Genomic DNA, 55113 nt, shown 5'->3' on the forward strand with positions numbered 1-55113 from the left:
TCGTCGGCGGCGACCAGCCGTCCATGCAGTACATCGGCAAAGCGCTGCGCGAATTCCGCGACAGCGGCAAACCGGTCTATGCCGTCGGCAGCAGCTACAGCCAGGGACAGTACTACCTGGCGAGTTTTGCCAACAAAATCTGGCTCTCGCCGCAGGGCGAGGTAGACCTGCACGGCTTCGCCACCAATGGGCTGTACTACAAATCGCTGCTGGATAAGCTGAAGGTCTCCACCCATGTCTTCCGCGTCGGCACCTATAAATCCGCCGTCGAGCCATTCATCCGCGATGATATGTCCCCTGCTGCCCGCGAAGCGGACAGCCGCTGGATTGGCGAACTGTGGCAGAACTACCTCAACACCATTGCCGCCAACCGCCAGATCACCGCCCAGCAGCTCTTCCCGGGCGCCCAGGGCATTATCGATGGCCTGCGTAAAGTGGGCGGCGATACAGCGAAATATGCGCTGGACAATAAGCTGGTGGATGAGCTGGCGACCTCCACGGAAGTGGAAAAAGCGCTGACCAAACAGTTTGGCTGGAGCAAAGCGGATAACAATTATCGAGCGATCAGCTATTACGACTACAACGTGAAGACGCCGTCTGACCAGGGTTCCGCCATCGCGGTCATCTTTGCCAATGGCGCCATCATGGACGGTGAGGAGACCCCGGGGAACGTCGGCGGCGACACCACCGCCGCGCAAATTCGCGATGCGCGCCTCGACCCGAAAATTAAGGCCATCGTTCTGCGCGTGAACAGCCCGGGCGGCAGCGTGACCGCCTCAGAAATTATCCGTGAAGAGCTGGCGGCAGCCAAAGCCGCCGGTAAACCGGTAGTGGTCTCGATGGGCGGCATGGCGGCGTCCGGCGGTTACTGGATCTCCACCCCGGCGGATTACATCGTGGCGAACCCAAGCACCCTCACCGGATCCATCGGTATCTTTGGGGTGATCAATACCGTGGAAAATACCCTCGGGTCGATTGGCGTCCACACCGACGGCGTCGCCACGTCGCCGCTGGCCGATGTCTCCAGCACCAAAGCGCTGCCGCCGGAAGTACAGCAGCTGATGCAGTTGAGCATAGAGAACGGCTATCAGCGCTTTATCACCCTGGTGGCCAACGCCCGTAAGAGCACGCCGGAGAAAATCGACCAGATCGCCCAGGGCCACGTCTGGACCGGGGAAGATGCCAAAGCCAACGGCCTGGTCGACAGCCTCGGCGATTTCGACGACGCGGTGGCCAAAGCCGCCGAGCTGGCGAAGCTGAAAACCTGGCACCTCAACTACTATCAGGAAGAGCCGACCTTCTTCTCGATGGTGCTGGACAGCCTGACCGGCTCGGTACGCGCCTCGCTGCCGGCGGCTATTCAGGCCTGGCTGCCTGCGCCGGTTGCCGCGGCGGCCGAGACGGTGAAAGCGGAGAGCGATAAGCTGGCGGCGTTCAACGACCCGCAGAACCGCTATGCCTTCTGCCTGACCTGCGCCAATATTCGTTAATACGCAGTGGCGGCCCCGTCCCCCGGGGCCGCCTTTTTCCCTCTCCTGCCAGCACCGCCACAAAGCAAGCGACCGACGCTGTATTTTTTCCTGCGTCTCTTTATACTGCGCCTGTCTACGACCAACCTAAGCGATGCTATGCAAAAAAAATCGATTTACGTTGCCTACACCGGTGGGACCATCGGTATGCAGCGCTCTGAACACGGCTATGTACCCGTTTCCGGCCATCTGCAGCGTCAGCTGGCGCTGATGCCTGAGTTCCATCGTCCGGAGATGCCGGACTTCACGATCCACGAATACCATCCGCTGATGGATTCCTCCGATATGACCCCCGAGGACTGGCAGCACATCGCCGACGATATCCGCAGCCATTACGAGGAGTATGATGGCTTTGTGATCCTCCATGGTACCGACACCATGGCGTTTACCGCCTCGGCGCTGTCGTTCATGCTGGAAAATCTCGGCAAACCGGTGATTGTGACAGGGTCACAAATTCCGCTGGCCGAGCTGCGTTCTGATGGTCAGATTAACCTGCTCAACGCCCTGTACGTCGCCGCCAACTACCCGATTAACGAAGTCGCGCTGTTCTTCAACAATCGACTATTCCGCGGCAACCGCACCACCAAAGCCCACGCCGACGGCTTCGACGCTTTCGCCTCGCCAAACCTCGCGCCGCTGCTGGAGGCCGGGATCCATATCCGTCGTCTCGGTACCCCGCCGGCGCCGCAGGGCAGCGGGGAGCTTATCGTGCACCCTATTACCCCGCAGCCAATTGGCGTAGTGACGATTTACCCGGGCATCTCCGCCGACGTGGTGCGTAATTTCCTGCGCCAGCCGGTGAAAGCCCTGATCCTCCGCTCCTATGGCGTCGGCAATGCCCCGCAGAATGGCGAGTTTATTCAGGTACTGGCGGAAGCCAGCCAGCGCGGCATTGTAGTGGTCAATCTGACGCAGTGCATGTCCGGGAAGGTGAACATGGGCGGCTATGCCACCGGCAACGCCCTCGCCCAGGCGGGGGTCATCAGTGGTTTCGATATGACGGTGGAAGCGACGCTGACCAAGCTACACTATCTGCTTAGCCAGCAGCTGGACGTTGACGCCATTCGCGCGGCAATGCAGCAAAATCTGCGTGGCGAACTCACCCCCGACGAAGCGTAAGGAGGACGTATGGCACAGCGAGCGCTGTTACTGGTTGATTTGCAGAACGACTTTTGCGCCGGCGGCGCGCTGGCGGTTCCTGAAGGTGACAGCACCGTCGACGTAGCCAATGCGCTTATCGACTGGAGCCTGGCGCGCGGCGAACCCATCGTCGCCAGCCAGGACTGGCACCCAGCGGATCACGGCAGTTTTGCCAGCCAGCACCAGGTAGAACCCTACACCCAGGGCGAACTCGACGGCCTGGCGCAGACCTTCTGGCCAGATCACTGCGTGCAACACAGCGAAGGTGCGGCGCTGCATCCGCTGCTCAAGCAGCAGGCGATCGCCGCCGTGTTTCACAAAGGGCAAAACCGGGTCATCGACAGCTACAGCGCTTTCTTTGACAACGGTCACCGTCAGAAAACCGAACTGGACGGCTGGCTGCGTGGTCAGGGGGTCGTGGAGCTGACCGTGCTCGGCCTCGCCACCGATTACTGCGTCAAGTTCACCGTGCTGGATGCCCTGGCGCTGGGCTACGCGGTCAACGTCATTACCGACGGCTGCCGCGGGGTGAATCTGCAGCCGCAGGACAGCAGTCAGGCATTTATGGAGATGGCCGCCGCGGGCGCCACGCTCTATACCCTTGATGACTGGCGGGAAACCCACGCCTGATCCCTCCCCCGGCGCGTCCGCGCCGGGTCCTCTTCTGCCGCCGCGTTATCGTCCATAAATTGAACTCTCTCGCAGTTTCAACAGGTTATTGCTGCTAGTCTGGCAAGGCTGTTTTTTCGCCACGCCATTTCCGTGGCGTGGTTATTTTTTTATGTCAAAGAGGAACCACTATGAAACGTTTGCCCTTGTTGGCAGCCTTGCCCTTGCTTTGCGCTTCTGCGCTCTCTGCCCAACCGCTGATGTCCGTCGGCTATTTCAACGGCGGCGGCGACGTCACTGCCGGGCCGGGCGGTGATATCGATAAGCTGGACGTCCGGCAGATCACCCATCTCAACTACTCGTTTGGCCTTATCTATAACGATGAAAAAGACGAGACCAATGCGGCCCTGAAGGATCCTGCTCATCTGCACGAGATCTGGCTGTCGCCGAAGGTGCAGGCGGATCTGCAAAAGCTCCCCGCCCTGCGTAAACAGAATCCGGACCTCAAAGTCCTGCTGTCGGTCGGCGGCTGGGGCGCGCGTGGTTTCTCCGGCGCGGCGGCGACCGCAGAAAGTCGCGCCGTCTTTATTCGTTCCGCGCAGAAAATCATCCAGCAATATGGTCTGGACGGCATTGACCTCGACTGGGAGTTTCCGGTCAACGGCGCCTGGGGACTGGTGGCCAGCCAGCCGGCTGACCGCGACAACTTCACTGCCCTGCTGAAATCGCTGCGCGAGGCAGTCGGTGAGCAAAAGCTGGTGACTATCGCCGTGGGCGCCAATGCCGAGAGCCCGAAAAGCTGGGTGGACGTCAAAGCGGTGGCCCCGGTGCTGAACTACATCAACCTGATGACCTACGACATGGCCTACGGCACACAGTACTTCAACTCGAACCTGTATGACTCCAGCCACTGGCCAACGGTCGCTGCGGCGGATAAATACAGCGCCGATTTTGTGGTCAACAATTACCTGGCCGCCGGGCTTAAACCCAGCCAGATGAACCTCGGGATTGGTTTTTATGGCCGGGTACCGAAACGGGCGGTCGAGCCGGGGATTGACTGGACGAAAGCGGATGCGCAAAACAATCCGGTCACCCAGCCCTATTTTGGGCCACAACAGATCGCGCTGTTTGCCTCGCTGGGCTATGACCTGAGCAAAGACACCTACGTGAAATACAATGATATCGTGGGCAAACTGCTCAACGATCCGCAGAAACGCTTTACCGAGCACTGGGACGATGAGGCGAAAGTCCCGTGGCTGTCGGTGCAGTCCGCGGAGGGCAAGCCGCTGTTCGCCCTCTCCTATGAGAACCCGCGCTCGGTAGCCATTAAGGCGGACTATATCAAGGCGAAGGGCCTCGCCGGGGCGATGTTCTGGGAATATGGCGCCGATGACCAGAACCAGCTGGCCCGCCAGCTGGCGGAATCCCTGGGGATCAAACACTAATCATGGCTGTTCCGCCGCATTGTCGGCGCCGGGCGGCGTGACGCAGGCAGCATCACCTGCAATGCAGGTATATCGCGCCGCCCGGGATAGGTTATGATGCCTGTTATCCGCTGCGCCAGGGGCTGGCGCAGCTTAACCGTTTGACAGGAGGCAGGGGGCCATGGCCTATATCCCCAAAAATTACGCACGTCTGGAAGTGGGTTACCGCGAAAAGGCGCTCAAGCTTTTTCCCTGGGTGTGCGGACGCTGCTCACGGGAGTTTGTCTACTCCAATCTACGCGAGCTGACGGTGCATCACATCGATCACGACCACTCCAATAACCCGGAAGATGGCAGTAACTGGGAGATGTTGTGCCTGTACTGTCACGATCACGAACATTCCAAGTACACTGAAGCGGATCAGTATGGCTCCACGGTGGTGGCGGGCGAAGATGCGCAAAAGAGCGTCGGCGAGGCCACCTACAACCCGTTTGCCGATCTGAAAGCGATGATGAACAAAAAGTAAGCAGGTCTTTCTGACCGCTGCGTGCGGTCGTTCAGCCTGACGCCGTCCGGCGTGGGATCACCCAACGCCGGAACCGCTCCAGGCCAGCGAGCAGTTTATTGCAGCTTAACGGTGGCGATTGGCTTCGGCACGATGCCAAGATCTTCTTTCAGCTGCTGTTTGCTCTTCATCACCATCTGCCCGCGGGTGTCGATGGTCATATGCTGGGCGTCGGTGTTATATCGGGCCTGCCAGAGCATCACCAGCTGCAGGCTATTTTCCTTCTGCTCCGGCGTCAGCGCCACACCATCCGGCCATTTTCCCAGCTCTACCGCCGTCGCCAGACGCTGATACACTTCCGGCGTCATACTGTCGATAATTTGCTCAATATTCATCTTCCGCTCACCTCCGCCTGGAATAATTTGCTGAATCGTTTCTTCAACCCTTAATCTGCTCGCCATTCTGTTCATCAGTGAAGCTTAGCGACGCCGAATTGACACAATAGCGCTCGCCGGTCGGCTGCGGACCATCCGGAAACACGTGGCCGAGATGGGCGTCACAATTTCCGCAACGGATCTCGATGCGCTGCATGCCGTGCGAGTTGTCGGTCAGATAGCGAATGGCCTCATCGCTTACCGGCTCGTAGAAGCTTGGCCAGCCGCAACCAGAGTCGTATTTGGTTTGGGAGTTAAACAGCGGGGCATCGCATACCAGGCAGTGATACACGCCATTTTTCTTGTTGTGCAGCAGTCGTCCGGTGAAAGGCGGTTCGGTGCCATGATGCTGCGTCACGTAAAACTGCATTTCGCTCAAGCCGTTTTTCAGCTCTTCCGGGGTGGGTTTATTCGCCATAGGCTTACATCTCACTTTGCAATGGACTACTTTCGCTGCAATTCTAACAAAACATTAACAATGAAGCGTACACTTTTGTTCTAAACTTATCCGGTGCCCGCAGGCAGCCAGATAATTGTGACTTAAATCACATTTTTATCTTAAATGCCCTTTAAAATTCCGCGCGCAGTCCCCATATGGAATTGGGCTCAAAGGGAGAGTGAGGCAAATCAATCGCGCAAAGGTCTGCTCAGGATTGATTTGTCGCAATGATTGACACGATTCCGCTTGACGCTGCGTAAGGTTTTTGTAATTTTACAGGCAACCTTTTATTCACTAACAAATAGCTGGTGGAATATATGACTATCAAAGTAGGTATCAACGGTTTTGGCCGTATCGGTCGCATTGTTTTCCGTGCTGCTCAGAAACGTTCTGACATCGAGATCGTTGCAATCAACGACCTGTTAGACGCAGAGTACATGGCTTACATGCTGAAGTATGACTCCACTCACGGTCGTTTCGACGGCACCGTTGAAGTGAAAGACGGTCATCTGGTCGTTAACGGTAAAAAAATCCGTGTTACCGCTGAACGTGACCCGGCTAACCTGAAGTGGGACGAAGTTGGTGTTGACGTTGTTGCTGAAGCAACCGGTATCTTCCTGACCGACGAAACCGCTCGTAAACACATCACCGCTGGCGCGAAAAAAGTCGTTCTGACTGGCCCGTCCAAAGACAACACTCCGATGTTCGTTCGCGGTGCTAACTTCGACACTTATGCTGGCCAGGACATCGTTTCCAACGCATCCTGCACCACCAACTGCCTGGCACCGCTGGCTAAAGTTATCAACGACAACTTCGGTATCGTTGAAGGCCTGATGACCACCGTCCACGCTACCACCGCTACCCAGAAAACCGTTGATGGCCCGTCTCACAAAGACTGGCGCGGCGGCCGCGGCGCAGCTCAGAACATCATCCCGTCCTCTACCGGTGCTGCTAAAGCAGTAGGTAAAGTACTGCCAGAACTGAACGGCAAACTGACCGGTATGGCGTTCCGCGTTCCGACTCCGAACGTATCCGTTGTTGACCTGACCGTTCGTCTGGAAAAAGCAGCGTCCTACGAAGAAATCAAGAAAGCCATCAAAGCCGCTTCTGAAGGCGCTATGAAAGGTGTTCTGGGTTACACCGAAGACGACGTTGTTTCCACCGACTTCAACGGCGAAGTTTGCACTTCCGTGTTCGATGCTAAAGCAGGTATCGCACTGAACGACAACTTCGTGAAACTGGTTTCCTGGTACGACAACGAAACCGGCTACTCCAACAAAGTTCTGGATCTGATTGCTCACATCTCCAAATAAGTTGAGATGAACCAGTAATCTGTAAGAGCGACTTCGGTCGCTCTTTTTTTTGTCTGCAGAGATAGGATTGCACAATGATAAATAAGATTTTTGCTCTCCCGGTGAATGAAACTATTTCGCCCGTTATCTCCCGTCGCCAGCTTGACGACCTGGAGCTGATTGTTATCGACCATCCGCAGGTGAAAGCCTCTGTAGCGCTGCAGGGGGCGCACCTGCTCTCCTGGAAACCCGCCGGTGAAGAAGACGTCCTGTGGCTGAGCAACAACACCCCGTTTAAACAGGGCGTCGCCCTGCGCGGCGGCGTGCCGATCTGCTGGCCCTGGTTTGGCCCATCGGCGCAGCAGGGTCTGCCGTCGCACGGTTTTGCCCGCAATCTGCCGTGGACCCTGGAAGGCCATGACGAAGACGACAGCGGCGTGATGTTGACCTTTGCGCTCCAGCACAGCGCCGAAACCATCAAGCTCTGGCCGCACGAGTTCACCCTCTATGCCCGCTTTAAGCTGGGCAAGACCTGCGAAATCGAGCTGGAAGCCCACGGTGAATTCGAAACCACCTCTGCCCTGCATACCTACTTCAACGTCGGCGATATCGCGGCGGTGAAAGTGAGCGGTCTTGGCGAGCGCTATATCGATAAAGTGAACAATGCCGAAGAAGGCGTCCTGAGCAACGGCGTGCAGACCTTCCCGGACCGCACCGATCGCGTCTATCTCAACGCCGACAGCTGCAGCGTAATCCATGACGATGCGCTTAACCGCACTATCGACGTGGTGCATCATCATCAGCACAACGTGGTGGCCTGGAACCCGGGCCCGGCGCTGTCCGTCAGCATGGGCGACATGCCGGACGATGGTTACAAAACCTTCGTTTGCGTCGAAACCTGCTGCGTAACCCAGCCGCAGAAAGCCAGCGAAGAGACCCCTTCTCGCCTGGCGCAGACCATCAGCGTGAAAACACGCTAACCGCAAAAAGCCCCGTTTATCACGGGGCTTTTTCTCTTCTCTACCGGGATGCGCTGTGGGTTAAACCATATCCAGCCGGGTTTTTCGCTGCGGCGGCGGATAGAGGCGATCCAGCTGCGCGAGCTCTTCCGCACTGAGGACGATATCGAGCGCAGCGGCATTCTGCACCACATGCTCAATACTGGCCGCTTTCGGGATCGCCAGCACTTCCGGATGACGAATCACCCAGGCCAGCAGCAGCTGCGCCACCGTCACCCCCCGCGCGTTAGCCATATTAATGATATCGGTATGCTGAAAAAGTCCATTGCGTAAGCGCCCCGCCTGCGCCAGCGGGCAGTAGGCCATCATCGGCAGACTGTGCTGCTGGCACCAGGGCAGGAGATCGTATTCAATGCCCCGCGATGCGAGATGATAGAGCACCTGGTTGGTTGCGCAATGCTCGCCACCCGCCGTCCGCCACAGCGCCTGCATATCGTCGGTGTCCAGGTTAGAGACGCCCCAGCAGCGGATCTTGCCCTCGGCCACCAGCTTCTCCATCGCCTCAACCGTCTCCTGCAGCGGGATATCACCCCGCCAGTGCAGAAGATACATATCGAGATAGTCGGTCTGCAGCCGGCGCAGGCTGTTTTCACAGGCGTGACGCATCGCCGCTCCGCCGGCATGCCAGGGATAGACTTTGGAGACCAGCACCACCCGGTCGCGCAGGCCGCGGATCGCCTGGCCCACCACTTCCTCCGCCCCGCCGTCAGCGTACATTTCCGCCGTATCGATCACGCTCAGTCCATGGTCGATGCCCGCACGCAGTGCAGCCACTTCCTGCTGACGCTGCGCCGCATTTTCGCCCATATACCACGTGCCCAGCCCGATGGCCGGAACCGCCGCCTGCTCGCCAAAGCGTACTGTTTTTGTCACCATCTCCTCCTCCTTAGCTTTCTGCACCACCATAAAGCAAAACAGGGCACAAGGCCCTGTTTTGATGCATGAAGTGCACTGTGATAATGCACAATCAGAAGGTGTAGGTAATCCCGGTGGAGATCAGGCCGCTCCAGGATTTGTCCACCATCGGGCTGTCGGTAATTTCATCCGATAGACGGGTGTAGCGCGCGATACCGTAAACGCTCCAGTCGCCAAGGAAGCGATAGTTAGCCGACAGCTCCAGATACGGGTTCCAACTGCTGTCCGGGTCATAGCTGCGCATACCGCTGCGACGAGACTCATGCTGGGAGACACCATAGTAGTATTCGTTCTGATTGTCGCTGTTCCACTCCACGCCAATACCCGGCGTCAGCGTCAGGTTACCGTTGGTGTAACGGTACAGCCAGGCGAGATCCCAGTTGATACCGTTGCTGTTATCCAGCGTATCGCCGGCAATCGTCGTACGCAAGAAGCCATAGGGCGTGTTGTGGACATAAGAAAGACCGGCCATCACCGTCGATTTACGTTTATCCAGACGACGCATTTGTTCACTGTCGCTGTCGCCCGGCTTGAAGTACATCGGTGACCAGTAGGCGGTAATCGACAGTTTATCGTTGGTGTCATTCCACAGGTAGTACCCCCCGCCCAGCCCGTGGAACCAGAAGTTATCGCTCTCATAACTAATGACCGGCACCGGATAGACATCCGCATCATATTGCTTATACGGATGCTCAACGATGCCTACGCCAGCCCCAAGAGTGAACTTCCCGTCGGCATGCGCCGCGCTGGCGGACGTCGCAATCAGCACGCCGAGTGCCAGAAGTTTGATTTTAGTCACAATCCATATTCCCGTTGTCAAATAATCAGCCCGTGCAGTTTACCGTCGTAGGTCTCATGCCTCAAATTCTTTACCCGACATGACACAAATCGTTCACTTTCCCACCCTTCTCTTACCATTAGGTGACAACCCGGTGACAGCTTCGCGTCCTGGCGAATCAAAAAGCGTCATGTTCAGGATGAGTTATTGATATGTCATTGAAATTGATTTTCTGCGTCATGCAAGATTTCTAAATGCATCTACGCTTAAATTTAGAAGGTGTAATTGCAGGGCACATTCACGCTACCGCCCCGCAACCTGGCATAAGGGTTGCTGGATACCGGGAGAGCGATGTTCAGCTTATGTCTTCCGGGGGCCCCCACTATTCATATGAACGGCTCTCAACCTGTGCTAAAAAACGAAAGGACGGCATGCCATGAATATATTCGATCACTATCGCCAGCGCTATGAAGCTGCCAAGGACGAAGAGTTCACACTGCAGGAGTTTCTTACCATCTGCCGGCAAGATCGCAGTGCCTATGCCAATGCGGCAGAACGTCTGTTGATGGCCATTGGTGAACCCGTCATGGTTGATACGGCTCTCGAGCCGCGGCTATCCCGTCTCTTTTCAAACCGGGTTATCGCACGTTATCCGGCGTTTGAAGAGTTTTACGGTATGGAAGACGCCATTGAGCAGATCGTTTCCTACCTCAAGCATGCCGCCCAGGGGCTGGAAGAGAAGAAACAGATCCTCTATCTGCTGGGGCCGGTGGGCGGTGGTAAATCGTCGCTGGCTGAACGGCTGAAAGCGCTGATGCAGCGCGTGCCAATTTATGTGCTGAGCGCCAACGGCGAGCGCAGCCCGGTCAACGATCACCCGCTGTGCCTGTTTAATCCGCAGGAGGATGCCCAGATCCTCCAGAAAGAGTATGGCATCCCAACCCGCTATCTCGGCACCATTATGTCGCCGTGGGCGGCCAAGCGCCTGCACGAGTTTGGCGGTGATATCACTAAATTCCGCGTGGTCAAAGTCTGGCCATCGATTCTCGAGCAGGTCGCCATCGCCAAAACCGAACCCGGTGATGAAAACAACCAGGATATTTCGGCGCTGGTCGGTAAAGTGGATATCCGTAAGCTGGAACATTATGCGCAGAACGACCCGGACGCCTACGGCTACTCCGGTGCATTGTGCCGCGCCAACCAGGGGATTATGGAGTTCGTCGAGATGTTTAAAGCGCCGATTAAGGTGCTGCATCCGCTGCTGACCGCCACCCAGGAAGGGAACTATAACGGCACCGAAGGGATCTCCGCCCTGCCGTTTAATGGGATCATCCTGGCCCACTCCAACGAATCGGAATGGGTGACCTTCCGTAATAACAAGAACAATGAGGCCTTCCTCGACCGCGTCTATATCGTCAAGGTGCCTTATTGCCTGCGTATCTCCGAAGAGATCCGCATCTATGAAAAACTGCTCAACAACAGTGAGCTGACCCATGCGCCCTGCGCCCCAGGCACCCTGGAAACGCTGGCGCGCTTTTCGATTCTGTCGCGTCTCAAAGAGCCGGAAAACTCGAGCATCTACTCGAAGATGCGGGTCTATGATGGCGAAAGCCTGAAAGATACCGACCCGAAAGCGAAATCCTATCAGGAGTATCGCGATTACGCCGGGGTGGATGAAGGGATGAACGGGCTTTCCACCCGCTTTGCCTTTAAGATCCTGTCTCGGGTGTTTAACTTCGACCATGTCGAGGTGGCCGCCAACCCGGTGCATCTGTTCTATGTCCTGGAGCAGCAGATTGAGCGTGAACAGTTCCCACAGGAGAACGCCGAGCGCTACCTGGAGTTCCTCAAAGGCTATCTGATCCCGAAATACGCCGAGTTTATCGGCAAAGAGATCCAGACCGCTTACCTGGAATCCTACTCCGAGTACGGGCAGAACATTTTCGATCGCTATGTCACCTACGCCGACTTCTGGATCCAGGATCAGGAGTATCGCGATCCGGATACCGGGCAGCTGTTTGACCGTGAGTCGTTGAATGCGGAGCTGGAGAAAATTGAGAAGCCGGCCGGGATCAGCAACCCGAAAGACTTCCGTAACGAAATCGTCAACTTTGTGCTGCGCGCCAGAGCCAACAACAGCGGACGTAATCCGAACTGGACCAGCTACGAGAAACTGCGCACGGTTATCGAGAAGAAAATGTTCTCTAATACCGAGGAGCTGTTGCCGGTCATTTCGTTTAATGCCAAAACATCAACCGATGAGCAGAAAAAACACGACGACTTTGTCGACCGCATGATGGAGAAAGGCTACACCCGCAAACAGGTTCGCCTGCTGTGCGAGTGGTACCTGCGGGTTCGTAAATCGTCCTGATGCGCCAAGCCCGGCGGCACGCCGCCGGGTCAACTGCAGTTGAATGATGATAAGTAAAGTTGGCTAATGCAGTACAGGAGGGCATATGACCTGGTTCATAGACCGACGCCTGAACGGGAAAAACAAAAGCGCCGTCAACCGTCAGCGCTTTTTGCGCCGTTATAAGGCGCAGATCAAACAGTCGATCTCCGAGGCCATCAACAAGCGCTCGGTGACCGATATTGAGAGCGGAGAATCCGTCTCGATCCCGACGGACGATATTAACGAGCCGATGTTTCATCAGGGTCGCGGTGGCCTGCGCAACCGCGTCCACCCGGGCAACGACCATTTTGTGCAAAACGACCGCATTGAGCGCCCGCAGGGCGGTGGCGGCGGCGGTGGCGGTGGTCAGGGGCAAGCCAGCGCCGATGGTGAAGGAAAGGATGAGTTTGTCTTCCAGATTTCGAAAGATGAGTACCTGGATCTGTTATTTGAAGATCTCGCCCTGCCGAACCTGAAGAAGAATCAGCACCGGCAGCTGAACGAGTTTAAAACTCATCGCGCTGGCTTTACCTCGAATGGGGTGCCAGCCAACATCAGCGTGGTGCGTTCGCTGCAGAACTCGCTGGCCCGCCGTACGGCGATGACTGCTGGCAAGCGTCGTGAACTGCGCGCCCTGGAGGAGGATCTGGAAGCCATCAGCCGCAGCGAACCGGTGCAGCTGCTGGAGGAGGAGCGCCTGCGCAAAGAGATTGCCGAGCTGCGCGCCAAAATTGAACGGGTGCCGTTTATCGACACCTTTGACTTACGCTACAAAAATTACGAAAAACGGCCGGAGCCTTCCAGCCAGGCGGTGATGTTCTGTCTGATGGACGTCTCAGGCTCGATGGACCAGGCCACCAAAGACATGGCCAAGCGTTTTTATATCCTGCTGTATCTGTTCCTCAGCCGGACTTATAAAAACGTCGACGTGGTCTATATCCGCCACCATACCCAGGCCAAAGAGGTGGATGAGCACGAATTCTTCTATTCTCAGGAAACCGGCGGCACCATCGTCTCCAGCGCCCTGAAGCTGATGGATGAAGTGGTGCAGGCGCGTTATGACCCGGCGCAGTGGAACATCTACGCCGCCCAGGCGTCGGATGGCGACAACTGGGCCGATGATTCCCCGCTGTGCCACGAACTGCTGGCGAAGAAAATCCTGCCGGTGGTGCGTTATTACAGCTACATCGAAATTACCCGCCGGGCGCATCAAACCCTGTGGCGCGAGTATGAACATCTGCAGGCGACCTTTGAAAATTTCGCCATGCAGCATATTCGCGACCAGGAGGATATCTACCCGGTATTCCGCGAACTGTTTCACAAGCAGTCATCTAAAAGTGAAGCTTAATTAAATACTCAGCCAGTGAGTCGAGTGACTTGCTGGCTGTTTTTCTCAGACACAAGGCCCGGTGGCACATCCATACATCATGTAAAACGGAAACAACGGGGCCAGGGCAACGGCGCCAAGCGAGCTAATCGTTTTGGTCTTATCATTGATTGATACCACAACGGGGTGCGCTAACCGGTAGGCGGCGGCCAGATCTGACGCGTCCGATGCAGTCCAAAATCCTGTCGCTTTAAACAACACCCCGAGGCGATCGTTATCAATCTGCACCGCATGATACTGATTCACCAGCTCGCTATGCTGCCCGGCATCCAGTTTGCGCTGATCCATCACCACCAGATATTCCGCCGTCACCTCATGTTGTTCCACGACAAAGTTAACCCGCACGCCGGAAGCCTGTTGGTGAAAGCGTTCATAAAATGTCTTATAACGCTGATATTCCTGAGGCATGCCGTTACGGAAAAAACGGTAACTGTATTTCGCTGAGCTGGCGATAATGCCGGACCCAGTGGGTTTCACCGCCACAATGGTATCCCCAGGCGGCAAGTTTGGCGTGCTGGTACATCCGGCGAGCATTACCATCACCAGCAGCGATAAGACCAATTTCATCATTTTCAGCCGTTCCTGTTCGCGGTTTTCTCTATGACATCAGGAGATTTTTTTAACACTCCGAGTACAAACCCCTAACCCTGTGTATCATAACTTCCTAATCTGCTTCAAACATTCGCGCGATCGTCTGCGTTGAATTGTTGCTACTCTCAGGAGCCTGCTATGACCCCTTTTTATCAATTGACGGCTACCCGCCTGCGCGGCCAGACCTTCTCCATGGCTGACTATGCTGGCAAGGTGGTTCTGGTGGTGAATACGGCCAGCCATTGTGGCTTCACACCGCAATACGCTGGCCTGGAAGCGCTCTACCAAAAGTACGCGGCTCAGGGGCTGGTAGTGCTTGGTTTCCCGTGCAACCAGTTTGGTAAGCAGGAACCCGGCGGTGCGGATGAAATCGAGCAGACCTGTCACGTTAACTACGGCGTGAGCTTCCCGATGTTTGCGAAAGTGGACGTCAACGGCCCCGCCGCACACCCGCTGTTTCGTTATCTGAAACAAGCGTTGCCCGGCGTGCTCGGCGGACGGATCAAGTGGAATTTCACCAAGTTCCTCATCGCTCGCGACGGCACACCCCTCAGGCGTTTTGCGCCGTTCACGACGCCGGAGAAAATGGAGGACGCCATTATTGCTGCCCTCACGCGCTGAGTGTTCCCGTCATGCCACGTTCACCCAGCGGCGGCTGGCTGCCCATGCAAGGTAGACGTCGATCGCACGCAGCCAGCAACCGTCTGTTGCTGGCCGATCTTCCTCCTGCCCGGTCATCAGCCTACAGCGGCGACACGGCCTCGACTTCATGCTGAAACACATAGGGGTCGGAGAGGAGTGCGAATGCGTCGTCGTCCGGATAGGTGACCGCGACGTGATAGTCTTCGCCCGCGAAGGCTTTGACCGCCGCGAGATCCTGCCAGTAGGTGGCAAGAAAGAAATGCGCCCATTCGCCCTGGTTTTCCTGGCGCACCAGCGCCCCCCGGTTGCCGGCGATGCTCTGAGCGTGTTCCACGCCGGTCCGCTCAAGGTGACGGGCAAACCCCTCAGCATGTTGCAATGGCACACAGCCGTGCCAGGTCCTGACAATCATTTGCGTTCTCCTGTGGTGATAAACGTCTCACCCTAACATCGACAGGCATTTCTGGGGGAGTGCAACAATGCAGCGCGGGCAACAACACAAAATTATTTTGCCGGACGGGGATATCCTCTCACTCTGCAGTATTTTCGACTGCGCAGCAGCATTGGGCCGAATCTTGCGCGGCGAGTATCCCTGTTAGCTGGCGCGGAAAAAAATCACAACTCGTCAGCCTCGGGCAGTCTTATCGATACACGCCCAAGCCGCGCCCCTTCAGGGCAACGCCAGACGATCTTTATGGTCCGCAAAAAGGGTGATGAGATGGTCGGCGATAACCCGTACGCGTCTGGACCCGGCCAGGTCAGAATGCATCACCAGCCAAAGTGTCTGATCCGCGCCGATCTCCGGCTGCAGGCAGTGCAGGCCGCTGGCCCGCGCCATAAAGTGCGGCAGGACGCCCAGTCCGAGGCCCGCGGATACCGCAGCAACCTGGGCCACAAGCGTATTGGCTTCGACTTTACACGGTCGCCCGCGCAGGATGCGCGTGATCCATTGTGCGGCCGGCAGGTGCTGGTGAGTTTCCGGCCACCCTACAAAGTCCGCCTCGCTCAGCGACAGGCCGTCCGCACCAGCCAGATAGCCGGCGGCGCCATAGACGCCAAACCCCACCGTCCCCAGCCGCTTTAATGTTAAATGCCCGACGTCAGGCTTGACCATACGGATCGCCAGATCGGCCTCCCGACGGTGCAGGTTCACCGACCGCACACCGCTCAGCACCTCCACCCGCAGGTCGGGATAGTGGTCCAGGAGCCCTTTCAGGGAGGGCAGAATAAAATGCGTGGCCAGGTTATCCGAGGTGGCCAGGCGGACAACCCCGGCGACATGCCCCTGCAGTTGCGCCGCTTCGCCGAACGCCAGGCCTGCGTATTCCAGCGCCTCCGCCCGCGCGAGCAGGGCTTCGCCATCGTCGGTCAGGCGATAGCCGTTCTGATGGCGGCTAAAAAGCGGGACCTTCAGCGCCTGTTCCAGACGATCCAGCCTGCGGGACACCGTGGCAATCCCCATGTTCATGTTGTCGGCGGCGCCGCTCAGCGTTCCCGCCCGGACGATGGCGAGGAAAATGCGCGCATCATCCCAGTTAAACTCTGCTGTCATCTATTTTCCAATTATGGAAAACGGCTATCCGTTTTCTGCTCTTTTTTATCAATTTTGCAGGGAGGATACTGCACGTCGCTCACGGAGACAAACAGGCCATCCGATCGCCTGTTCTCTCCTCACCTGAACGTCCGTGCATCTTGCGCGGCTTTCCTCCTCTTAGGATACGCCTGACATGAAAGAGATTGCTTTACCCCTTAACCCAACCCCGGCGCGCGTCTGGATAGCCGTCATTGCGCTCGGGATCTGCGCCTTTTCGATCGTCACCAGCGAACTGGCGCCTGTGGGCATGCTCAGCGCCCTGGCGGCGGATTTTCACCAGACGGAATCCGGTATGGGGCTTGCCGTCACCGCCTACGGCTGGGTGGGCGCCCTGGCGGCCCTGCTTTCCGGCGCGATGCCGGCGCGTATTTCACGCAAGGCGCTGCTGGTCGGGCTGATGCTAACCCTGGCGCTTTCCTGCCTCGCCGCGACCCGGTCTTATTCCATGTTCGCCCTGATGAGCGCCCGCATGATTGGCGCCCTGGCGCATGGCGCCTTCTGGGCCTTAATTGGCATCGTCGCCGCGCAGCTGGTGCCACCGCACCGGCTGGGGCTGGCGACGGCAATTATTTTTGGCGGCGTGTCGGCGGCCAGCGTGGTGGGGGTACCGCTGGCGAGCTTTATCGCCACCCTGGCGGGCTGGCGACACGCGTTTTTGGCGGTGGCCCTGTTGTCACTGGCCGCAGCGGCAGCGCTATGCTCGACGCTGCCCGCTCTGGCCGCGCCCCCCCCCGTCAGGCTGCGTGTTTATCGCGAGATCTTCCGTAATCCGCTGCTCTGCGGCCTGTATGGCGCCACGGCCTGCATCATTACCGCTCACTTTGCCGACTTCACCTATGTTGAACCGCTGCTGATAACACTTCAGGGAGTACCGGCGACCGCCCTCTCTGGTCTGTTGCTGTTGTCAGGGATCTCCGGGCTGGTGGGTAACGTTATCGCGGGTAAGCTTATCGATCGTCATCTGAAGGGGCTGATTTTTGCTTCACTGCTGCTGAGCGGGGGCGCGCTGGCGCTCCTCGGCACCGGACGACTTGCTCCCCTGCCTTTCTGTTTTAGCGGGCTGCTGTTAGCCCTGTGGGGCGCCGGTATCGCGATTGTGTTCGTCGGCTTACAGACCTGGCTGCTGCGCAGCGCAGGCCCGGTCGCCCAACCGGCGTCCGCCATTTACGTGGCTATTTTTAATGCCGCGATCGGCACCGGGGCGCTTGCTGGCGGCCAGCTGATCGCCTCAGCTGGCCTGTCGGGAATGGTATGGCTGGCGGCGGGGATCATGGTGGGCAGTACGCTGCTGATCGCCCTGCTGAAAGCGCCTCTGCCCGGTCAGGTCAGTGCGGCGACGGCTGGCGCTTAGATTTGCGCCAGTCCGCCATCGACATAGATCTCTGCGGCGTTAATAAAGCTCGACTCGTCAGACGCTAAAAATACCACCGTCCGGCCAATCTCCTCCGGCTCGCCCAGCCGTCCGAGCGGTACGTCCGCGGCCAGGGCGTCGAACAAGCCCTGACGATCAGCCTCCGCCACCAGTCCTCCCAGACCCGGAGTACGCACCGGCCCAGGGCTGACCACATTGATGCGGATCCCACGATCGTTAACCTCCAGCGCCCAGGAGCGTGCCAGGCTGCGTACCGCGGCTTTACTGGCGCTATAGATGCTGAAGTTAGCCGTCCCTTTAACCGCCGCCGTAGAGCCGGTCAAAATCACCGAGGCGCCATCGGTGAGCAGCGGCAGCGCTTTCTGGACGGTGAACACCACCCCACGCACGTTAGTGGCAAAAATCCGGTCAATGTGCGCTTCGGTAACGGCGCTGAGCGGCAGCATATCCCCGCCGCCGGCATTGGCAAACAACACATCCAGCCGGCCGGACTCTTCGGCAATGGTCGCAAATACCGCGTCAAGGTCGCTTAACACGCCGGCATCGGCGCGGATCCCCCGGGCGGCAGGCCCGATAAAACTGACCGCCGCATCCAGTGCATCCTGACGGCGGCCGGTGATATACACCTTCGCGCCCTGCTCCGCCAGCGCTTTCGCCGACGCCAGGCCAATACCGGTGCTGCCGCCGGTCACTAACGCCACTTTATCCGCAAGTTTTTTGCTCATGGTGCATTTCCTTGGTTAGAGTATAAACAGGCCAGGTTCGCGAAAGCGCCCCGCCAGGTATGGAAAGCACTGTAATCGCCTCAGTGAGGCGGAAAAATGGCCTAATCTGAAAAACACTTTTCCCCTCCGTGGATAATGGACGCCCGCTAACCAGGATACAGCGAATAATGGACCGGTTTTCAGCCCTCAAAGCCTTTACCCGCGTTGTCGAAGCCGGCAGCTTTACCCGCGCCGCGGACTCGCTTGATATGCCCAACGCCACGCTCAGCAAAACCATCCAGCAACTGGAAGCGCACCTTGGGGTTTCCCTCCTGCAGCGCACCACCCGGCGTATTACCGTGACGCCGGAAGGACGGGAGTACTATGAAAAAGCCCGCTGTCTGCTGGAAGACCTGGAAGAGATCGACGCGTCTTTCAATACCGCCCACAATAAGCCGAAGGGCCATCTACGGATCGCCATCGGCGGGTCGACCGCGTGCGATGTGCTGATCCCGCTGCTGGCGGACTTTATGACCTCCTGGCCGGATATCCGTATCGATTTGCAGGTGGCCGATAAACCCGCGGACCTCATCAGCGGCAATATTGACTGCGCCATCCGCGGCGGTCCGATGGAAGACTCGACGCTGATCGCCCGTAAAATCGGCGAGGCGACGCTGGTCACCTGCGCCACCCCAGGCTATCTTCAGCGCTACGGCACCCCCGCCTCGCCGGATGAACTCCATCATGGCCACCGGCTCATCAGCTATCTGTCGCCGGCCAGCGGCAGAGCGTTCCCGTTTCGCTTTACGCGTCACGGCGTCAGCACCGAGCTGAAGACAGAGCCCCATCTCGGCATCAATGAGAGCAACGCGCATATTGCCGCTGGCGAGGCGGGCTTAGGCATTGTGCAGACGTTTACCTATTCGCTGAAACCGGCGCTGGCGAGTGGTGAACTGGTGGAGATCCTCAGCGCCTGGCGCCCGGCCCCCTATCCCTTTCACGTCATCTATGCCCGGCACCGGCACGTGCCGCCCCGGCTCCGCGTCTTTATTGACTGGCTGGCGGCGGTGTTTCCGGCCGCGGTACGGGGATAGCGCGCGTTATCTGACGCGGAGCAGGTCGCCGTATCGTGTGGTGTAGCGCGGCGAGAGCATCTCCCGCTTCATCTGCCACTGCTGCTGGATCCCCTGGCCGGCAAAATAGAGCGCGCCCTTGCCATTTTTCGCATTCAGCTGGTCGAGCACCTGCATCAGCCTGGCGCTGTTCTGTCGTGGAGCAAGCTCGTCGAACAGATTCAGCTGGGCGACGCCCTGGCTGTAGAAATCGCTGAGCATCACGCCGGCCTTCTGATAGCGATGCCCCGCTTTCCAGATAGCATCCAGACAGCTCGTCGCCGCGGCGATAATATCCCGGGAGTCCTGCGTCGGCGTCAGCAGCTTTAGCGAGGCGCTGTTGCCATAATAGGGTTCATTCAGCGCGAAGGGACTGGTTTTGACAAAGGCGGAAACAAACCGGCAGTACTGATGTTCGCCGCGCAGCTTTTCTGCCGCCCGTGCGGCATAGCTGCAGATCGCCTGGCGCATATCCTCATAGGCCGTGATGCGATCCCCGAACGAACGGCTACAGATAATTTCCTGCTTAGCGGGGGCAAACTCCTCCAGCGCCAGGCAAGGCTCGCCGCGCAGCTCCCGTACCGTTCGCTCGAGGACCACCGTGAAATGCTTGCGGATAAAGCGGATATCGCTCTCCGCCAGCTGGAGTACTGTGCCGATCCCCATAGCTTCGAGCTTTTTGCCGATCCGCCGCCCGATACCCCAGACCTCACTCACCGGCAGCAGCGCCATCAGCTTCCGTTGCCGCTGCGGGCAGGATAAGTCCACCACCCCGCCCGTCTGCCGCTGCCACTGCTTCGCCGCGTGGTTGGCCAGCTTCGCCAGGGTTTTGGTCGGCGCGATCCCGACGCCCAGCGTCAGATGGGTGCGCTGTAGCACCGTGGCGCGGATTTCCCGGCCAAAGTCGGTCAGATCTCTGCAATGGCGCACGCCGCTGACATCGCAAAAGGCCTCATCGATACTGTAAATTTCGCAGCGCGGGACGAGCTCTTCCAGGGTGGTCATCACCCGGTTGGACATGTCGGCATACAGCTCATAATTACTGCTGAACGCCACGACGCCGTAGCGAAGAAACGCCGCCTTCTGCTTAAAGTAGGGTTCGCCCATTTTCACAAACGGCTTCGCCTCCGCCGAGCGGGCGATCACGCAGCCGTCGTTGTTCGACAGCACCACCACCGGCCGCCCCTTCAGGTCTGGCCGGAAGGCGGTCTGACAACTGGCATAGAAGGCGTTCACATCACAATGCGCGAACATGATCAGCCCGCCGCCTTGATGATGTAGGTCACGACGCCGAAAATATCGAGCGTCTCCTCGCGGCCGACCACGATGGGCGAATAGGCCGGGTTCATCGGGTTAAGCTGCACTCGCGGCAGAAGTTGCAGCTTTTTTACCGTAAATTCGCCGCCGACGGCGGCAATCACGATATCGCCATGCTCCGCTTTACGCGCGCTGTCCACCACCAGCAGATCGCCTTCGTCAATACCGGCATCGATCATGCTGTCGCCAGCGGCTTTGACAAAATAGGTCGCGCTGGGATGCTGCACCAGTAGCTCGTTGAGGTCGATTCGCTTCTCGACATAGTCCTGAGCCGGGCTGGGAAAGCCGCACTGCACCAGGTCGGCAAAAAAGGGAAAGGAGATAATCTGACGTAGCTCAACCGGCGTGTAAAAGTTCATTTTTCAACCCACCACATAATACTGAATATATATACAGTAGTTTTGCCGGTTTTGTCGGTCAATATAGGCGCTGGCTATCAATCGCTAGCACTGAGATAACTCCTTGATGTCACTAAAGGTCGCTTTCGGCGGTGGCGAACCGTTTGTTGCTTTTGCGCACAGCCCGGTCGCCGCGCGAGGTGGCGGATGAGAAGCGCCGCGGCATTCGCTTGACACTGTACATTAATACAGTAAAACTATCGCCCGCGATCAGCATACAGAGGACAGAAGATGTTTGTGGAACTGATTTATGACAAGCGCAATTTTGCCGGGTTGCCGGGCGCCAGAGAGACCATTCTTAACGAGCTGACCAAACGCATGCAGCGCATTTTTCCGGAGGCGGAAGTGCGCGTGAAGCCGATGATGACGCTGCCCGCGATCAATACCGACGCCAGCAAGCATGAAAAAGAGCTGATCAGCCGCACGGTGCAGGAGATGTTTGAAGAGGCGGATATGTGGCTCACTGAAGAGTGATGCCGCCTATCGTTCGCGGCAGCCATCTCTTTAAGAGCTTTCCCGGATGTGGCAGAGCAGCGGGCAACAGTACAATAGCGGCGGTTGCAGACTGGCAATGCAACCTTCGCTCACCTGCTGGCTCTTGCATACGGCCAGCAGGTGAGCTTCCCGGGCATGCCTGCTGGCCCTTCCTCATCGCCCTCACAGCGTCTCCGGTAGCGCCGCTATAATTTTATCCACCAGTTCGTGATGCTCATGCACCTTCCCGCATTTAACAATAATCTGTCTGGCGTTGTCATAGCCCGGGGCCCACAGCCGATTATTAAGCAGAACGTCCTTATAGACCGCGATCAGCGGTTTGTTCCACGCCGCCGCCATATGCACCACCGAGGTGTCCGGGGAGATAATCAGCTCCGCCTGGGCAATCAGCGCCATCGCATGGTGCAGCGTATTAAACGGGTTAATCACCACCTCCGGCGGCAGCGGGAGGCGGATCTCGCGCCGGTGATCGAGCAGAATAACCGCCAGCTCCGGATGGCGAGCCCGCAGCTTGTCGAGCAGTTCGGCCAGCTGCGTCTGAGACAGGCTGCGGTCGGCGTGGCCGGCAAAAATATTAATCACCACTGCTTTTCCGCTTAGCGACGCCAGATACTGCGCAACCTCCTGCATAATTTGCCCGGGAACCGCCAGGTCGTAACCGTCCAGCCCGCGAGTGTCCAGTTTGAGATAATCGGCGATCAATGCGAATGTCTTCGTCACGTGCCAGCGCTGGCAGTCAAAATCAAACGAGTGGGAGTAGTGCTTAATCGATGGCCATTTATTAAACCCGAGCACTGATTTGGCTTTTATTTGTCGGAAAAGCCGCAGGCGATGCACGGGAATATCGAATAACGAAGGGTCAATAATAATATCGTACTTATTATTAGCCAGTTCATTAATAACATCACGAGGAACGTTATGGTTAAATTTACGCAAAAAATCGGCGGAATTGACCGGTTCGGCTTCATAAATATGGCGGATCCGCGGGTTATAACGCATCACCTGGCTGTTGGATGTCGTTAGCAGAAAATCAACGATATAGCCTGACTCATGCAGGCATTTCACCAGCGCAGAGTCTACCACCACATCGCCGACCGCCCCCTCATTGCGCATCAGTAAGACGGTTTTCGCGGACGACAAATCCACCGGCTGACGGCGTCGGCGATCCCAGAGCGCTTTCGCCACTCCCACCCGCAGGGCATTACGTACTTTCTTAGTAAAGTAATTTCGCCGTCTGTTGAGCTCCCTTATTTTATTAAACTTCTTGCGTGGGGAACCCTGCATGGTTGCATCGTGCATCATCCTAACCTCATTACGGCAATTATTAATATTCTGTGTCGTCCGATAGAGACTGAGCGAAATAAAAAAAGTTCGATTGAAAATAAAAATCATTCTTTTTTTTATTTACAAAACTCATCTGCGCCTGCGGGATTGCACCACAGCACTGTGAAGCAATAATGAGTGAATAGTGAATTTCCTGGCCCACCGTTGGCAGGCTGGCGCAACAGCGCTAAGCTGGCTGCTTTATGATGTCAGGAGGACGCTATGCTTGAAGCAGTAGAAGGTAATATCCACCAGCGGCTGTGCGCGCTGCTCGACGAGCACCGGGCGCGCTACCGGGTGATGGCGCACGACGCGGTCGGCCAGTGCGAAGCCGTCTCGGCGATCCGCGGCACCGCGCTTGGCCAGGGCGCGAAAGCGTTAGTCTGTAAAGTGAAAGGAAACGGCGTCAACCAGCATGTGCTGGCGATCCTCGCTGCCGATCGGCAGGCCGACCTCGCCAGCCTGGCCCGGCATATCGGCGGCAACAAAGCCTCGCTGGCCAGTCCGGCGGAAGTGGATGCCCTCACCGCCTGCGTGTTCGGTGCCATTCCCCCCTTCAGCTTCCATCCGTCGCTGCGGCTGGTGGCCGACCCGCTGCTGTTTGAGCGCTTTCCGCAAATCGCCTTTAACGCCGGACGCCTGGATCGGTCGATCATTCTCGATACCGAGGATTATTTACATATCGCCCGACCAGAGATCGTGACCTTTCGCCGCCTTAGCTAACCGGGCATCCGCCCAGATTTCCGCCGCATGGCGTAAAAATCCTGTTTATTCACGCCACGATGCGTAGAGTAAGCGGGATATTTTTTGGCATTCTTTTTTGGCAAGGACCTCTGTACATGTTTGATACCACCCTGTTGATCCTGCTGGGCCTGGCGGCGCTCGGCTTTATCAGCCATAACACCACCGTAGCGATCTCCATCCTCGTGTTGATTATCGTGCGCGTCACGCCGCTGAATACCTTCTTTCCCTGGATTGAGAAACAGGGGCTGACCGTTGGGATCATCATTCTGACCATCGGCGTGATGGCGCCTATCGCCAGCGGCACACTGCCGCCGTCAACCCTGATCCACTCCTTTATGAACTGGAAATCACTGCTGGCGATTGCGGTCGGGGTGTTTGTCTCGTGGCTCGGCGGGCGCGGTGTCTCCCTGATGGGCTCCCAGCCGCATCTGGTGGCCGGGCTGCTGGTCGGTACGGTACTCGGCGTTGCCCTGTTTCGCGGCGTCCCTGTCGGGCCGCTGATTGCCGCCGGGATCATCTCGCTGTTTATTGGGAAGTCGTAGCCAGGCTACCGTGATAGCGGCCCGGTGTCTGTCCGAGCCCTTTTTTAAACATGGTGATGAAGGCGGTGGTGGAATCGTAGCCCAGCGCCTGAGCCGTCTGCTGCACCGTCTGCCCACGGATCAGCAGCTGCAGGGCGAGGATCAGCTGCAGCTGATGGCGCCAGCGGCGAAAGCTCAGCCCCGTTTCGCGCACCACCAGACGGGCCAGATTCCGCTCGCTCATCGCGAACACCGCCGCCCACTGGCTCAGGGTCTGCCAGCGCGCCGGATCTTCGGCCATCATCGTCACCATTTGACGAATTTTCGGGTGGTTTGATACCGGCAGCTGCAGATGCTCCTGCGGTTGCCGGGGTAGCTCATCAAACAGAACCTGCACCAGCCGGGCCGTGGCGGGGGCGGCCAGCAACTCCCCGCCGCGCTCTGCCAGCGTAAGGATCAGCTCCCGCACCAGCGGCGAAATCTTTAACGTACAGCAGCGATCCGGCATCGGCGCGGCGCCCGGCTCGATGAACAGGAAGCATACCTGGGCGCCAGGCGTGGCGCGGTTACTGTGGGAAAGCTGTCCCGGAACCCACACCGCATACTGCGGCGGCACCATCCACATCGCGTTCTCTACCTCGCAGGTTAAGGCGCCGTGCAGGGCCAGGATCAATTGCCCCTTACGGTGGGAATGCGCCGGAATATACTGTTCCGCCTCCACTACCTGAATACGAAAGGCAATGGCCGATTCGTGGCCACTGTCCGGTTCATAACCATCCAGACCCAGTCCGATCATTGTGTTGTCCGATATTAGCGATAATCTGTCATTTTAGCTTGATTTAAACAGGGGACAAAGTCGCTATCGTAAGCCCCTCGTTAGTTACTTTGAGAATGATATGTCTTCTGTGATCTCCTCCACCGGCCGCCGCCCCGCGCTGCTGATTGCCGGTATCCTGCTCATCGCCACCACCCTGCGCGTGGTCTTTACCGGCGCGGCACCGCTGCTGGACGCTATTCGTAGCGACTATGGCCTGACCACTGCCCAGACCGGGCTGCTTACTACCCTGCCGCTGCTGGCCTTTGGCCTTGTCTCACCGCTGGCGGCAGGGGTTGCCCGCCGGTTCGGCATGGAGCGTAGCCTGCTGCTGGCGATGCTGCTGATCTGCGCCGGCATTGCCCTGCGCTCCCTGCCCTCCGCTGCGCTGCTGTTTATCGGCACGGCGGTGATCGGCTGCGGCATTGCGCTGGGTAACGTGCTGCTGCCCGGGCTGATTAAGCGGGATTTCTCCCAGCATGTCGCGCGGATGACCGGCGCCTATTCCCTGACGATGGGCGGCGCGGCGGCGCTTGGCTCGGCGCTGGTGGTCCCCGTGGCGACGGCCGGATTCGGCTGGCGCGGGGCGCTGTTGCTGCTGATGGTCTTTCCGCTGCTGGCGATCCTCAGCTGGCTGCCGCAGTCCCGGCGCCGGGCAGAAACGCCATTGACCGGCTCAGGCGCCATACATAACCGGGGGATCTGGCGGTCGGCGCTGGCCTGGCAGGTGACGCTCTTCCTCGGCATCAACTCGCTGGTCTATTACGTGATTATCGGCTGGCTGCCGTCGATTCTGCAGAGTATGGGCTATAGCGAAGCGCAGGCCGGCTCGCTGCATGGCCTGCTGCAGCTGGCGACCGCCGCGCCCGGTCTGGCGATACCGTTGATCCTGCATCGGCTGCGCGATCAGCGCGGGATCGCCGTGCTGGTCGCCCTGATGTGCGCCATCAGCGCCGCCGGGCTGTGGCTGTTGCCTGAGCTGGCGATCGGCTGGACACTGCTGTTCGGCTTTGGCTCCGGAGCCACCATGATCCTCGGCCTGACGTTTATCGGCCTGCGCGCCAGCTCGGCGCATCAGGCAGCGGCGTTATCGGGAATGGCGCAGAGCGTCGGCTATCTGCTGGCCGCCTGCGGGCCGCCGCTGATGGGCAGGATCCACGATGCCAGTGGCGACTGGCATATCCCGCTGATGGCGGTGGCGCTGATTTCGCTGGTGATGGCGGTTTGCGGCGCCCTGGCCGGGCGCGACCGGGAAATTCACGCCTGAAGATGACCGGCAGCGCCCGCTGCCGGTGGGTTTATTGTGCCGCGGCGCGAAGAAACGCCTGCACCAGCGGCGCGGGACGCCCGTCCAGCGCATGACGTTCATGCTGGAACAAGGTGGCGACAAAAAACGGGTGCGTCACCAGCTCGACGGCGCGGATCTCACCCTCCTCATCCCAGCCGGTGACGCGCAGATCGCCCTGCTCCAGCTCCGCCGCAAACGCGCTGCTCACGCCGTACCGGCAGTGGTAGCCCTCTTCAATGCTCTCCCGGCCATAGGCGCGGGCAATCAGCGTATTCGCCCGCAGCTCGACGACGGCAGAGGTCTCCACCAGCGAGCAGCTGAGGGGAGCGATCACCATCCGCCCTTCACTGTCGGTTTCCGCATGTCCGGCGTCCTGCCAGCCGAGCACGTTGCGGGCGTATTCAATCACCGCATGCTGAAAGCCGCCGCAGGTGCCGAGGAAAGGAATGCTGTTTTCCCGGGCATAGCGGATCGCGGTAAACGCGCCTTCCGGGTGACGATACGGGCTGCCGGGAACGACCCAGACGGCATCGTACTCCGCCAGCGCCTCGCCGGAGACAATCGACGGGGTGGCGAGCCAGTCATATTTCACCGGCTGCTCCAGCACGGCGGCGGCATCGTCTATCGCCAGGGGAATAGCCTGATGGGCAACAATATCGGGGTGATAATCGCCGACGAGGGCGAGGCGTAAAGGAGTATTCATAGCAGGTTCCTTATGTCTGGACGAGACGGGCAGCACAAGGCACGTCAGAATAGCGATCCCCCCGGCGGAACACAATCCTTATTTTCACCCCGCCGTCGTGGCTGACGGGTGAGGTATACTGGAGCAAGCGCGTAAGGGAGAAAGAATGAAAAGTAAGCTTTTGGTCAGCGCCTGCCTGATGGGATTCCAGGTGCGGTATAACGGTAGCGAGAAGGCACAGCTGGCGGCGACGCTGTCCCGCTGGCAGCAGGCGGAGCGGCTGGTGATCCACTGCCCGGAACTGGCGGCCGGTCTGCCTACACCTCGTCTGCCGGCGGAGATCGTCGGCGGCACCGGCGGGGATGTCCTTGCCGGGCGGGCACGGATCGTGGAAAGTGATGGCCGCGACGTTACCGGACATTATCAGCTGGCCGCCTGGCTGGCGCTCCACGCCGCCCGGGAAGCGGGCTGTCAGGCTGCGTTACTCACCGACGGCAGCCCCACCTGCGGCAGCCAGTTTGTTTATGACGGTTCCTTTCGCGCACGACGCAAAGCGGGCGCTGGGGTCGCGGCCGAGCTGCTGCGCGCCCACGGCATCACGGTATTTTCCGACGGGCAAATCCCGCAGTTGCTCGCCTGGATGGCACAGAGGGAGCAGGATGATGATTCAGTGTAAACGGGTGTATGACCCGCAGGAAAGCAGCGATGGCTATCGGGTGCTGGTCGATCGTCTCTGGCCGCGGGGGCTCAAAAAAGAGGCGCTGGCCTGTGATGAATGGTGCAAGGCGTTGTCGCCTTCCACAGAGCTGCGAAAAGCCTTTCACGGCGAGGCGATCGATTTCACCCACTTCAGCCAGCGCTATCGTCAGGAGCTCGACACCCATCGCGAAACAGGCCTGCGGCTGGCGGCGCTGGCGCAGCGCCAGCCACTGACGTTGCTATACGCTGCGAAGAACACCGAGCAGAATCATGCCCAGGTGCTGGCCGCCTGGCTGGCGGCCCTACCGGTTACGATTTAGCCGGATGGTCCCGGCGCCACAGCGCCCACTCGTCAAGAGTTTCGCCGCTGGGCAGTTTGCACTGGGTGCTGACGCCCTGCGGCGTTTGCACCGGCACCCGGGTACCGCCGGATTGCTGACAGTACACTGCCGCGGGATTGGGCATGCCGATGGTTTTCGTCGGCGCAGTGGGCTGCGGCTGGGCACAGCCGGCCAGCGCCAGGGGCAAAATAGCCAGTAACTTTTTCATCTTTTCTCCCTTTCTTCAATGTCCGGTAATTTTACCCCTAATCTTCACGTTTTCTCCATCTTGCCTGCACTTTTGCCCCGTAGAGTAGCCCCTGTTCTCGAACTGACCAGAGAACAGATCATTCCATAATCAATGAGTTTTTCCCCGTCGCCCCCGACGGGGCTTTTTTTTGGGATTTAATAAATTGAAATAAAAGGATTTATTTCAAAAGTGTCCACATATCGACCACATTGACAAGAATAGCCCCCTTCCAGGGGGGCTATTTTTATACTGCAAGACTAAGTTGACTGTTCCCGTAATGAGAAGCCGGGAAAGCGTCGCCGGGGATGAATCCTGGCGGCAATGGATCTGCGCTGGTTGAGCGCTTCGTTACTCTGCGCTCTACGGTGTTAAGTGTCGTGAATGACTCACTGCATTCAAGATTCTGGCATTGATGATATTGCCGGATGGTGAACTCGCTTAACCGGCGGCTGGTGCGGGTACGGGCGTTTGCGCCGCAGTAGGGACAAACAAACATGATGATCTCCCATAGGGAGTTGAACTCACGCCTATTATGGCCGCTACTGTTCAGTTTCTGCAATCCAGTCGCTTATTTTCGCCTCAAGCTCCATTTTCGTGGTAAATCCGTTATCACCGATCACATGTTCCGCTCTGGCAATTATCCAATCCTGAGTATCGATTTCAGGCTTAAAGCCCGACACGGTCAGATGCATACCCGGATATAAATCGGCGCGGCCGCGCGCCAGGGTTATCGAAAACTGTGCCACGCCTTTCTGGAGCTGTATCCATTTTGCCGCAGCTGCGCGCCTGGCCGCCGTTTCGTTCTGATAGGTTTTACGCAAAACATACACGTTACCTTCAGCGCCTTCCATGTAATCCCCCTCCGGCCGGCTGCTTTTCTCCTCAGCCTTTTTTCTGGCAGTATTTGTTTTGCGCTTAGTGACCTTGACCGGTTTTTTCTTGCCGAAATTAAGATCCAGCCAGTACGCCCTCACGCCGGTGTAAGCATCGCGATCGGCAATGCGGAACCTGTGACGATCTCCGCTGGCACGGGTTATCTCAGCCGATGGCAGCGCCCTACCGGATGCACTGACGCCGCCCCCAGGCAAGATAAACAGCAGACAGCCATTTTTCACGGTGGCAATGGCCCCCAACATCTCCGCCATGCGCGTTAAAAACGACATGTCACTCTCTTCGGTCTGATCCGCATGGTCGATCTCAATGTCGATCAGAGCCTCGCTAATCATCGGCTTCAGGTCATAGCGCCGGGCTATGGCCGATACCACCCGCTCTACCGTCACATCATGCCAGGACACCTCCCGCCTGACGTTCATCTCTTCGCGAAAATCAGCGCTGTGCGCGGTGATGTCGATAACATCCGGCGGCCCGCTATGCCCCACCTCGTCAACGGTGTAGAGACCTTTGTAGATCAACGCCTCACCCAGCCAGCCGATGGACACCGCCAGCTCCGCACCACGTGGGGGTAAATCTGTTACCCCGTCAGAGTCATCTACTGACAGGGTTAGCTGGTCAGCATCAAAACCGTTGTTATCTGTAACAGATAGCGAGGTGATGCGGTCGGCCAGTTCGGTCAGGGCAACCCCACCCAGCGTGATACTAAAATCCGGTGTTTTTACGACCTCACTTAATTTTTCTACATACGCTTCGGCTGCTGTTGTCAGCGTGTCTGCTATCGACATAACTCCCCCGTTTTTTGCTGATGATTCCATGCCCGCGCGCGGGGCTGAATCCCTTTTTGTTGTCAGCGAACGGGAAGACCGGCAACCAGGCGACGCCAGCAGACTTAACGTTGAATATTGCCCTGAACTTAAAGAGCAACATGATGGTGAACTTATGTCTGAAACTCGTTTTCACGGCGTCCGCTCTCGCGAAAATACCGACCTACAGCAGGCAATCAATGACATTGATTCCAGCGTGATTGGTATTGTTGCGGTTGCTGATGACGCCGATCCGGAAACCTTCCCGCTCAATACGCCGGTTCTGCTGACACGGGTACGTAACGTCCTCGGAAAGGCAGGTAAAACCGGGTCACTTTACAAAGTCCTCAAAGCCATTTCCGATCAGTGCAGCCCGCGCGTTGTAATTGTCCGGGTGAAAGAGGCTTCCGGTAACGGCGCCAGCCAGTCCCAGGCCGTTATTGGCGGAACAGATGGCGACAGCTATACGGGAATGTATGCCCTGCTGACGGCGGAAGCCAAAACCGGCTATCGTCCGCGCATCCTGGCGGTACCGGACTACGACACCGAGGAGGTAACGTCACAGCTTTGCGTGATTGCCCAGAATCTTCGGGCTTTTGTTTATGCCGGTTGTAACGGCTGCGCGACCATGGCGGAGGCTATTGCTTATCGCAAAACCTTCGCTTACCGCGAGCTGATGCTGATCTGGCCGGACTTCATCGCTTACAACCCCCTGACGGATGAAAACGAAACGTTTCCCGCCCCGGCTTACGCCTGCGGCCTGCGCGCCGCTATTGATAACAGCCAGGGCTGGCACAAATCGCTGTCGAATATTGTGGTGAATAACGTTCTGGGTATTTCGAAGGATGTGTTCTGGGCATTGCAGGCAGAAGACAGCGACGCTAACGAGCTGAACAACAACGAAATCACGACGCTTATCAAGCGTGACGGTTTCCGCTTCTGGGGTAACCGCACCACGGACACCGAAACCTACACTTTTGAGGTGTTTACCCGTACCGCGCAGATCCTGGCGGACAGTATTGCGGAGGCGCAATTTACCTCTGTTGACAGCCCGCTCACTCCGGCCAACGTGAAAGATGTGGTAAGCGGCATCCGCTCTGCTCTCAGCAAAAAAGTCACTGCCGGCCAGCTTATCGGCGCTGACTGCTGGTATGACACGCTGGACAACGGCACCACGGATTTGCGCCAGGGAAAACTGATTGTGCGCTATAGCTACAGCCCGGTCCCACCGCTTGAAGATCTGACGCTATACCAGACCTTTACTGATGATTTTTACGAACCGGCGTTCGCGTCGCTCGGGGGTGAATAATGGCTATTCCTCACAAACTGCGGCTTTTTAGCTGCTTTGTTAACGGCGACAACTATCTGGGAAAAGTGACCTCTTTCACTCGCCCCAAACTGTCACGAAAGGTAGAGGACTATCAGGGCGGTGGCATGCTGGGTGCGGTCGGTGTTGATCTCGGCCTTGAGGCTGGCGCGCTGGATTCCACCATTGTATTTGGTGGTGTCATCAAAGCATTGTTTCTCGAATACGGAGCAGAAATTGACGGCACGCGGCTGCGCTTTGCGGGTGAATATTTCACTGATGGCGAAAGCCAGCTTGTCGAGGTAGAGCTGCGCGGGCGATTTACTGAACTCGACGGTGGAGACTCAAAACAGGGAGAAGACACGGAGGAAAGCTACACCTTTAAATCCACCTACTACAAATTCTCCATTGATGATCAGCCCATTATCGAAATCGATCTGCTGAATTTCATCTACAAAAAGAACGGTCAGAACATGTTCCCGGACCGCATCACCTCCGCCCTTGGCATGGGCAATTAATAACCTTTCAGAGGGTGGCAAAGATGCCGCCCGGAGATTTTTAACATGGCTAAAAAAACTAAAAACCTGTTCAAGCTGATGCAGCCGGTAGTTCGTAAAGACAGTGAGATCGGTCAGGTGGAAATCACCGGCGCCATCAGTCAGGCCGGATCGTTGCGCGGCCTGAATCTTATCCGCGTTGCCAATATGGATGCAGACTCAATTGCCACGCTGTTGACGCGGGTCACCGCGCCTGCGCTGACACAAAAAGAAATCAACGAAATGCACACTCTGGACTTTATCGGGCTGGCAGAGCTTCTGGTCCCTTTCTTGAATCCGCCGGAGCCTGGAGCGTCGAACGTGGCGGAGACGGAGAGCGAGTAATCACCGTTGCGTTTGACCAGATCGATGATCTGGTTGCTGATATTGCCGTTATTTTTAACTGGCCGCCCTCTGAAGTTTTCGGCATGGCTCTTGGCGAGGTGATAGCCTGGCGCAAGCGGGCGGCGCTTCGAAGTGGTGCCAGTGATGAAGAGTCTTGATATACGCGTTGCTTTCAGCGCTATCGACAGATTTACCCGCCCCGTTAATGCTGCCCGCCAGAGTGCGGGTGGCCTTTCCGACTCCCTCAGAAAAACACAATCCACCCTGAAAGGGCTCGATAAGAGCAGTGCCACTTTTCAGCGAATGACCGCGGCCGTCGGCAAAACCGATCGTTCCATCTCACGTGCCCGCGCCCGCTTTGATGGCTTGTCAGAAGCGCAACGTAAAAACGGGACGCTGACGGAAAAACAGCAAATACTGATGTCGCGACTGGGTGAGCGGCTTGATCGGTTGACCGCAAAACGTGTGACGGAAGTGGCCCGCCTCCGTGAGAGTGCATCAGCCCTGCGCCAGCATGGCGTCATGCTTTCCGGTAGTAGCGCCACCATCGGCAACGCTATACGCCGCACAGAACAATACAACCAATCCCTTGAACGGGAAAAACGGCAACTTGCTGCGGTCACTCAAGCTCGTAAACGTTACGAGGGGGCGCAGCAGATGGCCGGAAAGTTGCGCTCTGGCGGTGCTATAGCATTAGGTACAGCAACCGCTGTCGGGTACGGCGCCGGACGCTTCCTGTCGCCTGCGGTTGGTTTTGATGAGGAAATGTCAAACGTCCAGGCGCTGACGCGGCTCGATAAAAGCGATTCACAACTGGCCGCTCTGCGTTCCCAGGCAAAAAAACTCGGCGCTGAAACCGCCTTCACCACGCGCGACGCCGCCAGCGGCCAGGCCTTTCTGGCAATGGCGGGCTTTACGCCTGATGCTATCCGTGCCGCGCTGCCAGGCGTGCTCAATATGGCACTGGCGGGCAGCATGGAATTGGGTGAAACGGCAGACATCGGCTCAAATATTCTTTCACAGTTCGCCCTCGACGCCGGGGAAATGGACCGCGTCAGCGATGTGCTGACAGGCACATTTACCCGTACCAACACCACGCTTAGCAGCCTCGGCGAAACAATGAAAGTTGTCGGGCCGGTAGCGGCAGGACTTGGGATTAGCCTAGAAGAAGCCGCGGCGATGACCGGCACACTGGCGCGGGTGGGTATCCGTGGCAGCGAGGCCGGGACGGCAATGCGTCGCTCGCTCTCCCGACTGGCCTCCCCCACTACGGCAGCCAAAAAGGCACTCAAAGAGCTGGGAGTGGAGACTGCCGACGCAAGCGGAAAGATGCGACGTCCGTTCGATATTCTTCTCGATCTACAAAAACGCGTTTCCCGCTTTGGCGAGGTGGATCAGGTTTCATTTTTCAAAGATATCGCCGGAGAAGAGGGTTTTACGAGCCTCCAGTCTTTGGTCAACGGCGCAGGTGATGGCTACCTCCAGTCACTCTATGAACAAATTGCTGAAGCACATAAAAATCAGGAGGCGTTCGCCGTCGCTAACAAGAAAAAAGACAACCTTGGTGGCGATTTGAAGGAGCTGGACAGCGCGTGGGAGGCGTTCCGCATTTCTGTGGCGGAGACAGTAGACGGCCCATTGCGCAGACTGACACAGGGGCTTAGCCGGGCTATTGGCACTGTTCAAAGCTGGGTAGAAGAAAACCCCAGACTTTCACAAACGTTGTTACTCGCCGGCGGGACTGCACTGGCACTGACCGCAGTAATTGGTGGTATGTCATTAGCTGCTGGTCTGCTGATAGGTCCGCTGGCGAAGCTCAGACTTGGGTTTGCGCTTCTGTCCGGCGGGAGCGGAATCGGAGGTGCGGTATCAGCATTCCGCATGTTGAGTGCTGTGGGCAGCAGCTCACTGACAAAAATTAGCGGATGGGAGGCTTTACTCAGCGACCTGGCCGGACGCATCGGCGTATTAACCAGAATGATGGTACCACTGCGCGGTGCGTTACTTGGCTCCTTTACCTCTCCGGGGACGGCTATCAGCGCCCTGTCAAAAGGCGTTGGCGGGCTGGCACTGCGGCTAACCGGGATCCCTGCTCTGCTCGGTATTGTGAAAGGCGGAATTGCGGCGCTGAGTGGCGGCTTATCAATGCTATTGAGCCCAATCGGCTTAGTGGGTGCTGCGTTTGTAGCGGCTGGAGTACTGATCTGGAAATACTGGGGACCAATTAAGGCCTTCTTTAGCGGTTTTTTTACAGGCGTCATCCAGGGGTTCGCGCCAGTTTATAACGCATTTTCCCGGCTGGCGCCCGTTTTCGGGATCATTGGGGATGGCGTCAAAAACGTCTGGAACTGGTTTAAAAAAGTATTAACGCCCGTTGAGGAGAGTCGCGAGGCGCTAAACAAATGCGCCAGCGCCGGGCAGACTTTTGGCGAAGTCCTGGGGACCGCACTTAGCGTTCTGCTTTGGCCCCTTCAGAAGTTAATGGAAGGCGTCGGCTGGTTACTGGAGAAGCTCGATCTCATCCCCGATGGCATTGAAAGAGCCAGGCTGGAAGCGGCCAGACTCAGGGCTATTCCGGTTATGTGGGAATGGGATGAAAAATCCGGGCGCATGGTTAAAAGGGAGTGGCAATGGTCATCTGAAAAGCCTGCAAGCAAAGGCAGTGCCCCGCCGCCCAATGTGCTCGGGGGCAACTCTGGAACAGAGCGGCGGCTGGGCCAAATCGCGGATAACACTAAAGGCCTTTTAGATGAGGAAAAGCGAAAACGTATCGGGCCGGGTGACATTGTATTTAAAAATCTCCCCCCAGCCTTTGCAGTGCGTGGTGAATGGCAGGAATCGAGGCTTGTCCGCCAGTCTGTCAGCGCTCGCCCGGTTATCGCCGCTGGCGAACCATTGATAAAACAGACGCAAGCATGGCAACCGGTACGCCGAAATCAAAGCACCCACACGGCGGCTGCGGCTTCAGGTGGTAGTTTTCCCGGTGATATTCACGTCCATCTGCACGGCATTCAGAGCAGCAATCCGCGCGAACTGGCGCGACTTGTTGGCGAAGCGGTCCGCGCAGAAATTGACAAACAGCAACGCGCTGCCCGGGGTTCGTTCCGGGACCATGATTAACAGGAGTTATAGCTATGATGATGGTATTCGGGCTCTTTGTATTTGAACTCAGGACACTGCCCTATCAGCAATTGCAGCTGTCCCGTAACTGGCGGCACGTTAAAAATGATCGTGTGGGCCGTAGTGCAAAATGGCAGTACGTTGGTGCAGGCGAGAACCAACTGACGCTGGGTGGGTTGCTGTATCCTGAAATCACTGGCGGCAACCTGTCTTTGGGTGCAGTTTCAACGATGGCCTACACAGGGTTGGCCTGGCCGCTGATTGATGGCGTCGGGTCCATTTACGGGATGTATGTCATCACCGGGTTGCAGGAAACGCATCAGGAGTTTGATCGCTACGGTAAGGCGAAAAAAATTGAGTTCACGCTTTCGTTGCAGAGGGTTGATGAAGATATCAGGGAGCGGATGCAAAATACCTCTATCGAAGAAATGATAGCAACCCTAAAATATAATATTAAAATAGAGCCCAATAAAATTTAATGAACCATAAGAGGATTTTAAAGCCCTGAGCAAGAATAATGTAATTTATGCCAGCAGACTATACCGGCACGTTACATTTCAACTGCCGCATGATAAACAATGATTACCATTACTTAACAATAAGATCGAAACAAATGGTTATAACATTCCATTAGTTTATTGCTGTAGTTAATTTTCATTTATGTCCTCCATCAACTTCACTCTGACCCAATATATTTATATAGCTTAAAAAATCAGTATACACATCTCGACTACCTGTAGTCGTTGAAATAAAAAACCGTAAATACTTAAAAAATTCACCCGCATCATTTGACTTATCAAGCAAAAAGAGAATTTGCGGTATACTCATGAAAAGAGAATTATGAAATGGCACTCTCCCATCACCTAATTCCTTATTTTCAAAAGCAAGAACACCTAACTTTTCAGAGTATTCCCTCCATTTTTCTAATTTTTTATTTTCATTCTCATCTTCACTGCTAAATTTATTATTAATCGCGATAGTCAGGAGTCGTTGTAAGACAGTCTTATCCTGTAAGGCTCCAAAGTCTAGAAGACTAACTGAAATACGTATAACCCTTCTACCTTTTAAAGTTATCGAACTTTCAACATCATTATGTTTTAAATGTAAAAACTCACAATTATTTAAAACATTTTCAATACGCATTGCCTGATAATGCGATCTAAGAACGCTATCAGCGAGATCTGATAATATGTGACTTTCGTTCCCAGATTGGGCTTGCCGAGTCAAACCTTTCTTCTTCATTTCAAATATGTAGATGCAATCATCTGTCTCACACAACAAATCCACTTCAAGTTTGACATCCCCATTTAAGCGGTCACCATATGCTATTTCTATACCCTTTCCAACAAAAGCTTCTCGAAGAAAATTTTCAACAGCATAACCAAGTTCACTATCAATTTTATTTGACCACTTGCCATTAGGGAATGATATGAAATTACATATGGTATTGAGACACCCTAAAGAGGCAATACTTTTGGGATAAACTTTATACGCCTTTGAAGTTTTTATTACTGGTTTAAAAAAATGATTAATATCTGTACTTATAGGAGGGAATCGTAAATAGGCATTAACATGCTCAGATGGAAAGCTCAATACCTTATCTAGGATTAAAGTTACTTTATACTCCGGAATATTTGCCTTCTTAGCAATTTCCTTGGCATTTATATCACAAAACTTTTTATTTGATGCGCAAGAAATCAATGCCAATGAGATGCGAATTAAATCCTTCACCTTAATATTATGTGAAATATAACATGGTTCCTTAAATGTTAATTTGAGATATTTAATTAATGAAGCAGCATGAGAAGAATTTATTTGAGGAATTCCAACAAAGCTATCATAAAGCAAATTATTTCTAATAAAACTTATAAATGCATCGTCTCTGAGATACATAGCCTCAAATATGCTGTAAGGTTGAATTTCATATACAACAATTATATCAGAAACCAATAGCAATAGCTGATTAAATAAATTTGAGTTAGCATACCCATTAACTCCATTATATTTTGAAGCAATTGCCAAAAGATAACCAAAAGGAATTGCAGGTTTAATGCTATCTCCACCGAACGAAACATGGCGATATTCCATAAATCGGCCTGCAATTGGATTATACGTCCTTCCTAACCACTCAGCTAGTGTGTTTAAAAGTCTCTCCCCACCATATGCTTTACAAATTTCATCTATTTTATTTGTTATTAAAGAATGACTATTTTCAGCTATGTAAAAATGAAAATCTTTCTCCGTAAATTCAACTCCGAGACTTCGCAATCGAATGTAAGATAATGCAAAGTTATGATACTTATCCTCAACCCTATAATTTTTCACTTCAGAAAATTGATGGAAATGCTTTTTGTTTTTTATTATAAGAGAGACCAACCTCTCCCAATCCGTATAGACTGATGTAGTGTCAATATCATTTTCCCTTCGCCTTGCCACTTCTTGTATAACATACAAAACTGGTGTGTATTTTAAATAATCTAAGTTATTCTTGTGATGAAAAATTATTAATTTTTGTCGCAAATACTCAATAATGCCAAGTACTTTACGAGGCTCACTCATTAACATCCCAGCCTGTTTGTATACCTCTTCACATCCATTAAATTTATTTTCGCCATCAACTTCAGCAAACTTAAAACCCTTATTACACATATCAATGAAAGCATTAGCGTCCATAATTAACACCCCACCAAAACTAATGATAGATAAATAATATATAACATACAAAAAATACAGCAAGAAATTTTTATCGATAAATAGCCAATCACTCAAATAGCGCAAACTGCTTTCCATAATGAAAATACAATATAAAGTTTCGGTCCATTTGCCTGCGTTACTATTCGAACTAATCTCATTTTCTATGCAACACGTTTCCACATACACAATGAAACATACTCGTTTGTCACATCTATCGCTTTGTTTTGAGTTTGCGTCAGTCCCTGCGAATCTACATAAGTTCCCTCAGTAAGCGCCAGCGGTCCACTTTTCTGGTTATCTGTTCCATGTGTTGTGGTCGGATCCCACGTTGCCCCGGGGGACCTGTCACCCGATCGGTGCCAGTGCGGTGGCAGATTATCGGCTTCGAGTTTCACCTTGTTGCTGCCGCCGGTCACACCATACTGAGAACCAATCCTGACAACCCTGTCAGCAAATGTTTCGCTTAAATCAGCCCATGTCTGCCAGGGGAACCGCTCAGCCGGGCTTTGCTCACCTGAGATAACGATCCCAACGTAAAAAATAGCGTCAACAATTGCCCTGTAAGCCGCTCCGTCGCTATTGAGTCCCAGCGCCTTTAGGGCTTCGGATGTATCGCTCAGATCGGAAAGATTATTTTCTTTCTGAAGTGCGCCGGTGATGCGCGAGTCATCTCCCGCAGCTACCGTTCCCGCCTCGGTACCTACATTCCGTGTAGCTGAGTTCCCCAGCCCCATATTCTCCCGGGCCTCTTTGGTATCGTTTAAATCAGAAAGATTTTGCGCTCGCCGCAGATAGCGCTTATCGCCTGTTTCCTGCGTTATCGTGGCAAGCGCCGGATCGATAATGAGCTGCACATTTGAGCTGTGCGTCAGTGTCAGCACCAGCGTCAGAATGATCTCTTTGATGATGGAGTCCGATTGCGCCGGGAGATATGTCGCCGGGTATGTGCCGTAAGCGATGAGCGTACCCTTAGCGCTGACCAGCCCCGCTTCTCTGAGCGTTTTACCCGGATAATCCTGGCAATTGATAACGATCTGACCGCTGATAAACCCCTCATAGCTTGAATCAGAATCAAAGGTTTCACGGCCAAACTGTCCAAAAAGCGCCGTCACAGCCGCCAGCTCATCGGGATCGGTCGGCAATATCACGTCGCCACCATCGCCGATCAGTACAGCGGTAATATCCACAACCTCCCCCGCCTGATACGCGGCCTCGATTTCGGCGGCGCCCACCGTGGTTAGTGTCAGTCCCGTGGCCATTATGCCTCCTCACTTTTTGTTTCTGGCTCAATGCCGTACACGCTGGCAAGTCGATCATAAAAATCATCACTTACGGTCTTGCGGTCAGCATCGATATCGCCTTCATCAAGATAAATCACGCCAGCGATCTGAAGTCGGTTCAGGTGTTCCAGGAAAAACGCATCGGTCTGACAAAAGTCGATCAGGCTTTTTAATTGATTGAATGTTTTCATAATTTGTTCGTTATCCAGTTGCCGGGTAAATCGTCGTAATCGTCCAGACCTGCACAGGCATAAAACGCGTAATAGTGCGCGGTGACGTTCGGCACCTTACCCATAAATACCAGGCCTTTGCCGGTCAGTAATGCGCAGCTCCTGAATATTGCCGTTGTGGTGACAATCTCCGGGTAACTCGCAAGATTAAATATCGTGTTAACGTCGCTGCGTAATGACGCGCAGCCGTCAAACAGATACCCCACCGTCGTGACCGCCGTGGTGTTGAGTAATCCCGCCCCGACGATTTCCAGCGCACTACATTCCGAAAAGACATTCGTGAATACCGTGGCACTTATGCTGGCGGCAAAAAGACCGGCTGGCACTGAGCGCAGGTTTTTACAGCCCCTGAAAGTCTGGCCGTAAGAGGTCACCAGCGGGTTGCCGCTGAACAGGTTTTCCGGTATCTCCTCCACGCCGGTATTCTGGAACGTGGCGCCAAAAGAGGTAATAAGCGAACAGGACGCGAACAGCGTCGGGGGAATATTTATCAGTGAGGAGCAACCGTAGAACGTCGATCCGGCACTGGTCAGCAATGTGTTGTTTTTCAGTAAATCGCCGGGTAATACCGCCAGTGAGGTGCAGCCCGAGAATGTCAGCGTTAACGAAGTGAGATTGATGCAACCACCAAGCAGGCCGGATGGTAGCGCGATGAGTGCAGTACAATCCCGGAATGTCGATCCCATGCCTTTCAGGGACACCATGTCGCTGAATAGTTGTTTTGGCAGTCCAGCCAGCGCGGAGCACTTTTCGAACAAGAAATCGACGACTGTCACTTTGGCGCAACCGGCAAACATATCTCCCGCGAGAGAAACCAGAGAGCGGCAACCTGAAAACGTATAGCCCAGGCTGGTTAACGCGCTACATCCCCGAAATGCGCCGTTCCCCACAGAAACCAGCGAAGTACAGTTTACAAAAGCGTATGTGAATGTCGTTATCAGCGCTTTCTCAGCAAAAGCGTCAGCATCAATTTTCGTGAGCGATCCACAGTTAGCAAAAGCGTATGAGAAAGTGGTGACTTTCGCGCAGTCAGTAAAAGACGGGAGCGCCGTCAGGCTGCTGCACCCATAAAACGTACTGGCAAAGGTCGTCACCTCTACGCAGCCGCTGAAAATATCTTTCGCTACAGTTTCAAGAGAGCGGCAGCTGTAAAATGCAGAGGCGAATGTCTGCGCCTGGCTGCACCCGGCAAATAAACCCGCGCCGACCGTTTTCAGCGAACTGCAACCAGAAAAGACCGTGCCGAAATAGGTCACTTTCGACAGACCAGCAAACAGACCGGCAGGAACAGAAAGAAGCTGCGAACAGCCAGTGAATGCACCGCCAAAATGATTCGCTTCAGAACATGTTTTAAACAGGTTGGCGGGAATTGCCGTCAGTGCCGTGCAATTCTGGAATACGCCGGTGAATGCGCCGCCCGGAACATCCGCAAACATATCAGCAGGCAAGACAAGAAGATTTTTACACGCCCTGAAGCTATAAGAGAATGTCCCTGCTGAACCGCATCCTGTAAATATTCCCGTGCCGATATTTGCAAGCATTGAGCAACCATCAAACGCGTAACTGAAATTCACCGCAGATACACAGCTGTGGAACAGATTATTGCCGATACTGATCAGGCCGGTGCAGCCTGCAAATACCGATGAGAAGTCGATCGCATCGGGCTGGTTTGCAAATAGCCCCGATGGAACCTCAGTAAGCGATGTACACCCTCTGAATGCGTCTGAAAAATCCTCTATCTTCATGCGAGAAAACAACGATGCCGGAATACCTGTAAGCGACGAGCAGTTGGTAAAAATATTTTTGCAGTTATTCACGTTTGGCAAATCGTCAAATGCTCCGGGACGAATAGCCATTAATCCGGTGGTATCCAAAGCGAACCCTGAAAGATGACCTCTTTCCCCTGTAACACTAATCAATTCCACAACAGGGTTCAGTTTCGAAGAATAGTTAGATAAACGGCTGCGCAGACAGGCGGTTTCCGTGTTCTTAACCGTGATGGTGTATTCCTTTCCCTGTACTAATTCACGTGTAGGAATAACCCAACCTGAAGCTTCACCGGCGGGATCGAAACGGTAGTCCCGGCTGTCAATGCCGTCGCCATAGTCAACCGTGAAACCCTCGTCCATATGAGCAAAGAATATTGGCCTAGTTGCACTGTCGATGCGGGTAATGAACTTCATTACCGCGACCACTTTTATGCTGATCACCGCACTGACGCCATTAGTCGTCGTAACGGTGACCGAACAGGTACCTCGCTTCATGCCCGTAACCAGAATATCGCCGTTTACTATCCGGGCGGTCGCGATTGTTTGATCCGATGTAGTTACCGTAAAGGTTTTATCTTCCGCGTATTCGGGGAGAATTGTCACCGTGACCGTTTCCGCGTCCCCGGGGGCCAGATTCAGCTCGTAGCGGGATAAAACCACCTGCAACGGGACAAAGCGCGGCGTGATTTTCTCCGTGGCGTACATGTAACCGGCCGCATACGAGGTTCCCTGAAGTCGGCCAAATACATGAACGGAAAACCAGCTGCGCAGGTTCCTGGCGCGCAGCACCGCCAGTTTTAGATCCTGCTGGTCGTATTCCGTCACCGGCAAATCGTTCTGATACACGTTCAGGCGAAAGGTATACGGATCCCCTTTCGGGTTCTGATTGAACCATTCAACAATATCCGTCCCGAAAGGACTGTCCACCAGGGCATGACGGACGGCGGCGACCGTACCACGATGGCGGTGGATGTAGTGGGCACGCTTGATCGCATCGCGTTTCTTTTGTTCTGACCAGTTAATATTCCAGGTATCAACCTGATATTCCCACGCCAGCCACGGCAGCAGCGCCAGCGGGCAACTGTCCGGATCTTTAACCCAACGAATCAGATATACAGGCAATCTTTCCAGCGCTGCGGCGCTGGCTCTGTCGATGGCCCGCTCCACGGCGGTGGCGTTGGGGGGCAGAATGCTGGCGGGATAATTAGCGGTCATGGTCCATCACCACAAGATTGATTTTCACAGAGGTGCAATGAGGCGCTTCGCCCATCGTCGCAACGACGTCGGCGGCCGGTGAATGCAAATCGACGGTAACAACGCCGTCCTGATGCAGCGCCCCGTCTATGCCCGACCGTGCAGCTGTGGCGTTGATGAGATGCACAGAGGCGGTGTATTCGTTCAGTGATGCGGTGGCTTTTTCCAGCACCGTGGCGGTGTCCACGCCGTAAGGGACGTAAATGTCAGCAACCACCTGATAATTCACAATCACTGCGGAGCGGACATAATCAGCCACATAATCCGTAATCGGACGCACGTCTTCCGGGTTTACCGCTGACAGGACTTTATCAAGCAGCGCCTGCGGGGCAGTCCCATCTCCGGTACGTGACAGCACGTAGAGAAAAACGCGTCCTTCCTGGTTATGGGTTTCAGGGCCATAGGCGCGCACATCGAGCACATCCGCATCCGCACCTCGCGCAAAATAGTGATAGGCATTTCTGGCGCCCGCCGTGCTCAGGCGAGCCCATGAGAGCAGCGTGCGGCCACGCAGCTCTTCGTCGCTTTCATATACTGCGTCAGCCTCGTCGGTGGCTTCGGTAATCAGCAGGCGTTCAGTGTCAAAATTCCCAGCGACCTGATCGAGATCCGCCCCCAGGGCGCTCGAAAGCAGCACTGCGCGCACTGCTTCATTGATACGTTGCAGCAGATGGATCTCGCGATAGGTGAATGCCTGGGCCAGTGCCGCCATCGGTTCAGATTCCAGCAGCAGCGCAGCAGACACAGAAGCCTGAAGTTCCACAGGCATGGCCGCCACGATAAGCGCCCGGATATCAGCCAGCGCCGTTTCAAAATCCGGCACCTCGACGATATCAGGTTGTGGGATCTGAGATAAATCGACGGACGTTTGCACACTAGCTCCTTAACCTGATGGTGTTGCTGGTTTCTGTCATGGTTTCCGTGATAGTACCGGCCAGTTCAGCAGTCACCGCGCCTGTTTCTGAAAACACCACATTGACGGTGGTCAGACTGATCCGCGGCTCCCACTGCGCCAGCGCAATAGCGGTGGCGCCCATCAGTTGCATGCGGGTGACGGTGTTCTGTGGCGCATCGAGTAAATCAGGTACCACACTGCCAAAGTCCCGGCGCATCACACGGGAGCCTGTTGGCGTGGTGAGGATTTTTGTCACGGACTGCCAGAGCTGATCGTGATCGGTCAGCGCGCCGGTGCCCTCCGGGTTCATCCCGGTATAACTGGCTGTCATTGCGGACCTCCCGTGGTACTCCCGCCAGACTGCACGCCACCGTGTTTATGTTCATGTGCGGTGATCCCGTTTGACTGCAACACGCCGCCGGAATGGAACACATCACCGGCCATCGTGCCGCCGTGGGTCAGTTCGAAAGTGCGCGTTTTGAGGTGTTCCGTGCATTCCACCTCCGGTGTGTCCAGCGTGACGCGGGTCTCTGCCTGGATATGCGCGGTTTTAATACCGGTCACGGACAGTGCTCCGGCATCGGCGGCGGCGTCGTAATGCAGGCGCGCGCCATCCGGTGCGGTGATGCTGATTTCCAGCAGGTTGCTGCCCGTTGGCGGATTATCTGCGCTGTATGCAGAGCCAATCACAAACGCGTTTTCAGGGTTGCCGCCCGGACAACCGATCCAGACCTGCTCCCCTATCGAGGGCGGCAGCCAGATGCTGAATGCCCCTGCGCGGGTGACGTTCCAGCGGATCCAGGTGGTCAGCAACCTGCCGGAGCGAACGCGCACCGCTTTCTTGTCGGCGCTGATTTGTTCCACGACGCCCAGGCGCAGAATGTTTTCCAGCAGGCGCATCAGCTCAGCATTCATGACGCACCGCCCAGACTGCTGATAACGGCGTTTTCCGTAGCGCTCAGGTCTGCCGGAGTTATGCCCAGTAGTTCACGCGCCGGGTACTGCGCGTAAGCGCCCGGACCAACCTCGTCTTTGAGGCCGTACTGGTGAATACGGGCAATGCGCGCAGCGATGCCGTCAAATCCTACGGTGACGCCGCCCGCGTCCGGCCTGAGCTTCATAAAACGCAGGGTGCGCAGGCGGGTAAACATCGGTGCTTTTTTTGTCTCTGAATGCGTAGCTGATTGCGTTTTGATTTCCAGATACCGCTCGATATCGGCCCGGTAGAAGGTGCGGATATCCCGGCGCTTCTCGTCAAAACCCGTGATTGTCCGGCCATATTTACCGCGCCCGCCGCGCCAGTTTTTCAGCGCCCGCACCTCGTTATTCCAGAAGAACTTGATCCCCTGCTGGGTGCGGTAAACCTTACGGCGGCGCACGGCATAGCCGCTGCCGTCCGGGTTTTTCTGTAACGCGATACGGCGCTGCTGACTGCGACGCAGTGCCAGACCAATTTTGCGCGCGGTACGGGTGCGTCCCGCCGGGCTGACGCCGTCGAGGATGTCCTGAAAGACCTGATCCAGCTCGCTGAATATGCGATCGCTCACGCTCCGCCCTCCTGAAGCATGCCTTCAAATACCAGCCCCCAGCCTGCGGCGTGAGGGGCCAGCACGCGCGGTCGAGGCTCCGGCAAATGCTCGGCGCACGGCACGCCTTTTTCATCCAGTTGCACCAGTACCCGCTGATGTACCGGCAGCTCAAACATCAGATCGGCGGTGTCATCGTTGTTAATCAGTGTGGTGAATTTAATCTGCTGGTTTTTATCGGGGTTCAGCAGTAGATCGGGCTGATTAAACCAGAGCCAGGCCATCAGCGGCAGAGTGAAGTCGTCAATGCTCCCTGCGTAGTTCATGACGAACAGCACCAGAGAATAGCGATACATGAACGACGGCGTTTCACCGGTAGTTTCAATGCCACCCTCTTCAACAAACACCGTCCAGGCTTCCGGGTTCGCCCGGCACCAGGTATTTGCTTTCTCTATGGCGGCGCGGAGTGTGTTTATCTTCAGCATTTATGGCTCCTTTCGGGTGTTCTGGCGCAGACTGTCCCACTGGCGGATTGCCGCTTTGTCAGCATTGCATGCATCAAGCGCATCCATCAGCCTGTCGCTGAATATCGCCACCGCGCCCCAGGTCACTGGCTTATCCAGCGCCGGGCGTGGTGTCTCTTCGGTCAGGCTCTCCGGGACGGGTTCACGGACCAGTTGAATGATCGGCGCGGGCGGTGCGTTTTTGCAGGCTGCGGCTGACAGCGTCAGGCACAGGAGTAACAGCGCACGTGTCACCATTGAACGCGGTCTGCATTGCTTCACGTCGGCGCTCCCCTTCTGCATTACGCTGTTGCTCACGGACTTTTACCTCTGCCAGTAACTTATGGGTCTGTATGGCGGTCGCCTTCACTTCCTGAATAACCTGGTCGTAACCGGTCGCCGTTTCGGTCAGCAGCTTGTTGCGGGTCCGGGCCTCGCTAAGCTGGTCGGTCTGCCACAAGACAGCGGCCAACAGGACAAGCATTACAATCACACTGCCCGCCCTCATGACGGCGTACTCAGGCCCAGCAGGCACCAGGCTTTAAAGTCATTGCGCCGGTTAACCAGCCCGGCGGAGCGCTTACCGCCCACATTGACGAAATCAGTCAGCCTGTTGCACATCTGCGGCCATTGTCTGGCCTGGGCATGCTTCCAGATCGTGGTCCTCTGCTTGCGTCCGTTTTTGTCGGTGAACCACATCAGCCCGGTGCAGCCCAGATTCAGGGCAGCATCCGTCATAGCCTCAAAGGTGAGTTGCGGCATGTAGGCGCCGTGAAAATTGTTATTAATACAGTTTTCTGCCCGTTGCAGATCATTGATCCAGCGTCGCGCTATTTCCTGGTTGCTGTATTCGCGGTTTTCTACGCCGCCCGTGGAGCCGATACCAATGGTCAGAGCACCCGCCGTGCAGTAATAAGGCGTGCTGCGGCAGTCTTCCCAACCTGCAATTTTCTGCTGCCCTTCTTTCGACGTTCTGACGCTCCCGGGCGCCAGCGAAATGCCCAGAGCCACAATCACCGCAATCGAACATTTTTTGATGATGTTCTTCATGCAGGTTTGTCTCCGTGCAGTTGCTCCAGCAGCTGCCGCTCGCGGTCCGACAGGTTGCGAGTTTCCGCCTGGCGGAGAATCTGCTCGATCAAATCGTTACGGCGCTGGCTGGCCTGCTCAATGCGGCGGCGGTGAATCGCCAGCCGGACGGCGGAAACAATCCCCAGAAGAAGTCCAGCCAGCGCCAGCTTTTCGCTGACGGTCATCACGCCCACGCCGGTCACCAGGGCGGATGTTGCAAACGCAAAATATTCGTTAATACGATCCAGAGTCATTCCCATAACTGGACGGTTACCCGTTCCACCTCGCTGGTTATCACGGGCATTTCGATCTCCTGCCCGGCATTCAAAAATATCTGGTTGCTCAGTCCCGGATTGGCTTCGAGCACCTTCTCCGTGACACCTGCGGTTTTGCCGTAATGACGCCAGCAGAGCTGATCAACCGTGTCGTTTTGCAACGCCCTGACTTTCATCAGAACAGCTCCGCATAGATACGGGCTTCTTCCCGAATGTCAGCGATACTCCAGCGTCCGTCCCGCCAGAGATCATCTATTTGCCTGTCCAGGGCTTCGGCGTCTTTGTCACCTTTTGGCGTGGTGCCAACATCCCTGTAACCCTCCAGAACACTGGCGCGCGTGAAGGAGTAGACCGCACGTCGGAAGCGATAAACTTTTGCGCTTTCGCCGTTAATCTGCTCGACAGGTTCACCGGCGGAAGTCAGCAGTACAGAAGCCAGTGACTCCGCGCCTTCCGCTTCCCTTTGCTTGCGCCAGTCCTTCAATTGATCCGCGACATGCAGCGCGGCCTCCGTTGCCATATGCATTAATCGGGATGTTGTAATGTCACCGGCGATGCGGGCAGCCAGGCGCAGATCGTGGAGTTTTACCGTCGGCCAGAAAGTGCCGATGGCAATCTGTGCGCCGCCGTCGTCCACGTCTGTCACATCACTTTCAGCAGGTCTGACGGGGCGCTGTGCGATAAAACTCATCGTCGTTTCTCCGGTAGGTCAGGCGGTGGGCGTCCGGTAAAAAGACCGCATTACGGGCAGATCGCCGGGCGCGCCGCCTGTGGCGCGGGGCCAGTTCATTACGCTTTGGCGTTTACTTTGTGGCGGTTTTCGTTGTCTTTTTTGCCGCCGTTTTGCGGGTGGCTTTTTGAGTGCCGGCCGCCGTTTTCGTCTGCTTGCGCGTTCGTGTTGCTTTTTCTGTTGCGGGTGTTTCGGTTGCTGCTGTGTCGCTGGATGAAATCTCATCTTTCGCATCACCACTTGCCGCGCTGGTCTGCGGCGCCTTTTTCAAAGCGCTGACCAGAGAAGCGATCTCCCGTTTCACACCGGCACCAGGGTTCAGGCTCATGGCTTCCCGGAAGAGTTTCAGCGCTTCGCCTTTGGTTTCCGCGTCTTCCGTGTCGCGACGGCAAAACGCCCTCACCTTGCACAGCTTCGCGCGGACCTCATCCGGCATATCACTGTCAGCCACAATTTCGGCCAGCTCGTCCAGCATGGGGATATAGCCTGACAAATCGGCTCCGGCGTCCGTGGTGGCGAGGTTCAGAATGGGATTGCAGATTTCCTCGGCCAGTACCGTGGGTGCCGGGCGGCGATAGTTGTCATCCGGCATGCTCAGGCCATGCTTAACGACATAGCGCCCGATACGCAGCGCCAGCGCATAGTCGGAGCAGTCCACCGCCCACACCATCAGCGTGGGGATGACCGGATCCGCGCGCCCGCTGTCGCCCTCGATCGTGCCGTCAATCCATCCCTGAAACTCAGGAAGGATGCTGGCCTTTACAGCGGCCTTCGCCTGGCGGGACTGGATTTGGCTTAGCGAAGATTTATGCATATGCAGGCGAAAGAGGATCTGCTCATGCGCGGTGCGCGTCTCCGCGTCACGCTCATCACTGATGCCCCGCCTCTCTGCCATGACCTTCTGAAAGTGTCTTTGTGCCGGTGTCAGCATGGGTTCATTCTCCTGGGCGGGCTTGCTGCCCGCCATGTGATGGGGATTATCAGGCGAATGTCACGCCGTCGATCATGGCAATCATGCCGTACTCTTCAATGACATAGTCATCATTGCTGGACTGGTAAGTCGCCACGCGGTTGTATTGCGGCTCTTCCCGGATAGAGCGACGCAGGGAGCCTTTCTGGTAGTACACAGAGAGGTTTTTCAGGTTGGTGATGAGCACGACATCTTCAGGAATGCCCGGGACAAAGACCGTCGGCAGGCCGCCGATCTTTTCCTGGCTGACAATGAGCTGCGCGGCCAGTAGTTCGGTATTCGGATTGGTCTGGCTGAGCGCGTTCACTTTCGGCAGGTTCACTTTCAGCAGCAGATCGGACGAGAGCACAGTCACCAGACCGGGAGCGCGGCGGAACCAGGGATCCATAAGGCTGTGGCGTGCATCGAGCACGGCGGCATCAATATTGCCGTAGGTGCCTGACGCAATTACCGCGTTATTCTCATCACGGGAAGTCAGCGTGATACCTGGCATAATGCGCTGCGGCGCCTCATTGCGGATCTTTTGCAGCCAGCCAACGCCGCAATCCTGCAATAACGGATAGGTCGTGCGGTCGGAGTTTTCAGAGTAATGCGTGCCATTAAAGCCAATCATCTGGCGATCCAGCCCCAGCTGACGGGCCATCGCATTACTGATTAATGACTGAAATTCAGGGTGACCGGCCCACGCGTCCAGCTCCGCATACGAAAGCGCATAGTCATAGTTGGTTTTGCGGCAGTGGTAGTTCTGCGGCTCTTTGTTATGGTTCGGTGCAGGGTTACGGCGGTTGGTGCCGTCCGAGCTGTTATTGGTGCTCGCCATCGGTCCCTTACTGCCAATTTTTACTTTCTGCCCTTCCTGCTCTTTAACCCCAAAGTGGTTAACCAGCTTCATGAAGTCATCCGACTCCATGGCGGCCTGTTCCAGTTTTTGCTGGATAGTCGGATCGACGCTGAAACGATTGGCAACGGCTGAGGGTGAGACACCGTTCAGATGTGCCTGGCGCACAATGTACTTATCAAATAGTTCGCGGGTCTGGTTTTCCATGGTTACCTCTTAGAAGTCTGCAAGCTGCACGCTGCTGTTGCCGGTTGCCGCCGGTCGTGCGCTGTAATTTTCTGCGGGCTGGAGCTGAAGCTGACCGCGCAGCTCGTTAAGTTCGCTGGTCAGTTGCTGAATGGTGGCTTTATCCTGTTGGCGGTCCTGTTCCAGGGCACTGAACCGGTCAATCTGGTCTGCCTGAGATTGAGCAACGGCTTCAACAACCTGATGCAACTGACTGAACCGCTGATCGTCGGTTTTCTGGCCTTTACCAAGGATGCCCATCACGCGGTTGAACCAGTTGACGCCCTCCTCGCTGCGATGAGCGGCCAGTTCGATCACTTCAGCTTCAAGCGCATCAGAGAACAGCGGCGCCTCGATCTGCTGGTTATTGAAGGCCATCACCTGCGCGCGCTGCTGCGCAGCAAATTTAAGGCGCTCAGTCCCCAGACTTGCCGGGGTGTCCGTCATCGCCAGGCCGACCACATACGCCTTACCGTTAAGGGCAAACTGCGGATGCAGCTCAATACTGGAATAGATTTTTTTTCCTTCATCGGTGAGCTGCTTCATTCGTGCCGAAGCGTCGATCTCGGCATAGAGCGCCGTACGACCGGCCAGCGGCCCTTCGGTGATATCCTCCGCGCTTAAAGCAACAACATCCCCCATGGCGCCAAAATTGCTGTCAGGAAGCATGGAGAGATAGTGCTCCACGTTCACGCGGGCGCCGTAAACGGCCGGGTTGTAGCTCGCCGCCGCATCGCGGAGGTGCTGCGGCTGGATCTCGCGCCCGTCAACGGTGGCGCCGGAAACCGCAACGCGAAACTTTTTGCGGGCGGGTTTAGTCGTGCTGGCCATGTCGTTTTATCCTGTTGATTAATGTCAGTCGCTGCATCATCGCAGAGCCTGAAAGCCCGGCGCCACGCGGTTTTGTTGTCGGAGAACGGCCAGACCTGAAAGCCCGAGCCGCGGGGATCGCGCGCAGGTAATCTCCCTGCTCAAAAGGGGGAAGTGATGATTCAGGATGCGTTTATTCGATTAAGGGCAAAGCAGCTCTACTGGCAGGGTTACCCGCCCGCCGAAATTTCGCGACTCATGGGTATCAACTCAAACACGGTTTATTCCTGGAAAAAACGTGACGAGTGGGACGACACAACGCCTATCAAACGGGTAACGCAATCCATTGATACCCGTCTATGCCAGCTGAGTGCGAAGGACAATAAAACCAGTGGCGATTTCAAAGAGATTGATCTGTTAACCCGGCAGTTGAAAAGGCTGGATACCGGGCAGACCACCACTACCACCGGCGTTAAAAAAACCAGTCGTCGCAAGAAGAAAAATCACTTCTCCGAGGAGCAGATCGATGCATTGCGCTCAAAAATTCTCGACTCTCTCGCATGGCACCAGCGCGGCTGGTACGAACAGCGCGATCAGCGTAACCGGATGATCCTCAAATCGCGGCAGATCGGTGCAACCTGGTACTTTGCCCGCGAGGCATTACTGGGCGCACTGAGAACGGACGTTAAGCACGACTATCAGCGCAACCAAATTTTTCTGTCGGCGTCCCGCAAGCAGGCGCTCCAGTTCCGCAACTTCATCCGTAAAGCGGCTGAAGAGGTGGACGTCGAACTTAAAGGCGGTGAGCAAATCACGTTGTCAAACGGCGCGGAGCTGCATTTTCTCGGGACGTCGGCGGCGACGGCGCAGTCGTACACCGGCCACCTGCGATTTGATGAGTTTTTCTGGACAGGAAACTTTATCAACCTGCGCAAAGTTGCCGGCGCCATGGCAACGCTCAAAGGCTTAACACGCACGTACTTCTCCACGCCATCCAGCGAAAGCCATGAAGCCTATCAGTTCTGGACCGGCGATCGATGGAATGCGAAACGGCCTAAAGCGCAGCGCGTTGACTTTGACGTTTCATGGAAGAAAACCCATAGCGGCGTGCTTTACCCGGATAAAACGTGGCGGCAGATCGTCACTATTCAGGACGCTATCAACAACGGCTGGGACTACACCGACATTGATGAAATCCGGGACGAAAACAGCCCCGATGAATTTGAAAACCTGTACATGTGCGAGTTCGTCAAAGACGGCGAAAGCGCGTTCAATCTTAGCCAGTTACTGGGGTGCGGCGCTGACGGGTATGACGACTGGCCCGACTGGAAACCGTTCGCCAGTCGCCCTATGGGGCAACGTGAGGTGTGGCTGGGCTACGACGCCAACGGCGGCAGCGGCAATGGTGATGCCGGTGCTCTATCCGTGACGGTCCCTCCACTTGTGGCTGGCGGCCGGTTTCGAACGGTTGAATTGAAGCAACTGCGAGGGCTTGAGTTTGAACAGCAGGCGGCGGTCATCAAAGAGGCTGCCGAGCGCTACAACGTCACTCACATCGCCATTGACGGGCAAGGCGTCGGGGAGGCGGTCTGGCAGATTGTTAAAAACTGGTTCCCAGCCGCTATTTGCTACCAGATGAGCCTCTCTTCCAAGCGCGCCCTTGTCCTCAAAATGTTGCAGGTCATCCGCGCCGGCCGCTGGGAATATGACCGCAGCGAGCAGGGCCTGGTCAGAGCCTTTAACGCTGTTCGCAAAGTTGTTACGCCCGGCGGTTTCATCACTTACGAAACGGACCGATCGCGCGGCGTAAGCCATGGTGATATGGCTTGGGCAACCATGCTTTCGATTATTAATGAACCGTTGGGCCAGGAAAGTGGCGGCGGTGGTTTCGCAATGGGATGGTAACTTTGAAAAAGAAATACGGTAAAAAGCCGATAGCCAGCACCGCCGGCCCTGACATTGTGGAGTCACTGAAGGCCGACCCCGCGTTGACAGCGTTCAGCTTTGACGGCCCTTATCCCGTGCGGGATATGGCCGATTTGCTGGACAATCTCTATTGCATGGACAACGGGCGATACTATGAGACGCCAGTGGATTTTTACGGGCTGGCTAAAGCTCCACGTCAGAGCGCCTGGCATGAGTCGGCGTTGTATTTCAAACGAAATGTGCTCACCGGCTGTTTTATCCCGCACAAGCTGCTCAATCGCCAGACCTTTTCCGCGTTTGCGCTGGACTGGTTCACTTTTGGCAATGCCTATCTCGAATTGCCGCGTAATCGCCTGGGCGGCCCGCTACCCTTCAAACACTCTCTGGCGAAGTACACCCGGCGTGGGAGCACAGATCTCGATCAATACTGGTTTATCCGGCGCTGGAAAGAAGAGCACACGTTCAAATCAGGAACGGTTTGTCACGTTCTGAACCCTGATATTAATCAGGAGGTCTACGGTATGCCGGAATATATGGCAGCACTGCTGGCCGCCAGCCTGGCCCACTCCGCTGACATGTTCCGTAAGTTGTACTACGACAACGGATCGCATGCTGGATGTATTGTCTATATTGGCGCTGGACAGGTTGATGATAAAAGCATGAAGGCAGTCAAAGAGACGTTGACCGGTGCGCGTGGGAAAGGCGCATTTAAAAACCTGCTGCTGCATGCGCCAGGCGGCGGCAAAGACGGCGTGCAAATCCTCCCCTTCCAGCAGATCACGGCGAAAGATGAGTTTATCAACATTAAGAACGCCACACGTGACGACATACTCGCAGCGCACCGTATCCCGCCGCAGCTGATGGGCGCCATGCCAGAGGGAAACGGCTCATTTGGGGATATCGAGAAAGCCGCCCGGGTCTACGCTATCAACGAGCTGACGCCCGTAATGGAGGCGCTGAAGGTGGTCAATGAGTGGATCGGAGAAGAAGTGATCCGCTTTAACCCTTACGCATTGCTTACCGCTGAGAAATAACCGCCAGAAAACTCAGTTTCTTTAAACAACATCAGCCACTTATAACAGGCCAGCGTTTTCGCTGGCCTCATCTTTTCTGCTGAAAAAATCCCGCATCAGCGCCCCTCTGCGCGTCGCTGCTTTTTCCCAGCAAAAGGCATGCCTCCAACCAAAACGACCGCTCACCGTGACGCAGAAACCGTCAAATTGCGTATTCTCCCGCCTTCCCTACCCTGACCCGTTTGCGGGGGCTTGCCCCCCGTCACCTGCGCGCAGCAATTCTCACAATATCTGTGTTTGAATGAAACAGAGCGTAGTCCACATTGTGCTTGTGCATTACGGTAATACAGTCCATCAGAAAAAAGTGCAAATTTGTGCGCCATTGTGCAACTATTCAAAAGTAACATTAGGAAATTAACATAGACTATAATAAAAGAATTCTTGATAACTTACTGTTACGAAAGAGTACTTAATACCGACTATCCTGATGAGTTGTATGAACGGAACACCTCAGATAACATTCGTTCCCAGATGAAGTGATGAATACTACTTCAATAAAGATGCACCATATAGGATATAGGATATAGGATATAGGCGACTCTGAACTTCCATAGATATAACGTAAAAGCAAGCGACTGATTTATTAGGAATAAAAATCTACCGAGTTTTAATTTGAAAAATAAAAGCGACCACACAATGATAATTGCTATAGGGCTAACCAATATTATGCTTACTCATATTAGAAAATTTTTAAAGAGTTAAGCAACCCCGCCATACAGGGTTGCTTAATATAATTCTTTCAATCCAAGTAATTTTACAATGCACTTCTTAATTACCAAAAGCCCTCTTGAAAAAACCAGTCGCTTAAATAAAATTTCATTTGCATTTGTTATTTAAATACACACGTATATACTGATCGAGTAATTTACTAAGCTGCTTGTTTACTTCATCATGTTTCTGAGGGCTCCGCATTTTTGACAAATGCCTCTCCAGAAACTTAGATGGTAATTTAATAACTAGTTTATCATTGTTATCATAAAGCTCCTTAACCCACATTAACTCTTTATGTTTTTCCAAGTTTTCAGTATGATCTCTATTAATTATAAAAGCCAATCGCCCATAATGCTTATAGAGATAAGAGTTTACTTGCCTATACTCTGTGGCACCTAAGTCTTTATAGTTTTTTATTTCAAAGATAACTTGACGTGAACCATAGTCAGTTAATATTCTATTCCACACTGTAGACTCTGCCAGGTTAGTGGCAATGATATCTCTTTGCTGGAGGCCATTTTTATTAGGATGCAACTCAATATTTGTTAAATTAGTCGCAAAAAGGATCTTAATAGCTTTTAATGCCCACGCTTCAAAATC

The 55113-nt window shown here is 55.5% G+C and carries 62 protein-coding genes and 1 pseudogene (2 of these 63 running past the window's edge); 28 read left to right on the forward strand and 35 right to left on the reverse strand.

Going from position 1 to position 55113, the window contains the following annotated elements; genetic code table 11:
- The 5 genes from sppA to yajD form a co-directional block, all read left to right on the forward strand.
- On the forward strand, positions 1–1490 hold the 3' portion of the coding sequence (gene sppA / locus LGL98_RS14975) for a signal peptide peptidase SppA (RefSeq protein WP_136034985.1). 364 nt of this gene lie to the left of the window's left edge; 1490 of the gene's 1854 nt are visible here — the last part of the coding sequence; its start codon lies off the left edge, out of view; its stop codon occupies positions 1488–1490.
- Positions 1491–1628: 138 nt separating this feature from the next.
- Positions 1629–2648 (forward strand): asparaginase, encoded by a 1020-nt coding sequence (ansA, locus tag LGL98_RS14980; RefSeq protein ID WP_004176535.1) that lies wholly within the window; start codon positions 1629–1631, stop codon positions 2646–2648.
- Between the two features lie 9 nt (positions 2649–2657).
- The gene (gene pncA, locus LGL98_RS14985) at positions 2658–3299 is read left to right on the forward strand and encodes a bifunctional nicotinamidase/pyrazinamidase (protein ID WP_136034986.1); all 642 of its coding nucleotides are present in this window, start codon (positions 2658–2660) and stop codon (positions 3297–3299) included.
- 170 nt (positions 3300–3469) lie between these two features.
- A complete protein-coding gene (chiD, locus tag LGL98_RS14990; protein WP_002901255.1) occupies positions 3470–4723 on the forward strand; it encodes a chitinase ChiD in 1254 nt (417 codons plus the stop codon).
- Between the two features lie 160 nt (positions 4724–4883).
- Positions 4884–5228, forward strand: a complete 345-nt coding sequence (yajD, locus tag LGL98_RS14995; RefSeq protein ID WP_002901254.1) for an HNH nuclease YajD — start codon at positions 4884–4886, stop codon at positions 5226–5228.
- Between the two features lie 95 nt (positions 5229–5323).
- Here the strand turns inward: yajD and LGL98_RS15000 are convergent, their stop codons facing one another.
- Together LGL98_RS15000 and msrB are read right to left on the reverse strand one after the other, a co-directional pair.
- Positions 5324–5602, reverse strand: coding sequence for a YeaC family protein (locus LGL98_RS15000; protein WP_136034989.1), 279 nt, complete (start codon positions 5600–5602; stop codon positions 5324–5326).
- 43 nt (positions 5603–5645) lie between these two features.
- Entirely contained in the window at positions 5646–6059 is a 414-nt protein-coding gene (msrB, locus tag LGL98_RS15005) for a peptide-methionine (R)-S-oxide reductase MsrB (protein ID WP_136034991.1), read from the reverse strand.
- Positions 6060–6397: 338 nt separating this feature from the next.
- Between msrB and gapA the strand changes: the two genes are divergently transcribed.
- Positions 6398–7393 (forward strand): glyceraldehyde-3-phosphate dehydrogenase, encoded by a 996-nt coding sequence (gene gapA / locus LGL98_RS15010; protein WP_004203784.1) that lies wholly within the window; start codon positions 6398–6400, stop codon positions 7391–7393.
- A 74-nt stretch (positions 7394–7467) separates the two neighbouring features.
- Positions 7468–8352 (forward strand): D-hexose-6-phosphate mutarotase, encoded by an 885-nt coding sequence (locus LGL98_RS15015; protein WP_136034993.1) that lies wholly within the window; start codon positions 7468–7470, stop codon positions 8350–8352.
- A gap of 60 nt (positions 8353–8412) precedes the next feature.
- Here the strand turns inward: LGL98_RS15015 and LGL98_RS15020 are convergent, their stop codons facing one another.
- Entirely contained in the window at positions 8413–9267 is an 855-nt protein-coding gene (locus LGL98_RS15020; RefSeq protein WP_136034995.1) for an aldo/keto reductase, read from the reverse strand.
- A 91-nt stretch (positions 9268–9358) separates the two neighbouring features.
- A complete protein-coding gene (locus tag LGL98_RS15025) occupies positions 9359–10105 on the reverse strand; it encodes a MipA/OmpV family protein (protein WP_004203780.1) in 747 nt (248 codons plus the stop codon).
- Between the two features lie 415 nt (positions 10106–10520).
- Between LGL98_RS15025 and yeaG the strand changes: the two genes are divergently transcribed.
- Both yeaG and LGL98_RS15035 read left to right on the forward strand, forming a co-directional pair.
- Positions 10521–12455: a protein kinase YeaG gene (gene yeaG / locus LGL98_RS15030; protein ID WP_136034997.1), complete on the forward strand. Its 1935-nt coding sequence runs from the start codon at positions 10521–10523 to the stop codon at positions 12453–12455.
- Positions 12456–12540: 85 nt separating this feature from the next.
- Positions 12541–13824, forward strand: coding sequence for a YeaH/YhbH family protein (locus tag LGL98_RS15035; protein WP_136034999.1), 1284 nt, complete (start codon positions 12541–12543; stop codon positions 13822–13824).
- Positions 13825–13869: 45 nt separating this feature from the next.
- Here LGL98_RS15035 and LGL98_RS15040 read toward each other — a convergent pair whose 3' ends face one another.
- Entirely contained in the window at positions 13870–14433 is a 564-nt protein-coding gene (locus LGL98_RS15040; RefSeq protein WP_136035001.1) for a hypothetical protein, read from the reverse strand.
- Between the two features lie 159 nt (positions 14434–14592).
- On the opposite strand from LGL98_RS15040, the gene LGL98_RS15045 reads away from it, so the two are divergent.
- On the forward strand, positions 14593–15075 hold the full coding sequence (locus LGL98_RS15045) for a glutathione peroxidase (protein ID WP_136035002.1): 483 nt from the start codon (positions 14593–14595) through the stop codon (positions 15073–15075).
- 121 nt (positions 15076–15196) lie between these two features.
- On the opposite strand, the gene LGL98_RS15050 is transcribed toward LGL98_RS15045, so the two are convergent.
- Positions 15197–15508 (reverse strand): hypothetical protein, encoded by a 312-nt coding sequence (locus LGL98_RS15050; protein ID WP_136035004.1) that lies wholly within the window; start codon positions 15506–15508, stop codon positions 15197–15199.
- A 67-nt stretch (positions 15509–15575) separates the two neighbouring features.
- Between LGL98_RS15050 and LGL98_RS15055 the strand changes: the two genes are divergently transcribed.
- On the forward strand, positions 15576–15695 hold the full coding sequence (locus LGL98_RS15055) for a hypothetical protein (RefSeq protein ID WP_168435432.1): 120 nt from the start codon (positions 15576–15578) through the stop codon (positions 15693–15695).
- Positions 15696–15766: 71 nt separating this feature from the next.
- Here the strand turns inward: LGL98_RS15055 and LGL98_RS15060 are convergent, their stop codons facing one another.
- Positions 15767–16648, reverse strand: coding sequence for a LysR family transcriptional regulator (locus tag LGL98_RS15060; protein WP_136035006.1), 882 nt, complete (start codon positions 16646–16648; stop codon positions 15767–15769).
- Between the two features lie 175 nt (positions 16649–16823).
- On the opposite strand from LGL98_RS15060, the gene LGL98_RS15065 reads away from it, so the two are divergent.
- Positions 16824–18041: an MFS transporter gene (locus LGL98_RS15065; protein WP_136035008.1), complete on the forward strand. Its 1218-nt coding sequence runs from the start codon at positions 16824–16826 to the stop codon at positions 18039–18041.
- On the opposite strand, the gene LGL98_RS15070 is transcribed toward LGL98_RS15065, so the two are convergent.
- Positions 18038–18787 (reverse strand): SDR family oxidoreductase, encoded by a 750-nt coding sequence (locus tag LGL98_RS15070; RefSeq protein ID WP_136035010.1) that lies wholly within the window; start codon positions 18785–18787, stop codon positions 18038–18040. The genes LGL98_RS15065 and LGL98_RS15070 overlap by 4 nt on opposite strands.
- Before the next feature lie 167 nt (positions 18788–18954).
- Between LGL98_RS15070 and LGL98_RS15075 the strand changes: the two genes are divergently transcribed.
- Positions 18955–19860 (forward strand): LysR family transcriptional regulator, encoded by a 906-nt coding sequence (locus tag LGL98_RS15075; RefSeq protein ID WP_136035012.1) that lies wholly within the window; start codon positions 18955–18957, stop codon positions 19858–19860.
- A 6-nt stretch (positions 19861–19866) separates the two neighbouring features.
- Here the strand turns inward: LGL98_RS15075 and LGL98_RS15080 are convergent, their stop codons facing one another.
- Both LGL98_RS15080 and LGL98_RS15085 read right to left on the reverse strand, forming a co-directional pair.
- The gene (locus LGL98_RS15080) at positions 19867–21132 is read right to left on the reverse strand and encodes a Y-family DNA polymerase (RefSeq protein WP_136035014.1); all 1266 of its coding nucleotides are present in this window, start codon (positions 21130–21132) and stop codon (positions 19867–19869) included.
- Positions 21133–21134: 2 nt separating this feature from the next.
- Positions 21135–21554: a translesion error-prone DNA polymerase V autoproteolytic subunit gene (locus LGL98_RS15085; protein WP_136035017.1), complete on the reverse strand. Its 420-nt coding sequence runs from the start codon at positions 21552–21554 to the stop codon at positions 21135–21137.
- 270 nt (positions 21555–21824) lie between these two features.
- On the opposite strand from LGL98_RS15085, the gene LGL98_RS15090 reads away from it, so the two are divergent.
- Positions 21825–22067 carry a DinI family protein gene (locus LGL98_RS15090; protein WP_004203750.1) on the forward strand — a complete coding sequence of 81 codons (243 nt, stop codon included), beginning with the start codon at positions 21825–21827 and terminating at the stop codon, positions 22065–22067.
- A 183-nt stretch (positions 22068–22250) separates the two neighbouring features.
- Here LGL98_RS15090 and LGL98_RS15095 read toward each other — a convergent pair whose 3' ends face one another.
- Entirely contained in the window at positions 22251–23387 is a 1137-nt protein-coding gene (locus tag LGL98_RS15095) for a glycosyltransferase family 9 protein (RefSeq protein ID WP_168435436.1), read from the reverse strand.
- Here LGL98_RS15095 and LGL98_RS15100 point away from each other — a divergent pair.
- The 3 genes and pseudogenes from LGL98_RS15100 (at position 23382) to LGL98_RS15110 (ending at position 24697) form a co-directional block, all read left to right on the forward strand.
- A pseudogene (locus LGL98_RS15100) lies at positions 23382–23538 on the forward strand (hypothetical protein). The gene LGL98_RS15095 and the pseudogene LGL98_RS15100 overlap by 6 nt on opposite strands.
- Positions 23539–23633: 95 nt before the next feature.
- Positions 23634–24134, forward strand: a complete 501-nt coding sequence (locus LGL98_RS15105; RefSeq protein WP_136035021.1) for a YbaK/prolyl-tRNA synthetase associated domain-containing protein — start codon at positions 23634–23636, stop codon at positions 24132–24134.
- Positions 24135–24250: 116 nt separating this feature from the next.
- Positions 24251–24697: a DUF441 domain-containing protein gene (locus LGL98_RS15110; protein WP_012968512.1), complete on the forward strand. Its 447-nt coding sequence runs from the start codon at positions 24251–24253 to the stop codon at positions 24695–24697.
- Here LGL98_RS15110 and LGL98_RS15115 read toward each other — a convergent pair.
- Positions 24681–25472: an AraC family transcriptional regulator gene (locus LGL98_RS15115; protein ID WP_023297405.1), complete on the reverse strand. Its 792-nt coding sequence runs from the start codon at positions 25470–25472 to the stop codon at positions 24681–24683. The genes LGL98_RS15110 and LGL98_RS15115 overlap by 17 nt on opposite strands.
- A 109-nt stretch (positions 25473–25581) precedes the next feature.
- Between LGL98_RS15115 and LGL98_RS15120 the strand changes: the two genes are divergently transcribed.
- Entirely contained in the window at positions 25582–26757 is a 1176-nt protein-coding gene (locus LGL98_RS15120) for a CynX/NimT family MFS transporter (RefSeq protein ID WP_168435437.1), read from the forward strand.
- Positions 26758–26788: 31 nt separating this feature from the next.
- On the opposite strand, the gene LGL98_RS15125 is transcribed toward LGL98_RS15120, so the two are convergent.
- Positions 26789–27481 (reverse strand): CTP synthase C-terminal region-related (seleno)protein, encoded by a 693-nt coding sequence (locus LGL98_RS15125; RefSeq protein WP_136035025.1) that lies wholly within the window; start codon positions 27479–27481, stop codon positions 26789–26791.
- Between the two features lie 145 nt (positions 27482–27626).
- On the opposite strand from LGL98_RS15125, the gene LGL98_RS15130 reads away from it, so the two are divergent.
- Together LGL98_RS15130 and LGL98_RS15135 are read left to right on the forward strand one after the other, a co-directional pair.
- Positions 27627–28136 carry a 2-thiouracil desulfurase family protein gene (locus LGL98_RS15130; RefSeq protein WP_136035027.1) on the forward strand — a complete coding sequence of 170 codons (510 nt, stop codon included), beginning with the start codon at positions 27627–27629 and terminating at the stop codon, positions 28134–28136.
- Positions 28123–28479, forward strand: a complete 357-nt coding sequence (locus LGL98_RS15135) for a DUF488 domain-containing protein (protein ID WP_136035137.1) — start codon at positions 28123–28125, stop codon at positions 28477–28479. The genes LGL98_RS15130 and LGL98_RS15135 overlap by 14 nt, the downstream gene beginning before the upstream one ends.
- On the opposite strand, the gene LGL98_RS15140 is transcribed toward LGL98_RS15135, so the two are convergent.
- The 3 genes from LGL98_RS15140 to LGL98_RS15150 all read right to left on the reverse strand — a co-directional run bounded on the left by LGL98_RS15140 (position 28469) and on the right by LGL98_RS15150 (position 30408).
- Positions 28469–28708: a putative hemolysin gene (locus tag LGL98_RS15140; protein WP_004203736.1), complete on the reverse strand. Its 240-nt coding sequence runs from the start codon at positions 28706–28708 to the stop codon at positions 28469–28471. The genes LGL98_RS15135 and LGL98_RS15140 overlap by 11 nt on opposite strands.
- Before the next feature lie 265 nt (positions 28709–28973).
- Entirely contained in the window at positions 28974–29225 is a 252-nt protein-coding gene (locus LGL98_RS15145; RefSeq protein ID WP_004213128.1) for an ogr/Delta-like zinc finger family protein, read from the reverse strand.
- 43 nt (positions 29226–29268) lie between these two features.
- Positions 29269–30408, reverse strand: coding sequence for a phage late control D family protein (locus LGL98_RS15150; RefSeq protein WP_136035029.1), 1140 nt, complete (start codon positions 30406–30408; stop codon positions 29269–29271).
- Positions 30409–30562: 154 nt separating this feature from the next.
- Here LGL98_RS15150 and LGL98_RS15155 point away from each other — a divergent pair, with 154 nt between their 5' ends.
- The 6 genes from LGL98_RS15155 to LGL98_RS15180 are packed head-to-tail and all read left to right on the forward strand — an operon-like array spanning position 30563 to position 36212.
- On the forward strand, positions 30563–31735 hold the full coding sequence (locus tag LGL98_RS15155; protein ID WP_136035031.1) for a phage tail sheath subtilisin-like domain-containing protein: 1173 nt from the start codon (positions 30563–30565) through the stop codon (positions 31733–31735).
- Positions 31735–32250 (forward strand): phage major tail tube protein, encoded by a 516-nt coding sequence (locus tag LGL98_RS15160; RefSeq protein WP_004216461.1) that lies wholly within the window; start codon positions 31735–31737, stop codon positions 32248–32250. The genes LGL98_RS15155 and LGL98_RS15160 overlap by 1 nt, the downstream gene beginning before the upstream one ends.
- Positions 32251–32295: 45 nt before the next feature.
- Entirely contained in the window at positions 32296–32613 is a 318-nt protein-coding gene (locus tag LGL98_RS15165) for a hypothetical protein (protein WP_047670696.1), read from the forward strand.
- Complete coding sequence (locus tag LGL98_RS15170; protein WP_071839164.1) at positions 32613–32771, forward strand: GpE family phage tail protein; 159 nt, start codon at positions 32613–32615, stop codon at positions 32769–32771. The genes LGL98_RS15165 and LGL98_RS15170 overlap by 1 nt, the downstream gene beginning before the upstream one ends.
- Positions 32758–35733, forward strand: a complete 2976-nt coding sequence (locus LGL98_RS15175; RefSeq protein WP_136035034.1) for a phage tail tape measure protein — start codon at positions 32758–32760, stop codon at positions 35731–35733. The genes LGL98_RS15170 and LGL98_RS15175 overlap by 14 nt, the downstream gene beginning before the upstream one ends.
- A gap of 14 nt (positions 35734–35747) precedes the next feature.
- Positions 35748–36212, forward strand: a complete 465-nt coding sequence (locus tag LGL98_RS15180; RefSeq protein WP_136035036.1) for a phage tail protein — start codon at positions 35748–35750, stop codon at positions 36210–36212.
- A gap of 175 nt (positions 36213–36387) precedes the next feature.
- On the opposite strand, the gene LGL98_RS15185 is transcribed toward LGL98_RS15180, so the two are convergent.
- From LGL98_RS15185 to LGL98_RS15265, 18 genes are all read right to left on the reverse strand, one after another.
- The gene (locus tag LGL98_RS15185) at positions 36388–38523 is read right to left on the reverse strand and encodes a hypothetical protein (RefSeq protein WP_136035038.1); all 2136 of its coding nucleotides are present in this window, start codon (positions 38521–38523) and stop codon (positions 36388–36390) included.
- A gap of 65 nt (positions 38524–38588) precedes the next feature.
- Complete coding sequence (locus LGL98_RS15190) at positions 38589–39686, reverse strand: phage tail-collar fiber domain-containing protein (protein WP_117101057.1); 1098 nt, start codon at positions 39684–39686, stop codon at positions 38589–38591.
- Positions 39686–39898: a hypothetical protein gene (locus tag LGL98_RS15195; RefSeq protein ID WP_065520901.1), complete on the reverse strand. Its 213-nt coding sequence runs from the start codon at positions 39896–39898 to the stop codon at positions 39686–39688. Before LGL98_RS15195 ends, LGL98_RS15190 begins: the two co-directional genes overlap by 1 nt.
- Entirely contained in the window at positions 39895–42921 is a 3027-nt protein-coding gene (locus LGL98_RS15200; protein ID WP_136035040.1) for a phage tail protein I, read from the reverse strand. The genes LGL98_RS15195 and LGL98_RS15200 overlap by 4 nt, the downstream gene beginning before the upstream one ends.
- Positions 42911–43834 carry a baseplate assembly protein gene (locus tag LGL98_RS15205; RefSeq protein WP_136035042.1) on the reverse strand — a complete coding sequence of 308 codons (924 nt, stop codon included), beginning with the start codon at positions 43832–43834 and terminating at the stop codon, positions 42911–42913. Before LGL98_RS15205 ends, LGL98_RS15200 begins: the two co-directional genes overlap by 11 nt.
- A 1-nt stretch (position 43835) precedes the next feature.
- On the reverse strand, positions 43836–44186 hold the full coding sequence (locus LGL98_RS15210) for a GPW/gp25 family protein (protein ID WP_071556700.1): 351 nt from the start codon (positions 44184–44186) through the stop codon (positions 43836–43838).
- Positions 44183–44770 (reverse strand): phage baseplate assembly protein V, encoded by a 588-nt coding sequence (locus LGL98_RS15215; RefSeq protein ID WP_136035043.1) that lies wholly within the window; start codon positions 44768–44770, stop codon positions 44183–44185. Before LGL98_RS15215 ends, LGL98_RS15210 begins: the two co-directional genes overlap by 4 nt.
- Positions 44767–45402, reverse strand: a complete 636-nt coding sequence (locus LGL98_RS15220) for a phage virion morphogenesis protein (RefSeq protein WP_136035047.1) — start codon at positions 45400–45402, stop codon at positions 44767–44769. Before LGL98_RS15220 ends, LGL98_RS15215 begins: the two co-directional genes overlap by 4 nt.
- The gene (locus LGL98_RS15225) at positions 45399–45866 is read right to left on the reverse strand and encodes a phage tail protein (RefSeq protein ID WP_068815144.1); all 468 of its coding nucleotides are present in this window, start codon (positions 45864–45866) and stop codon (positions 45399–45401) included. The genes LGL98_RS15220 and LGL98_RS15225 overlap by 4 nt, the downstream gene beginning before the upstream one ends.
- A complete protein-coding gene (gene lysC / locus LGL98_RS15230) occupies positions 45867–46142 on the reverse strand; it encodes an Rz1-like lysis system protein LysC (protein ID WP_050594805.1) in 276 nt (91 codons plus the stop codon). It abuts the gene before it with no gap.
- A complete protein-coding gene (locus LGL98_RS26450) occupies positions 46048–46392 on the reverse strand; it encodes a DUF2570 family protein (RefSeq protein WP_491700525.1) in 345 nt (114 codons plus the stop codon). Before LGL98_RS26450 ends, lysC begins: the two co-directional genes overlap by 95 nt.
- The gene (locus LGL98_RS15235) at positions 46389–46934 is read right to left on the reverse strand and encodes a lysozyme (RefSeq protein WP_136035049.1); all 546 of its coding nucleotides are present in this window, start codon (positions 46932–46934) and stop codon (positions 46389–46391) included. The genes LGL98_RS26450 and LGL98_RS15235 overlap by 4 nt, the downstream gene beginning before the upstream one ends.
- On the reverse strand, positions 46931–47215 hold the full coding sequence (locus tag LGL98_RS15240; protein WP_004213110.1) for a hypothetical protein: 285 nt from the start codon (positions 47213–47215) through the stop codon (positions 46931–46933). Before LGL98_RS15240 ends, LGL98_RS15235 begins: the two co-directional genes overlap by 4 nt.
- Positions 47206–47406 carry a tail protein X gene (locus LGL98_RS15245; RefSeq protein WP_004131559.1) on the reverse strand — a complete coding sequence of 67 codons (201 nt, stop codon included), beginning with the start codon at positions 47404–47406 and terminating at the stop codon, positions 47206–47208. The genes LGL98_RS15240 and LGL98_RS15245 overlap by 10 nt, the downstream gene beginning before the upstream one ends.
- Positions 47406–47921, reverse strand: coding sequence for a head completion/stabilization protein (locus LGL98_RS15250; protein WP_023339940.1), 516 nt, complete (start codon positions 47919–47921; stop codon positions 47406–47408). The genes LGL98_RS15245 and LGL98_RS15250 overlap by 1 nt, the downstream gene beginning before the upstream one ends.
- Positions 47922–48033: 112 nt before the next feature.
- The gene (gene gpM / locus LGL98_RS15255; RefSeq protein WP_136035051.1) at positions 48034–48891 is read right to left on the reverse strand and encodes a phage terminase small subunit; all 858 of its coding nucleotides are present in this window, start codon (positions 48889–48891) and stop codon (positions 48034–48036) included.
- 49 nt (positions 48892–48940) lie between these two features.
- Positions 48941–49975 carry a phage major capsid protein, P2 family gene (locus LGL98_RS15260; protein WP_023328071.1) on the reverse strand — a complete coding sequence of 345 codons (1035 nt, stop codon included), beginning with the start codon at positions 49973–49975 and terminating at the stop codon, positions 48941–48943.
- Between the two features lie 9 nt (positions 49976–49984).
- The gene (locus LGL98_RS15265) at positions 49985–50824 is read right to left on the reverse strand and encodes a GPO family capsid scaffolding protein (RefSeq protein ID WP_040181436.1); all 840 of its coding nucleotides are present in this window, start codon (positions 50822–50824) and stop codon (positions 49985–49987) included.
- A gap of 156 nt (positions 50825–50980) precedes the next feature.
- Between LGL98_RS15265 and LGL98_RS15270 the strand changes: the two genes are divergently transcribed.
- A complete protein-coding gene (locus LGL98_RS15270; RefSeq protein WP_048290466.1) occupies positions 50981–52708 on the forward strand; it encodes a terminase large subunit domain-containing protein in 1728 nt (575 codons plus the stop codon).
- On the forward strand, positions 52702–53763 hold the full coding sequence (locus LGL98_RS15275; protein ID WP_064175402.1) for a phage portal protein: 1062 nt from the start codon (positions 52702–52704) through the stop codon (positions 53761–53763). Before LGL98_RS15270 ends, LGL98_RS15275 begins: the two co-directional genes overlap by 7 nt.
- An 855-nt stretch (positions 53764–54618) precedes the next feature.
- On the opposite strand, the gene LGL98_RS15280 is transcribed toward LGL98_RS15275, so the two are convergent.
- Positions 54619–55113 carry the 3' portion of a P-loop ATPase, Sll1717 family gene (locus LGL98_RS15280; RefSeq protein ID WP_116962648.1) on the reverse strand. 1575 nt of this gene lie beyond the right edge of the window, so 495 of the gene's 2070 nt are visible here — the last part of the coding sequence; its start codon lies beyond the right edge, outside the window; its stop codon occupies positions 54619–54621.

Origin of the sequence: Klebsiella africana (genome assembly GCF_020526085.1) — a bacterium.
In the GTDB taxonomy this organism is placed as follows: domain Bacteria; phylum Pseudomonadota; class Gammaproteobacteria; order Enterobacterales; family Enterobacteriaceae; genus Klebsiella; species Klebsiella africana.

What these genes read in the sequence shown, in the direction of transcription:
- ansA (WP_004176535.1), top strand. Translation starts at nt 1,629, where the DNA reads ATGCAAAAAAAATCGATTTACGTTGCCTACACCGGTGGGACCATCGGT.
- pncA (WP_136034986.1), top strand. Translation starts at nt 2,658, where the DNA reads ATGGCACAGCGAGCGCTGTTACTGGTTGATTTGCAGAACGACTTTTGC.
- chiD (WP_002901255.1), top strand. Translation starts at nt 3,470, where the DNA reads ATGAAACGTTTGCCCTTGTTGGCAGCCTTGCCCTTGCTTTGCGCTTCT.
- yajD (WP_002901254.1), top strand. Translation starts at nt 4,884, where the DNA reads ATGGCCTATATCCCCAAAAATTACGCACGTCTGGAAGTGGGTTACCGC.
- LGL98_RS15000 (WP_136034989.1), bottom strand. Translation starts at nt 5,602, where the DNA reads ATGAATATTGAGCAAATTATCGACAGTATGACGCCGGAAGTGTATCAG.
- msrB (WP_136034991.1), bottom strand. Translation starts at nt 6,059, where the DNA reads ATGGCGAATAAACCCACCCCGGAAGAGCTGAAAAACGGCTTGAGCGAA.
- gapA (WP_004203784.1), top strand. Translation starts at nt 6,398, where the DNA reads ATGACTATCAAAGTAGGTATCAACGGTTTTGGCCGTATCGGTCGCATT.
- LGL98_RS15015 (WP_136034993.1), top strand. Translation starts at nt 7,468, where the DNA reads ATGATAAATAAGATTTTTGCTCTCCCGGTGAATGAAACTATTTCGCCC.
- LGL98_RS15020 (WP_136034995.1), bottom strand. Translation starts at nt 9,267, where the DNA reads ATGGTGACAAAAACAGTACGCTTTGGCGAGCAGGCGGCGGTTCCGGCC.
- yeaG (WP_136034997.1), top strand. Translation starts at nt 10,521, where the DNA reads ATGAATATATTCGATCACTATCGCCAGCGCTATGAAGCTGCCAAGGAC.
- LGL98_RS15035 (WP_136034999.1), top strand. Translation starts at nt 12,541, where the DNA reads ATGACCTGGTTCATAGACCGACGCCTGAACGGGAAAAACAAAAGCGCC.
- LGL98_RS15040 (WP_136035001.1), bottom strand. Translation starts at nt 14,433, where the DNA reads ATGATGAAATTGGTCTTATCGCTGCTGGTGATGGTAATGCTCGCCGGA.
- LGL98_RS15045 (WP_136035002.1), top strand. Translation starts at nt 14,593, where the DNA reads ATGACCCCTTTTTATCAATTGACGGCTACCCGCCTGCGCGGCCAGACC.
- LGL98_RS15050 (WP_136035004.1), bottom strand. Translation starts at nt 15,508, where the DNA reads ATGATTGTCAGGACCTGGCACGGCTGTGTGCCATTGCAACATGCTGAG.
- LGL98_RS15055 (WP_168435432.1), top strand. Translation starts at nt 15,576, where the DNA reads ATGCAGCGCGGGCAACAACACAAAATTATTTTGCCGGACGGGGATATC.
- LGL98_RS15060 (WP_136035006.1), bottom strand. Translation starts at nt 16,648, where the DNA reads ATGACAGCAGAGTTTAACTGGGATGATGCGCGCATTTTCCTCGCCATC.
- LGL98_RS15065 (WP_136035008.1), top strand. Translation starts at nt 16,824, where the DNA reads ATGAAAGAGATTGCTTTACCCCTTAACCCAACCCCGGCGCGCGTCTGG.
- LGL98_RS15070 (WP_136035010.1), bottom strand. Translation starts at nt 18,787, where the DNA reads ATGAGCAAAAAACTTGCGGATAAAGTGGCGTTAGTGACCGGCGGCAGC.
- LGL98_RS15075 (WP_136035012.1), top strand. Translation starts at nt 18,955, where the DNA reads ATGGACCGGTTTTCAGCCCTCAAAGCCTTTACCCGCGTTGTCGAAGCC.
- LGL98_RS15080 (WP_136035014.1), bottom strand. Translation starts at nt 21,132, where the DNA reads ATGTTCGCGCATTGTGATGTGAACGCCTTCTATGCCAGTTGTCAGACC.
- LGL98_RS15085 (WP_136035017.1), bottom strand. Translation starts at nt 21,554, where the DNA reads ATGAACTTTTACACGCCGGTTGAGCTACGTCAGATTATCTCCTTTCCC.
- LGL98_RS15090 (WP_004203750.1), top strand. Translation starts at nt 21,825, where the DNA reads ATGTTTGTGGAACTGATTTATGACAAGCGCAATTTTGCCGGGTTGCCG.
- LGL98_RS15095 (WP_168435436.1), bottom strand. Translation starts at nt 23,387, where the DNA reads ATGCACGATGCAACCATGCAGGGTTCCCCACGCAAGAAGTTTAATAAA.
- LGL98_RS15105 (WP_136035021.1), top strand. Translation starts at nt 23,634, where the DNA reads ATGCTTGAAGCAGTAGAAGGTAATATCCACCAGCGGCTGTGCGCGCTG.
- LGL98_RS15110 (WP_012968512.1), top strand. Translation starts at nt 24,251, where the DNA reads ATGTTTGATACCACCCTGTTGATCCTGCTGGGCCTGGCGGCGCTCGGC.
- LGL98_RS15115 (WP_023297405.1), bottom strand. Translation starts at nt 25,472, where the DNA reads ATGATCGGACTGGGTCTGGATGGTTATGAACCGGACAGTGGCCACGAA.
- LGL98_RS15125 (WP_136035025.1), bottom strand. Translation starts at nt 27,481, where the DNA reads ATGAATACTCCTTTACGCCTCGCCCTCGTCGGCGATTATCACCCCGAT.
- LGL98_RS15130 (WP_136035027.1), top strand. Translation starts at nt 27,627, where the DNA reads ATGAAAAGTAAGCTTTTGGTCAGCGCCTGCCTGATGGGATTCCAGGTG.
- LGL98_RS15135 (WP_136035137.1), top strand. Translation starts at nt 28,123, where the DNA reads ATGATTCAGTGTAAACGGGTGTATGACCCGCAGGAAAGCAGCGATGGC.
- LGL98_RS15140 (WP_004203736.1), bottom strand. Translation starts at nt 28,708, where the DNA reads ATGAAAAAGTTACTGGCTATTTTGCCCCTGGCGCTGGCCGGCTGTGCC.
- LGL98_RS15145 (WP_004213128.1), bottom strand. Translation starts at nt 29,225, where the DNA reads ATGTTTGTTTGTCCCTACTGCGGCGCAAACGCCCGTACCCGCACCAGC.
- LGL98_RS15150 (WP_136035029.1), bottom strand. Translation starts at nt 30,408, where the DNA reads ATGTCGATAGCAGACACGCTGACAACAGCAGCCGAAGCGTATGTAGAA.
- LGL98_RS15155 (WP_136035031.1), top strand. Translation starts at nt 30,563, where the DNA reads ATGTCTGAAACTCGTTTTCACGGCGTCCGCTCTCGCGAAAATACCGAC.
- LGL98_RS15160 (WP_004216461.1), top strand. Translation starts at nt 31,735, where the DNA reads ATGGCTATTCCTCACAAACTGCGGCTTTTTAGCTGCTTTGTTAACGGC.
- LGL98_RS15165 (WP_047670696.1), top strand. Translation starts at nt 32,296, where the DNA reads ATGGCTAAAAAAACTAAAAACCTGTTCAAGCTGATGCAGCCGGTAGTT.
- LGL98_RS15175 (WP_136035034.1), top strand. Translation starts at nt 32,758, where the DNA reads ATGAAGAGTCTTGATATACGCGTTGCTTTCAGCGCTATCGACAGATTT.
- LGL98_RS15180 (WP_136035036.1), top strand. Translation starts at nt 35,748, where the DNA reads ATGATGATGGTATTCGGGCTCTTTGTATTTGAACTCAGGACACTGCCC.
- LGL98_RS15185 (WP_136035038.1), bottom strand. Translation starts at nt 38,523, where the DNA reads ATGGAAAGCAGTTTGCGCTATTTGAGTGATTGGCTATTTATCGATAAA.
- LGL98_RS15190 (WP_117101057.1), bottom strand. Translation starts at nt 39,686, where the DNA reads ATGGCCACGGGACTGACACTAACCACGGTGGGCGCCGCCGAAATCGAG.
- LGL98_RS15195 (WP_065520901.1), bottom strand. Translation starts at nt 39,898, where the DNA reads ATGAAAACATTCAATCAATTAAAAAGCCTGATCGACTTTTGTCAGACC.
- LGL98_RS15200 (WP_136035040.1), bottom strand. Translation starts at nt 42,921, where the DNA reads ATGACCGCTAATTATCCCGCCAGCATTCTGCCCCCCAACGCCACCGCC.
- LGL98_RS15210 (WP_071556700.1), bottom strand. Translation starts at nt 44,186, where the DNA reads ATGACAGCCAGTTATACCGGGATGAACCCGGAGGGCACCGGCGCGCTG.
- LGL98_RS15215 (WP_136035043.1), bottom strand. Translation starts at nt 44,770, where the DNA reads ATGAATGCTGAGCTGATGCGCCTGCTGGAAAACATTCTGCGCCTGGGC.
- LGL98_RS15225 (WP_068815144.1), bottom strand. Translation starts at nt 45,866, where the DNA reads ATGCTGAAGATAAACACACTCCGCGCCGCCATAGAGAAAGCAAATACC.
- lysC (WP_050594805.1), bottom strand. Translation starts at nt 46,142, where the DNA reads ATGGTGACACGTGCGCTGTTACTCCTGTGCCTGACGCTGTCAGCCGCA.
- LGL98_RS26450 (WP_491700525.1), bottom strand. Translation starts at nt 46,392, where the DNA reads ATGAGGGCGGGCAGTGTGATTGTAATGCTTGTCCTGTTGGCCGCTGTC.
- LGL98_RS15235 (WP_136035049.1), bottom strand. Translation starts at nt 46,934, where the DNA reads ATGAAGAACATCATCAAAAAATGTTCGATTGCGGTGATTGTGGCTCTG.
- LGL98_RS15240 (WP_004213110.1), bottom strand. Translation starts at nt 47,215, where the DNA reads ATGGGAATGACTCTGGATCGTATTAACGAATATTTTGCGTTTGCAACA.
- LGL98_RS15245 (WP_004131559.1), bottom strand. Translation starts at nt 47,406, where the DNA reads ATGAAAGTCAGGGCGTTGCAAAACGACACGGTTGATCAGCTCTGCTGG.
- LGL98_RS15250 (WP_023339940.1), bottom strand. Translation starts at nt 47,921, where the DNA reads ATGAGTTTTATCGCACAGCGCCCCGTCAGACCTGCTGAAAGTGATGTG.
- gpM (WP_136035051.1), bottom strand. Translation starts at nt 48,891, where the DNA reads ATGCTGACACCGGCACAAAGACACTTTCAGAAGGTCATGGCAGAGAGG.
- LGL98_RS15260 (WP_023328071.1), bottom strand. Translation starts at nt 49,975, where the DNA reads ATGGAAAACCAGACCCGCGAACTATTTGATAAGTACATTGTGCGCCAG.
- LGL98_RS15265 (WP_040181436.1), bottom strand. Translation starts at nt 50,824, where the DNA reads ATGGCCAGCACGACTAAACCCGCCCGCAAAAAGTTTCGCGTTGCGGTT.
- LGL98_RS15270 (WP_048290466.1), top strand. Translation starts at nt 50,981, where the DNA reads ATGATTCAGGATGCGTTTATTCGATTAAGGGCAAAGCAGCTCTACTGG.
- LGL98_RS15275 (WP_064175402.1), top strand. Translation starts at nt 52,702, where the DNA reads ATGGTAACTTTGAAAAAGAAATACGGTAAAAAGCCGATAGCCAGCACC.